Source organism: Streptomyces sp. NPDC046887 (genome assembly GCF_040644755.1).
Lineage (GTDB): Bacteria > Actinomycetota > Actinomycetes > Streptomycetales > Streptomycetaceae > Streptomyces > Streptomyces lichenis.
Window position 1 is genome coordinate 57,672 of the sequence record NZ_JBEYXH010000009.1, and the last position, 57,671, is coordinate 115,342.

At 72.2% G+C, this 57,671-nt stretch carries 45 protein-coding genes and 2 tRNA genes (2 of these 47 cut by a window edge); 14 read left to right on the forward strand and 33 right to left on the reverse strand.

The genetic code is table 11. From position 1 onward, the window contains the following. The 8 genes from ABZ945_RS11815 to ABZ945_RS11850 form a co-directional block, all read right to left on the reverse strand. Positions 1-1,220: the 5' portion of a glycosyltransferase gene (locus ABZ945_RS11815; RefSeq protein ID WP_361267231.1), read on the reverse strand. Its footprint begins 424 nt before the window's first position; the window shows 1,220 of its 1,644 coding nt (coding positions 1-1,220); its start codon is at positions 1,218-1,220; the stop codon falls past the left edge of the window. 59 nt (positions 1,221-1,279) lie between these two features. Then, entirely contained in the window at positions 1,280-2,302 is a 1,023-nt protein-coding gene (locus ABZ945_RS11820) for a Gfo/Idh/MocA family oxidoreductase (protein ID WP_361267233.1), read from the reverse strand. Then, a complete protein-coding gene (locus ABZ945_RS11825) occupies positions 2,299-3,417 on the reverse strand; it encodes a DegT/DnrJ/EryC1/StrS family aminotransferase (RefSeq protein ID WP_361267235.1) in 1,119 nt (372 codons plus the stop codon). The genes ABZ945_RS11820 and ABZ945_RS11825 overlap by 4 nt, the downstream gene beginning before the upstream one ends. Before the next feature lie 579 nt (positions 3,418-3,996). Next, on the reverse strand, positions 3,997-8,190 hold the full coding sequence (locus ABZ945_RS11830) for an Rne/Rng family ribonuclease (RefSeq protein WP_361267237.1): 4,194 nt from the start codon (positions 8,188-8,190) through the stop codon (positions 3,997-3,999). Between the two features lie 183 nt (positions 8,191-8,373). After that, positions 8,374-9,156 (reverse strand): TIGR03936 family radical SAM-associated protein, encoded by a 783-nt coding sequence (locus ABZ945_RS11835; protein ID WP_361267239.1) that lies wholly within the window; start codon positions 9,154-9,156, stop codon positions 8,374-8,376. Between the two features lie 397 nt (positions 9,157-9,553). Further along, positions 9,554-9,763 (reverse strand): dehydrogenase, encoded by a 210-nt coding sequence (locus ABZ945_RS11840; protein ID WP_361267241.1) that lies wholly within the window; start codon positions 9,761-9,763, stop codon positions 9,554-9,556. 147 nt (positions 9,764-9,910) lie between these two features. Beyond that, complete coding sequence (locus tag ABZ945_RS11845; protein ID WP_361267243.1) at positions 9,911-10,426, reverse strand: DUF6879 family protein; 516 nt, start codon at positions 10,424-10,426, stop codon at positions 9,911-9,913. Positions 10,427-10,508: 82 nt separating this feature from the next. After that, complete coding sequence (locus ABZ945_RS11850; protein ID WP_361267245.1) at positions 10,509-11,321, reverse strand: alpha/beta fold hydrolase; 813 nt, start codon at positions 11,319-11,321, stop codon at positions 10,509-10,511. A gap of 77 nt (positions 11,322-11,398) precedes the next feature. On the opposite strand from ABZ945_RS11850, the gene ABZ945_RS11855 reads away from it, so the two are divergent. After that, positions 11,399-12,352, forward strand: a complete 954-nt coding sequence (locus ABZ945_RS11855; protein ID WP_361267458.1) for a serine/threonine dehydratase — start codon at positions 11,399-11,401, stop codon at positions 12,350-12,352. 84 nt (positions 12,353-12,436) lie between these two features. Here the strand turns inward: ABZ945_RS11855 and ABZ945_RS11860 are convergent, their stop codons facing one another. The 10 genes from ABZ945_RS11860 to ABZ945_RS11905 all read right to left on the reverse strand — a co-directional run bounded on the left by ABZ945_RS11860 (position 12,437) and on the right by ABZ945_RS11905 (position 25,088). Continuing rightward, positions 12,437-14,374 (reverse strand): TIGR03960 family B12-binding radical SAM protein, encoded by a 1,938-nt coding sequence (locus tag ABZ945_RS11860; protein WP_361267460.1) that lies wholly within the window; start codon positions 14,372-14,374, stop codon positions 12,437-12,439. A 133-nt stretch (positions 14,375-14,507) separates the two neighbouring features. Next, positions 14,508-16,028 (reverse strand): CYTH and CHAD domain-containing protein, encoded by a 1,521-nt coding sequence (locus ABZ945_RS11865; protein WP_361267247.1) that lies wholly within the window; start codon positions 16,026-16,028, stop codon positions 14,508-14,510. Between the two features lie 60 nt (positions 16,029-16,088). Next, the gene (gene rodA / locus ABZ945_RS11870) at positions 16,089-17,285 is read right to left on the reverse strand and encodes a rod shape-determining protein RodA (RefSeq protein ID WP_361267249.1); all 1,197 of its coding nucleotides are present in this window, start codon (positions 17,283-17,285) and stop codon (positions 16,089-16,091) included. Positions 17,286-17,289: 4 nt separating this feature from the next. Further along, on the reverse strand, positions 17,290-19,494 hold the full coding sequence (gene mrdA / locus ABZ945_RS11875; RefSeq protein WP_361267251.1) for a penicillin-binding protein 2: 2,205 nt from the start codon (positions 19,492-19,494) through the stop codon (positions 17,290-17,292). A gap of 7 nt (positions 19,495-19,501) precedes the next feature. After that, the gene (gene mreD, locus ABZ945_RS11880) at positions 19,502-20,170 is read right to left on the reverse strand and encodes a rod shape-determining protein MreD (RefSeq protein ID WP_361267462.1); all 669 of its coding nucleotides are present in this window, start codon (positions 20,168-20,170) and stop codon (positions 19,502-19,504) included. A 4-nt stretch (positions 20,171-20,174) separates the two neighbouring features. Next, entirely contained in the window at positions 20,175-21,200 is a 1,026-nt protein-coding gene (mreC, locus tag ABZ945_RS11885; protein WP_361267253.1) for a rod shape-determining protein MreC, read from the reverse strand. Between the two features lie 111 nt (positions 21,201-21,311). Next, entirely contained in the window at positions 21,312-22,331 is a 1,020-nt protein-coding gene (locus ABZ945_RS11890) for a rod shape-determining protein (protein ID WP_105869811.1), read from the reverse strand. A 350-nt stretch (positions 22,332-22,681) separates the two neighbouring features. Further along, positions 22,682-23,095, reverse strand: a complete 414-nt coding sequence (ndk, locus tag ABZ945_RS11895) for a nucleoside-diphosphate kinase (RefSeq protein WP_361267255.1) — start codon at positions 23,093-23,095, stop codon at positions 22,682-22,684. Between the two features lie 107 nt (positions 23,096-23,202). After that, complete coding sequence (locus ABZ945_RS11900; protein WP_361267257.1) at positions 23,203-23,562, reverse strand: DUF4233 domain-containing protein; 360 nt, start codon at positions 23,560-23,562, stop codon at positions 23,203-23,205. 5 nt (positions 23,563-23,567) lie between these two features. Beyond that, a complete protein-coding gene (locus ABZ945_RS11905; protein WP_361267259.1) occupies positions 23,568-25,088 on the reverse strand; it encodes a folylpolyglutamate synthase/dihydrofolate synthase family protein in 1,521 nt (506 codons plus the stop codon). Between the two features lie 175 nt (positions 25,089-25,263). On the opposite strand from ABZ945_RS11905, the gene ABZ945_RS11910 reads away from it, so the two are divergent. After that, a complete protein-coding gene (locus ABZ945_RS11910; RefSeq protein ID WP_361267261.1) occupies positions 25,264-25,671 on the forward strand; it encodes a VOC family protein in 408 nt (135 codons plus the stop codon). An 88-nt stretch (positions 25,672-25,759) separates the two neighbouring features. On the opposite strand, the gene ABZ945_RS11915 is transcribed toward ABZ945_RS11910, so the two are convergent. Further along, on the reverse strand, positions 25,760-28,381 hold the full coding sequence (locus ABZ945_RS11915; RefSeq protein WP_361267263.1) for a valine--tRNA ligase: 2,622 nt from the start codon (positions 28,379-28,381) through the stop codon (positions 25,760-25,762). Positions 28,382-28,518: 137 nt separating this feature from the next. On the opposite strand from ABZ945_RS11915, the gene ABZ945_RS11920 reads away from it, so the two are divergent. Continuing rightward, positions 28,519-29,493 (forward strand): hypothetical protein, encoded by a 975-nt coding sequence (locus tag ABZ945_RS11920; RefSeq protein ID WP_361267265.1) that lies wholly within the window; start codon positions 28,519-28,521, stop codon positions 29,491-29,493. A gap of 81 nt (positions 29,494-29,574) precedes the next feature. Here ABZ945_RS11920 and clpX read toward each other — a convergent pair whose 3' ends face one another. The 5 genes from clpX to ABZ945_RS11945 form a co-directional block, all read right to left on the reverse strand. Next, entirely contained in the window at positions 29,575-30,858 is a 1,284-nt protein-coding gene (clpX, locus tag ABZ945_RS11925; RefSeq protein ID WP_248632057.1) for an ATP-dependent Clp protease ATP-binding subunit ClpX, read from the reverse strand. 155 nt (positions 30,859-31,013) lie between these two features. After that, complete coding sequence (locus ABZ945_RS11930) at positions 31,014-31,673, reverse strand: ATP-dependent Clp protease proteolytic subunit (RefSeq protein ID WP_248632056.1); 660 nt, start codon at positions 31,671-31,673, stop codon at positions 31,014-31,016. Positions 31,674-31,749: 76 nt separating this feature from the next. Further along, the gene (locus tag ABZ945_RS11935; protein ID WP_361267268.1) at positions 31,750-32,367 is read right to left on the reverse strand and encodes an ATP-dependent Clp protease proteolytic subunit; all 618 of its coding nucleotides are present in this window, start codon (positions 32,365-32,367) and stop codon (positions 31,750-31,752) included. A gap of 371 nt (positions 32,368-32,738) precedes the next feature. Next, positions 32,739-34,163, reverse strand: coding sequence for a trigger factor (gene tig, locus ABZ945_RS11940; RefSeq protein ID WP_361267270.1), 1,425 nt, complete (start codon positions 34,161-34,163; stop codon positions 32,739-32,741). Between the two features lie 176 nt (positions 34,164-34,339). Further along, positions 34,340-34,416 (reverse strand) — tRNA-Pro (locus tag ABZ945_RS11945). Positions 34,417-34,635: 219 nt separating this feature from the next. Between ABZ945_RS11945 and ABZ945_RS11950 the strand changes: the two genes are divergently transcribed. Continuing rightward, positions 34,636-34,706, forward strand: a tRNA-Gly gene (locus tag ABZ945_RS11950). A 77-nt stretch (positions 34,707-34,783) separates the two neighbouring features. On the opposite strand, the gene ABZ945_RS11955 is transcribed toward ABZ945_RS11950, so the two are convergent. Beyond that, the gene (locus tag ABZ945_RS11955; RefSeq protein WP_248632053.1) at positions 34,784-34,978 is read right to left on the reverse strand and encodes a hypothetical protein; all 195 of its coding nucleotides are present in this window, start codon (positions 34,976-34,978) and stop codon (positions 34,784-34,786) included. A 470-nt stretch (positions 34,979-35,448) separates the two neighbouring features. Here ABZ945_RS11955 and ABZ945_RS11960 point away from each other — a divergent pair, with 470 nt between their 5' ends. Continuing rightward, entirely contained in the window at positions 35,449-36,720 is a 1,272-nt protein-coding gene (locus tag ABZ945_RS11960) for an acyltransferase family protein (RefSeq protein WP_361267273.1), read from the forward strand. Positions 36,721-36,730: 10 nt separating this feature from the next. Here the strand turns inward: ABZ945_RS11960 and ABZ945_RS11965 are convergent, their stop codons facing one another. Then, the gene (locus tag ABZ945_RS11965) at positions 36,731-37,171 is read right to left on the reverse strand and encodes an HD domain-containing protein (protein WP_361267275.1); all 441 of its coding nucleotides are present in this window, start codon (positions 37,169-37,171) and stop codon (positions 36,731-36,733) included. 14 nt (positions 37,172-37,185) lie between these two features. Beyond that, a complete protein-coding gene (locus tag ABZ945_RS11970) occupies positions 37,186-38,337 on the reverse strand; it encodes a PP2C family protein-serine/threonine phosphatase (protein WP_361267277.1) in 1,152 nt (383 codons plus the stop codon). 114 nt (positions 38,338-38,451) lie between these two features. Here ABZ945_RS11970 and ABZ945_RS11975 point away from each other — a divergent pair, with 114 nt between their 5' ends. Next, entirely contained in the window at positions 38,452-39,687 is a 1,236-nt protein-coding gene (locus tag ABZ945_RS11975) for a GNAT family N-acetyltransferase (protein ID WP_361267279.1), read from the forward strand. A gap of 20 nt (positions 39,688-39,707) precedes the next feature. On the opposite strand, the gene ABZ945_RS11980 is transcribed toward ABZ945_RS11975, so the two are convergent. Together ABZ945_RS11980 and ABZ945_RS11985 are read right to left on the reverse strand one after the other, a co-directional pair. Continuing rightward, positions 39,708-40,517, reverse strand: a complete 810-nt coding sequence (locus ABZ945_RS11980) for a DNA-formamidopyrimidine glycosylase family protein (RefSeq protein WP_361267281.1) — start codon at positions 40,515-40,517, stop codon at positions 39,708-39,710. After that, positions 40,517-41,011: a ribose-5-phosphate isomerase gene (locus ABZ945_RS11985; protein ID WP_361267283.1), complete on the reverse strand. Its 495-nt coding sequence runs from the start codon at positions 41,009-41,011 to the stop codon at positions 40,517-40,519. Before ABZ945_RS11985 ends, ABZ945_RS11980 begins: the two co-directional genes overlap by 1 nt. 232 nt (positions 41,012-41,243) lie before the next feature. Between ABZ945_RS11985 and ABZ945_RS11990 the strand changes: the two genes are divergently transcribed. Both ABZ945_RS11990 and ABZ945_RS11995 read left to right on the forward strand, forming a co-directional pair. Next, positions 41,244-42,680 carry an amino acid permease gene (locus ABZ945_RS11990; protein WP_361267285.1) on the forward strand — a complete coding sequence of 479 codons (1,437 nt, stop codon included), beginning with the start codon at positions 41,244-41,246 and terminating at the stop codon, positions 42,678-42,680. Between the two features lie 95 nt (positions 42,681-42,775). Beyond that, entirely contained in the window at positions 42,776-44,047 is a 1,272-nt protein-coding gene (locus ABZ945_RS11995) for an FAD-dependent oxidoreductase (protein ID WP_361267287.1), read from the forward strand. Between the two features lie 8 nt (positions 44,048-44,055). On the opposite strand, the gene ABZ945_RS12000 is transcribed toward ABZ945_RS11995, so the two are convergent. Further along, on the reverse strand, positions 44,056-44,637 hold the full coding sequence (locus ABZ945_RS12000) for a biotin transporter BioY (RefSeq protein ID WP_361267289.1): 582 nt from the start codon (positions 44,635-44,637) through the stop codon (positions 44,056-44,058). A 291-nt stretch (positions 44,638-44,928) separates the two neighbouring features. On the opposite strand from ABZ945_RS12000, the gene ABZ945_RS12005 reads away from it, so the two are divergent. The 3 genes from ABZ945_RS12005 to ABZ945_RS12015 all read left to right on the forward strand — a co-directional run bounded on the left by ABZ945_RS12005 (position 44,929) and on the right by ABZ945_RS12015 (position 48,898). Continuing rightward, positions 44,929-46,374: an amino acid permease gene (locus ABZ945_RS12005; protein ID WP_361267291.1), complete on the forward strand. Its 1,446-nt coding sequence runs from the start codon at positions 44,929-44,931 to the stop codon at positions 46,372-46,374. A gap of 263 nt (positions 46,375-46,637) precedes the next feature. Continuing rightward, a complete protein-coding gene (locus tag ABZ945_RS12010; RefSeq protein WP_361267293.1) occupies positions 46,638-48,065 on the forward strand; it encodes an amino acid permease in 1,428 nt (475 codons plus the stop codon). A gap of 188 nt (positions 48,066-48,253) precedes the next feature. Then, entirely contained in the window at positions 48,254-48,898 is a 645-nt protein-coding gene (locus ABZ945_RS12015) for a superoxide dismutase (protein WP_361267464.1), read from the forward strand. Between the two features lie 138 nt (positions 48,899-49,036). Here the strand turns inward: ABZ945_RS12015 and ABZ945_RS12020 are convergent, their stop codons facing one another. Then, positions 49,037-49,681, reverse strand: a complete 645-nt coding sequence (locus tag ABZ945_RS12020; RefSeq protein ID WP_361267295.1) for a DsbA family protein — start codon at positions 49,679-49,681, stop codon at positions 49,037-49,039. Between the two features lie 237 nt (positions 49,682-49,918). Here ABZ945_RS12020 and pepN point away from each other — a divergent pair, with 237 nt between their 5' ends. Next, on the forward strand, positions 49,919-52,495 hold the full coding sequence (gene pepN, locus ABZ945_RS12025) for an aminopeptidase N (RefSeq protein ID WP_361267297.1): 2,577 nt from the start codon (positions 49,919-49,921) through the stop codon (positions 52,493-52,495). Between the two features lie 283 nt (positions 52,496-52,778). Then, on the forward strand, positions 52,779-53,819 hold the full coding sequence (locus ABZ945_RS12030; protein ID WP_361267299.1) for a hypothetical protein: 1,041 nt from the start codon (positions 52,779-52,781) through the stop codon (positions 53,817-53,819). Positions 53,820-53,844: 25 nt separating this feature from the next. Here the strand turns inward: ABZ945_RS12030 and ABZ945_RS12035 are convergent, their stop codons facing one another. Both ABZ945_RS12035 and ABZ945_RS12040 read right to left on the reverse strand, forming a co-directional pair. Further along, complete coding sequence (locus ABZ945_RS12035) at positions 53,845-55,008, reverse strand: serine hydrolase domain-containing protein (RefSeq protein ID WP_361267301.1); 1,164 nt, start codon at positions 55,006-55,008, stop codon at positions 53,845-53,847. Between the two features lie 206 nt (positions 55,009-55,214). Then, entirely contained in the window at positions 55,215-55,664 is a 450-nt protein-coding gene (locus ABZ945_RS12040; protein WP_361267466.1) for an NUDIX hydrolase, read from the reverse strand. Between the two features lie 238 nt (positions 55,665-55,902). On the opposite strand from ABZ945_RS12040, the gene ABZ945_RS12045 reads away from it, so the two are divergent. After that, positions 55,903-57,671 carry the 5' portion of a S8 family serine peptidase gene (locus ABZ945_RS12045; protein WP_361267303.1) on the forward strand. It continues 1,579 nt past the right edge of the window, so only the first 1,769 of its 3,348 coding nucleotides appear in the window; the start codon lies at positions 55,903-55,905; the stop codon falls past the right edge of the window.

The window sequence follows — 57,671 nt, forward strand, 5'->3', positions numbered from 1 at the left end:
GAGGCGGTGTCGGCGGTGACCGGCACCCGCACCGCGAGGCGCACGGCCAGTTCGTCGCCGGTCTGCTCCCACTCGGCGTCCAGGTAGCGGGTGCCGGAGGCGAGCCGGGCGGCGGCGTTCTCGTCCAGGATCTCGAAGACCCGGTCGGGCAGGGCCAGTGCGTCCCGGAATCCCGGGTAGCCGACGTAGGCCCGGCCGTCCTCCAGCAGGACCGGCGGGGTGCCGTGCTCCGCCTCGTCCTCGATGGCCCGGGCCAGCTCCTCCACCGCGCCGCGCTGCGCCAGCGCGATCCGCACCCGGCGCTGGACGTCCATCCGGTCGCGTACGCCGTCGGTGAAGTACTGGTCGGCCAGGGTGGCGACGCCGGCGCACACCTGGCGGCGGGTCTCGGCGTCCAGGGCCGGGAAGTCGTGCTGGACGAGCTTGGCCAGCTCCCACAGGAAGTGGCGGTGGAAGACGGCGTCCCGCTCCGGCCCGGCCGGGATCAGTCCGGCGGTGTGCCGCATGATGTCGGCCACGCAGCGCAACCGGGCCAGGTGGTCGGCCCGGTAGGTGATGTTGGAGGAGTCGCCGCGCTTGACCGCGTAGTAGCAGGTGTAGTCGGCCAGCACGGAGGTCCGGCGGGCGCGCGCCACGGCCTCGATGGTGAACGGCTGGTCGGAGCCGACCGGCATGTCCTCGGGAAAGCGCAGCTTGTGCTTCTCGACCAACTCGCGCCGGAACAGCTTGGTGTTGGCCAGCGTGAACGGCAGCGCCGAGTCGGAGAGCCCGACGTCCGGCTCGTTCTTCTTGTACAGCGCCTGGTGCACGTACCGCCCGTTGGTGCCGACCATCTTGCCGACCACGATGTCCGACTCGTGCCGGTCGGCGTAGCCGACCATCCGCTCCAGGGCCTCTTCGCCGAGGTAGTCGTCGGAGCCCATGAAGTAGACGAAGCGGCCGGTGGCGACCTCCAGCGCGCGGTTGCTGGGGGCCGCCGGTCCGCCGGAGTTCTCCTGGTGGATCACCTTGACGGTGTCCGGGTACCGCGCGGCGAACCGGTCGAGTTCCCGGCCGCTGTCGTCGGTGGAGCCGTCGTCCACCGCGACGACCTCCAGCCGGCCGCGTCCGATGCTCTGCCCCACCAGTGACTCCAGGCACTGGGTGAGGTAGGGCATCGTGTTGTAGACGGCGACCACGACGGTGACGTCGGGGACGGTGACGTCAGGGCTGCTGCCCATGCCCCGCCCCCCGCGTCAGCCGGGTGGCGGGCCCGCCGGGGGCCCGCACCGGAGACTGCTCAGTTGTCATCGTCCGTCCGATTCCCCAGGAAGATCGTGCCGCCGCCGGCGGCCGACTTCAGCACCGCCTCGGCGACCTCCACGGTCCGCAGGCCGTCCCGCAGGGTGCAGATGTCACGGGGCCCGCCGCGCACCGCGTCGCGGAACAGCTCGTGCTCGACCAGCAGCGGCTCGCGCTTGGGGATGGCGTAGCGGACCATGTCGCCCTCGGAGACACCGCGGAAGGCGCGCAGCGCCTCCCACTCGGTGGCCACGGCGGCGTTGGAGTGGAAGGTCAGGTCGGCGGTGAGGGTGTCGGCGACGAAGCAACCGCGCTCACCGGTGACCGAGGTGAACCGCTCCTTGAGCGGGCTCAGCCAGTTGACCAGATGGTTGACCATGGTGCCGTCGGAGAGCTGGCCGACCGCGGAGACCATGTCCTCGTGCACCCGGCCCGACTTGGAGACGGTGTGCGCGGCGATGGTGGTGTAGGTCTGGCCGGTGACCCAGCCGCTGAGGTCGATGTCGTGGGTGGCCAGGTCCTTGACCACGCCGACGTCGGCGATGCGGTGCGGGAAGGGGCCCTGGCGGCGGGTGACGACCTGGTAGACGTCGCCCAGCTCGCCGGCCTCCAGCCGGGTCCGCAGCGAGCGCAGCGCGGGGTTGCACCGCTCGATGTGGCCGACGCCGGCGACCAGGCCGCGGGACTCGAAGGCCTCCATCAGGCGGCGGGCGCCCTCCACGGTGTCCGCGAGGGGCTTCTCGATCAGCGCGTGCACGCCGGCCTCGGCGAGCGCCAGGCCGACCGGCTCGTGGAGCGCGGTGGGGCAGGCCACCACGGCGTAGTCGATGCCGAGGGCGATCAGCTCCTCGACGGTCGCGAGCACCGGGGCGCCCTGCGACCAGCCGTTCTTGTCGCCCATCGGGTCGACCACGCCGACCAGTCGGACGCCGTCCAGGGAGGCCAGGACCCGGGCGTGGTTGCGGCCCATCGAGCCGAGGCCGACGAGCCCGGCGCGCAGCGGCGAGGCGGCGGTGCTCACAGGTTCTCTCCCAGCGCGTTCACGGCGGCGGCGATCCGCTCCAGGTCCCCCTGGCCCAGCGAGGGGTGCACGGGCAGCGAGACCACCTCGGCGGCGGCCTTCTCGGTCTCCGGCAGGTCCCAGCTGCGGCCGGCCTTCTGGTCCGGCTCCCAGTACGGCTTCAGCCGGTGGATGGGGGTCGGGTAGTAGACCGCGTTGCCGACGCCGGCCTCGGTGAGCTTCGCCATGGCGGCGTCCCGGTCGCCGCGGATGCGGACCGTGTACTGGTGGTAGACGTGCCGGGCGCCCGGGGCGACCGGCGGGGTGACCACGTTCGGGGCGGTGATGTGCTCCGTGAGGTACGCGGCGTTGGCGATGCGCTGCTCGGTCCAGCCGTCCAGCTTGCCGAGCTGGACGCGGCCGACGGCGGCGGCCACGTCGGTCAGCCGCATGTTGGCGCCGACGATCTCGTTGGCGTACCGCGTCTCCATGCCCTGGTTACGCAGCAGGCGCAGGGTGCGGGCGGTCTCGGCGTCCGCCGTGGTGACCATGCCGCCTTCGAGCGAGTGCATGTTCTTGGTCGGGTAGAAGCTGAAGGTGCCGCCCGCGCCGAAGGCGCCGACCGGGGTGCCGTTCAGCGCCGCGCCGTGGGCCTGGCAGGCGTCCTCCACCACGGCGAGGCCGTGCTTGCCGGCGATCGCCGTGATCCGGTCCATCGCGGCCGGGTGCCCGTAGAGGTGCACCGGCATGATGGCGGCGGTCCGCGGGGTGATCGCGGCCTCCACGGCGGCCGGGTCGAGGCTGAAGCCGTCCGGCTCGATGTCGACGAACACCGCGTCGGCGCCGACCAGTCGGACCACGTTGGCCGAGGCCGCGAAGGAGAACGAGGGGACGATCACCTCGTCGCCGGGCCCGACCCCCAGCGCCATCAGCAGCAGGTGCAGCGCGGAGGTGCCGGAGTTGACCGCGACGCAGTGGCGGCCGTCGACCAGCGCGGAGAACTCCTCCTCGAACGCGGCGACCTCGGGCCCCTGCACGACGCGACCGCTACGCAGCACGCGTACCGCCGCCTCGATCTCCTCTTCACCGATGACCGGGCGGGCAGCGGGGATGGGCTGCTCGTTGCTGCTCGGCATGGACGTCCTCCTTGAACACCGCGAGAGCTCTTTGTGGCAGAGGTCCTGAGGGCGCCCGCGGACGTGAGGAGTCGCGCGTCCCCCTCCGGCGCGAGCCGACGCCCTGCCGGGGTTGCCGGGGCCTGTCTGCCCCGGAGCCGGATCCGCCACCGGCCGTTATGCGGGCGGCACCCGCCACGACAGCGACCGGGCGTCACATTATCAGGGATCTCCTGGGCCATTTCGGGCCCCTGCGCCCTGCGATGCATCGATTCCGAAACAAAGCCTCCGGCCCGTGGCCGGTGCCTGGTAGGGGTCGCGGGGGTCTGACCGGATACGGCCCCGGGGGTCCCGGCCCGCCGCACCCGCCAAAGCGCCGGACGGGGCCGGATCCGTTCACCCGATGGTCGTCCGGAGTTCCACCGGCAGCCGTCCGAAAAGCATCGTTCGGGCCGGATGGAGCGGAGGCGGCCGGGCCCGCGGGCCCGGCCCGCGGAAAAGCGGGGGGTGGGGGTGCGCCATGGCGCACCCCGCCCCCCGCTCACCGTCACCGGGTCCCGGTCTCCCGGGCCGGCCGCTGCCGGGCTCTTCGCTCCCGGGTCAGTCCTCCGTGGCGGCCGTGACCGCCGACGGCGACTGCTGCTCGGCGGCGACCGTCTTCTTCGCCGCCGCCTTCTTGGTGGTGGCCTTCTTGGCGGTCGTCTTCTTCGCCGCGGTCTTCTTGGCCGCCGTCTTCTTGGTGGCGGCCTTCTTCGCGGTGGCCTTCTTGGCCGCGGTCTTGCGGACCGTCTTCTTGGCCGGCGCCGCCTCCTCGCCCTCGGCGGGTGCCGGGGCCTCGGCCTGCGGGGCCTCAGGCTGCTCCGGCGCGGCCTCGGCGGGAGCCGACACCACCACGACCGCCGCGTCCTCCGCGCCCGTCGGCGAACCGGCCGGGGCGGTGGCCTTGCGGGTGGCGCGGCGGCGGGTACGCGCCGGGGCGGCCGCGGGGGCCTCCTCGGCGGGCGCGGGCTCGGACGGAGCCGCGACCGGCTCGACCGGGGCCGCCGGGGCGGGGGCCACAATCTCGGTCTCCGCCTGCTCCGCGGACTCGGCCGCCTTGGGCGAGCCCGCCGGGGCGGTCGCCTTGCGGGTGGCCCGGCGGCGGGTACGCGCCGGAGCGGCGGCCGGGGCCTCCTCGACCGGGGCCTCCGGGGCCTCGGGCGCCACGGTGGACGCGGCGAGCTCGGGCTCGGCCTGCTCCGGGGCGGCCACGGCGGGCAGCGCCTCGATCTCGATCACCTCGGGCGCCACCTCGGCGACCGCGGGCTGCGGCTCCGGGGCGGGCTCGGCGGCCCGGGGGGCACCGGCCGGGGCGGACGCCCGGCGGGTGGCCCGGCGGCGCCGGCCACGGGTCGCGGCGGCCTCGGCCTCGGCGACCGAGGAGTACAGCTCCTCGTCCGGGGCGACCCGCTCCGGCAGCGGCTCGGCGAGCGAGGTCGGGGCGGCGAGCTCGGCCGCCACCTCCGCCTCGGTCTCGACCGGCTCGGTCGCCACCGACTCGTCGGAGACGTGCTCGTGGACATGGGCGTCGCCGCCCTTGCCGCGCTTCTTGGAGCGCTTGCCGCCGCCACCGCCTCCGAGGGCGGTGGCCTGCTCCATGTGGACGATGACCCCGCGGCCGTTGCAGTGGACGCAGGTCTCGGAGAAGGACTCCAGCAGACCCTGGCCGACCCGCTTGCGGGTCATCTGGACCAGGCCCAGCGAGGTGACCTCGGCGACCTGGTGCTTGGTCCGGTCCCGGCCCAGGCACTCAAGCAGACGGCGCAGCACCAGGTCGCGGTTGGACTCCAGCACCATGTCGATGAAGTCGATGACGACGATGCCGCCCAGGTCGCGCAGCCGCAGCTGGCGCACGATCTCCTCGGCCGCCTCCAGGTTGTTCCTGGTGACGGTCTCCTCCAGGTTGCCGCCCTGGCCGGTGAACTTCCCGGTGTTGACGTCGACCACGATCATGGCCTCGGTCTTGTCGATCACCAGCGAGCCGCCGGACGGCAGCCAGACCTTGCGGTCCAGCGCCTTCATCAGCTGCTCGTCGATCCGGTAGGTGGCGAAGACGTCGGTCTCCGAGGTCCAGCGGGTGAGCCGGTTCGCGAGGTCCGGGGCCACGTGCGAGACATAGCCGTGGATGGTCTCCCAGGCCTCGTCACCGCTGACGATGACCTTGGAGAAGTCCTCGTTGAAGATGTCCCGGACGACCCGGACGGTCATGTCCGGCTCGCCGTAGAGCAGCGTCGGAGCGTTGCCGTTCTTCGACTTCTTCTGGATGTCCTCCCACTGCGCCTGGAGCCGCTCGACGTCGCGGCGCAGCTCGTCCTCGCTGGCGCCCTCGGCGGCGGTGCGCACGATGACGCCCGCGTCCTCGGGGACGATCTTCTTGAGGATGGTCTTCAGCCGGGCCCGCTCGGTGTCGGGCAGCTTGCGGCTGATACCGGTCATCGAGCCCTCGGGCACGTAGACCAGGTAGCGGCCGGGCAGCGACACCTGGCTGGTGAGCCGGGCGCCCTTGTGGCCGATCGGGTCCTTGGTGACCTGGACCAGCACGGACTGGCCGGACTTCAGCGCGGCCTCGATCCGGCGCGGGCCATGGCCCATGCCGAGCGCCTCGAAGTTGACCTCACCGGCGTAGAGCACGGCGTTGCGGCCCTTGCCGATGTCGACGAAGGCGGCCTCCATCGACGGCAGGACGTTCTGCACCTTGCCCAGGTAGACGTTGCCGACGTAGGAGGTCGACTGCTCCTTGTTGACGTAGTGCTCGACCAGGACGTCGTCCTCCAGGACGCCGATCTGGGTGCGCTCGCCGCTCTGGCGGACGACCATGACCCGCTCGACGGCCTCGCGGCGGGCGAGGAACTCGGCCTCGGTGATGATCGGCACCCGGCGGCGGCCCTGCTCGCGGCCCTCGCGGCGGCGCTGCTTCTTCGCCTCCAGACGGGTGGAGCCCTTGATGGACTGCACCTCGTCGGCGGCCTCGCGGGCCGGGCGCGGCTCGCGCACCTTGACGACGGTGCGCACCCCGTCCTCGTCGGCGGCCTCGGCGTCCCCGCCGGTGTCACCGCTGCGGCGGCGGCGACGGCGACGGCGGCGGGAGCTGCTGGTGCCGGCGGCGGACGGCGTACCGCCCTCCTCCGCGTCCTCCTCGTCGCCTTCCTCGTCCTCGTCCTGGTCCTGATCCTGGTCCTGGTCCTCGGTGTGCTGCTCGGCGGAGGTCTCGTCCCCCTCCTCCGCGTCGGCGGCCTCGCCGCGGCGACGGCGGCGACCACCGCGACGGCGGCGGCGCGAGGGGCGGTCCTCGGACTCGTCCGCCTCGTGGTCCTGCTCCTGCTCCGGCTCCTCGACGGCCTCCGGCTCGGCGTCCTCGGCCGCCCGCGCCTCGACGGCCTCGGCCTCGGCGGCCCTCGTCTCGGCGGCCTTCGCCTCGGCCGCCTTCGCGCGGGCCGGCTTCTCCCGGGCCTGCTTCTCCTCGGCGGCGGGCGCGGCCTGCTCGGGCTGCTCGGCGGGCTCGCCACGCCGGCGGCGGCGACGGCGGCCACCGCTCTCCGGCTGCTCGCCCCGCTCCTCACGCCTCGGGGCGTCCCCGCCCCGCTCGGCCTTCTCCTCGCGGACTTCCTCGCCCCGGGTGGCGGCCTCGGCGGCGGCCGCAGCGGCGGCGGTCTCCGGGGTCTGGAACATCGGCTCGGTGAACACCGGCGCCTGGAAGACCGCTACGGCGGGCCGTGCGGCCCGGCGGCCGCGGCCCTGCTCGGGCGCGTCCTGACGCGCCACCGCACCGGCGGTGAACTGCGGCGAGGACGCCCGGCGGCGGCCTCGGCCACGGGTGGCGGCCTCCTCGGCGGCGGCGACCTCGGGCTCGTCGGCGGCGATCTGCGCGACGGTGGCGGCGGGCGGGGTCTCCCCGGCGGCGGCCTCCTCGCCCTGCGCGGGCGCGGCGGTCTTACGGGTGGCCCGGCGGCGGGTACGCGCCGGGGCGGCGGTCTCCTGCGGCGCGGCCACCGGCTGGGCGGTCTCCTCCGCGAGCTCCTCGGCCGTCTCCTCGGCGTCCTCCACCGCGGCCTCGACCTCGGGGGCCCCGGTCGGCGCGGCGGCGGCACGGGTGGCGCGGCGGCGGGTGCGGGCCGGAGCGGTCGGCGCCTCCTCGGCGGCGGGCTGCTCGACGGCCGGGGTCTCCTCGGCGGCGGGGGCGGTGGCCTTGCGGGTGGCGCGGCGGCGGGTACGGGCCGGGGGCGCGGTCTCCTCGGGCAGGGCCGGGACCTGCTCGGCGGCGGCCGGGGCCTGGGCCACGGCGGCCTCCACCTCGGCGGCCTCGGGCGCGCCGGCCGGGGCGGTGGCCTTGCGGGTGGCCCGGCGGCGGGTACGCGGCGCCGGGGCGGCGGCCTCTTCGGCAGCGGGCGTCTCCACGGCCGTTCCCACGGTCTCCGCGACCGTCTCGGCGCTCTCCGCGCCCTCCTCCGCGGCGGGCGGGGGGCCGGCGGCGGCGGTGGCCTTGCGGGTGGCGCGGCGGCGGGTACGGGCCGGGGGTGCGGCCTCCTCGGCGGGGGCCTCGGCCGCGAGGGCGTCGGCACTCACGGGTGCGGCGGCGGCCTCGGCGGTCACCTCGGCGGCCTCCGCGGGGGCGGCGGCACCGGCCGGGGGGCCCGCCGGGCGGGAGGCGGCCCGGCGACGGCGGCGCGGCGGCAGCGTATCGCTGGGCGAGTTCCCGTCGTTGTGGTTCTTGTCCTCGTTGGTACCGGCGGTGCCGGATTCGTTCACTTCGCGCATGCGGGCGGTTCTCCCGTCACGCTCCCGGGCGCCGCGTCAGGCGCGGCCGCCGCACGGGAGCTCTGATGTCTGGCTCGCCGGTTCCGTACGTGGTGTGCGCAGGCCTGGCGAAAGTCTCCGGTGGATGTACGCGGCCGGACCCAGATGGCTCCCGAGTGCCTGGGCCGCGCGGTGACAGCGCTCCTACGCGGGACCCGCACCTGCCGGCTCCGGGGCGGCGGCGGGTCCGGCGGCCGTGGGTGGGGCGGGCCGGGCTGCCTCGCGGTCGGGCGCGAGCGGGTCGGTCACCGTGCCGGACTCCTCGTCGAAGAGCCCCTGCGCCAGCCTGGTCACCGCTGCGGGGACCGGCGGCGCCAGGTCGGCCACAGCTCGGAGACCGGACAGGACGTCGTCGGGTCGTACGGCAGGTGTCACGTGCCGAACAACTAGGCGCAGTATCGCACAGGGGCTCTGGCCCGGCCCATCGGACGGGCCGGATACGGCCTCAAGCCCGGCCACGGCGGCCCGGGCGTCGAACGTGCGTACCCCGTTCTTGGCGGTGCGGCTTACCTCAACGGTCTCCGCGGCGAGGAACTTCCCGACCGCGTCCGCGGCCTCCTCCGCCCCCACTCCCGTCAACCGCAGCTCCCACACCGACCCCGTGAGCCGGTCGGCGAGCCCCGGCGTACGCGCCTCCACGGCGTCGGTGATGTCCAGCCCGTCCGGCAGCGACTCGTCGAGCAGCTGCCGCAGGAGGCCCGGGTCGCGGTGGGCGGTAAGGGCGATCTCCAGGTACTCGGCCTCGGAGCCGGTCCCGGTGGGGGCGGCGTTGGCGTAGGAGACCTTGGGGTGCGGGGTGAAGCCCGCCGAGTACGCCATGGGCACCTCGGCGCGCCGCAGCGCCCGCTCGAACGCGCGCTGGAAGTCGCGGTGGCTGGTGAACCGGAGGCGGCCGCGCTTGGTGTAACGCAGTCGGATGCGCTGCACCGCCGGTGCCGGCGGCGGGCCTTCGGGCTGTCGCTTGCCCAGTGGTTCTTCTCCTCGGTGCGGGGCGGGCGCGGTGGCGCACCGCCCACAAAGCTTGGCGGCCCCGGGGGCCCCGTCCGGCTCACCCCCGCCACCAGGTGGGGGGCGGGGAGATCTCGGCGACGGGTCCGCGCCGGGAGCGTCTGTCCTACCCAGAGTACGCCCGGGCCTGCCGGACGGTTCCCTGGGCTGCGTTCTGCCAGGTCAGAAGGGTGCACCCGAATGGCCTCCGGCCACACCGATCACCCTCCGCCTACCCCCGCACCGGCCGGGTCATGTCACCCGCGACCCGCGGAGGTGGGTCGGCGCGGTGCGGCGAGCCGCGCCCCCGTGGTCCTGGGCTGAGCCCCCACCCCCGTCACCGGCCCCCGAAGAACACCCCCGGCACCGGACAGGCCTCCAACTGCTCCCCGGGCCGGTCGGCCCAACGCCACCACACATGGCGGTCGGTGCAGCCCCACAGCATCCGGCACACCCGCCGCCCGTCCTCCTCCCGCAAGGCGAGCAGAAAGCCCCCGGCCCGCATCGGCTCGCCGCACTCCGGGCAGGCCATGACGTCATCGCTCACCCGCGCACCGTAGCCAGCCGCCCGTGCGCCCTCCTCACCCGGCCCGTGAACCGGCCCCGCCCATGCGCCGCAAGGACACACCGACGGGGGCCGACTTCACGGAGGCGTGCCGGAGTTCCCGCAGCGCTGGGCCGAGCCCTCCCCTGTTCACTCGCCGTGCTCTGCCCACCAGTCGGCGAAGGGCACCGCCCATGCCAAGGCTCGGGCGCGGTAGGCGCGGTACTCCGGAAGCCGGTCGGGGGGCAGGGGTTCGGCGCCGGTGAGGTCGCCCTCGGGGGTGTGGTGCAGCCGGTAGAGGTCGCGGTCGTCGAAGAGCCAGAAGTCGTGGTCGGGCAGGCCCTGCACGTCCCGCTCCGCGCGGTCGATGATCCCGATGGACTCCCCCGCCGCGATGTCGCTTCGGAAGGCGGCCAGCTCGTGACGGAGAAGGGCGTTGAGGGGGGAGCGGAGAATGTGCACCCGGGACAGGCTCTTGCCCTGGTCGGTCATCGAGCGCACCCAGGCGTTGCCGCCCCGCCCCGACGGCCCCAGGACCTCGGTGTCGAGGAACTGCCAGAGCTCCGCCCAGTCCTCCTCCGTATGGGGCTTGTCCAGCGACTCCAGGCGGAACGCCGTCTGCTCGAAGGCGCCCAGGAGGCGTTCCAGGTCCGTACCGGTCAGCATCGGCGTACCCCCTTCGGCCTTGCGGCCGCGTCCTGTCCGACCGGTCGATGGTCCCGCCTCGTGGGCGCCCTGGGCAATGCCCTCAGACAGCGGTCACCTGGGTGGTGAGGAAGTGCAGCAGCACGCTGTTGAAGCGTTCGGGCTGCTCGGCGCCCGGGAGGTGGCCGGACTGGTCGATGACGGACAGGGTGGCGTGCGGGGCGAGGCGGTGGATCGCCTCGGCGGCCGCGACGGGGGTGTAGACGTCGTCCGCGCCGACCACGATCAGGACGGGCTTGCCGACCGCGGCCACGGTGTCCGCGTAGTCGGGGCGTTCGGCTCGGCCGCGCAGGGCCGCGGCGGCGCCGCGCGGGTCGGTGGCCCGCATCATCGCGAGGACGCGCTCGGCGACCTCCGGCAGCGCGGTGACGTTGTACGGGGCGAGCATCTTGTCGATCACCTCGTCCGCGTAGCCGCTCATGCCCTCGGCGAGCAGCCGGTCGGCCAGGCGGTTGCGGAACTCCCTGCCCTCCTCGGTCTCGGCGGGGGTCGAGGTGTCGGACAGGACCAGGGCGAGCACGCGGTGCGGGTGGCGGAGCTGGAGTTCCATGGTGATCTGGCCGCCCATGGAGACCCCGCCCACCACGGCCCGCTCGATGCCCAGATGATCCAGGAGCGCGGCGAGGTCGTCGGCGAAGTCGGCGAGGAGGATTTTCCCGGGGGTGACGGCGCTGGCGCCGTAGCCGCGCAGGTCGGGGGTGACGACCCGGTAGCCGGCCGCGGTCAGGGCCTCGGCCTGGGGCGCCCACAGGGTCCGGTTGAAGGGGTGCCCGTGGATCAGGAGGACCGGAAGGCCGTCTCTTGGGCCGAGGTCGTCGTAGTGGATGGTGGTGCCGCGCAGGGCTATGGCGTTCATGAGGGGACCCTAGCGTCCATGATCGGCAGACCTCGGGAGAGGATCCGGGTCCGTTGGAGGAAGAAGGAGGGGTCGTGGTGCGGGAGTTCGGCTACGGGGATATCGAGGCGGCGGCCGACCGGATCGCGGGGCGGGTTCGGCCCGTGGCCGTGGCGCCGGTCGGCCTCGGCGGCGGCGGGCCGCGGGGCCAGGAGGTCTGGCTGGCGCTGGAGTTCCTGCAGCACACCGGCAGCTTCAAGGCCCGGGGCGCGCAGAACTTCCTCCGGGCGCACCGGGACGCGGGCACCCTTCCGGACACCGGGGTGACGATCGCCTCCGGTGGCAACGCGGGGCTGGCGTGCGCCTGGGCCGCCCGGCAGTCGGGCGTCCCGGCCACGGTGTTCCTGCCGGCCACCGCCCCCGCGGTCAAGGCGGCCCGGCTGCGCTCCTACGGGGCCGATGTCCGGCTGGTGGGTACGGAGTACGCCGAGGCGCTGGCCGCCTGCGAGGAGTTCGCGGCCACCAGCGGCGCGCTCACCTCGCACGCGTACGACCATCCGCTGATCGCGGCCGGCGCGGGCACCCTGCTGGACGAGATCCTGGCCCGGGTGCCCGAGCTGGACACGGTCGTGGTGGCGGTGGGCGGCGGGGGGTTGTTCGCCGGGGTCGCCACCGCCGCCCGGCACCACGGCATCCGTACCGTCGCGGTCGAGCCGCGGAACTGCCGCGCGCTGCACGCCGCCCTGGAGGCGGGCCGCCCGGTGGACGTCGCCGTGGACTCGGTGGCCGCCGACTCCCTCGGCGCCCGCCGGGCCTCCGCCCTGGCCCTGCACGCGGCCCGGCAGGACGGGGTGCGCGGCGTCCTCGTACCGGACGAGGAGATCGTCCGGGCGCGGCAGCTGCTCTGGGACGAGCACCGGCTGGCGGTCGAGCACGCCGCGGCCACCGCCTTCGCCGCCCTCACCTCGGCGCCGGGCCTCGCGGGCGAGGGCGGAAAGGTCGCCGTGGTGCTGTGCGGGGCCAACACCGACCCGGGCGATCTGGCCCGCTGATCGCGCGTTCTTCCGGGCGCTGGGCCGGGAACGCCGTCGCCCCTCCCACCGGGTGGCGGGAGGGGCGGACAGAGACCAGGGCGGCTACTTGACCACGGTCAGCGGGAGCAGCTTCTTGCCGGTGGGGCCGATCTGGATGGAGGTGTCCATCTGGGGGCAGACGCCGCAGTCGAAGCAGGGGGTCCAGCGGCAGTCCTCGACCTCGGTCTCGTCCAGGGCGTCCTGCCAGTCCTCCCAGAGCCAGTCCTTGTCCAGGCCCGAGTCGAGGTGGTCCCAGGGCAGGACCTCCTCGTAGCCGCGCTCGCGGGTGGTGTACCAGGCGAGGTCCACGCCGTGCTCGGGAAGGGCCTTGTCGGCGCAGGCGATCCAGCGGTCGTAGGAGAAGTGCTCGCGCCAGCCGTCGAAGCGGCCGCCGTCCTCCCAGACCGCGCGGATGACGTCGCCGACCCGGCGGTCGCCGCGGGAGAGCAGGCCCTCGATGATGCCGGGCTTGCCGTCGTGGTAGCGGAAGCCGATGGAGCGGCCGTACTTCTTGTCGCCGCGGATCTTGTCGCGCAGCTTCTCCAGCCGGGCGTCGGTCTCCTCGGCGGAGAGCTGCGGCGCCCACTGGAACGGGGTGTGCGGCTTGGGGACGAAGCCGCCGATGGAGACGGTGCAGCGGATGTCGCCGGAGCCGGAGACCTCGCGGCCCTTGGCGATCACGTTCATCGCCATGTCGGCGATCTGGAGCACGTCCTCGTCGGTCTCGGTGGGCAGACCGCACATGAAGTACAGCTTCACCTGGCGCCAGCCGTTGCCGTAGGCGGTGGCGACCGTGCGGATCAGGTCCTCCTCGGAGACCATCTTGTTGATGACCTTCCGCATCCGCTCGGAGCCGCCCTCGGGGGCGAAGGTGAGCCCGGAGCGGCGGCCGTTGCGGGTCAGCTCGTTGGCCAGGTCCACGTTGAAGGCGTCCACGCGGGTGGAGGGCAGCGAGAGGCCGATCTTGTCCTCGGTGTAGCGGTCGGCCAGGCCCTTGGCGATGTCGCCGATCTCGGAGTGGTCGGCTGAGGAGAGGGAGAGCAGGCCCACCTCCTCGAAGCCGGTGGCCTTCAGCCCCTTGTCCACCATCTCGCCGATGCCGGTGATGCTTCGCTCCCGCACGGGGCGCGTGATCATGCCGGCCTGGCAGAAACGGCAGCCGCGGGTGCAGCCGCGGAAGATCTCGACGGACATCCGCTCATGGACGGTCTCGGCGAGCGGGACCAGCGGCTGCTTGGGGTAGGGCCACTCGTCCAGGTCCATGACGGTGTGCTTGGAGACCCGCCACGGGACGCCGGAGCGGTTGGGCACCACGCGGCCGATGCGGCCGTCGGGCAGGTACTCCACGTCGTAGAAGGCGGGGATGTAGACGCCGCCGGTCTTCGCCAGGCGGAGGAGGACCTCCTCGCGGCCGCCGGGGCGGCCCTCGGCCTTCCAGGCGCGGATGATCCGGGTCATGTCGAGGACGGCCTGCTCGCCGTCGCCGATGACCGCCGCGTCGATGTAGTCGGCGATCGGCTCCGGGTTGAAGGCCGCGTGGCCGCCGGCCAGGACGATCGGGTCGTCGACGGTGCGGTCCTTGGACTCCAGGGGGATGCCCGCGAGGTCCAGCGCGGTGAACATGTTGGTGTAACCCAGCTCGGTGGAGAAGCTGAGGCCCAGCACGTCGAAGGCCTTGACCGGGCGGTGGCTGTCCACCGTGAACTGGGGGACGCCGTGCTCGCGCATCAGCTCCTCCAGGTCCGGCCAGACGCTGTAGGTGCGCTCGGCGAGGACCCCGGCCTGCTCGTTGAGCACCTCGTAGAGGATCATGACGCCCTGGTTGGGCAGCCCCACCTCGTAGGCGTCCGGGTACATGAGGGCCCAGCGGACATCGCACTCGTCCCAGGGCTTGACGGTGCTGTTGAGCTCACCGCCGACGTACTGGATGGGCTTCTGCACATGCGGGAGCAGGGCTTCCAGCTGGGGGAAGACCGACTCCGCGGTCGGACCCGCGGGCAGTTCCGCGGACGGGCCCGCGGACGACGCGGCGGGCGGCACGGCAGCGGCAGACGACTCGGAAGACATCGGGAACCTTCGTGGGCGGCAGGGCGACTTACCAGCGTACCCGGGATCGGGGACGTCCCGTACGCCCTCAGAGGTTCCGCAGTGTGCTGGTGCGGCCTTGCTCGGCCGTCTGCGCCCACACCTCGGGCAGGTCGCGTTCGACCCGCTCGGCCTCGCCCTCCTCGCGGCCGTAGAGCAGGCCCCAGGTGAACGCGGTCTCGCCGGCCGCGTGGGCCTTGATCGCCAGCTGCCGCAGCTGCTCGCGGGCGACCACGCCGTCCTGGTGGTCGCCGAGCAGCTTCTGTACGCCCTTGACCGCCTTGGCCAGCTTCTTCGCGGGCTTGCCCAGGGCGGGCCGGGCGGCCTCGGCGGCGTACCGGGCGCGCTTGGCGGCCTTGCGGGCCTCGTGCAGGGCGAGGTCGCGGTCGTGGCCCGCCGGGGTGTCGAGGGCGGTGCCGATCCGGCGGGCGAGGCGGTCGAAGTCCTTGAGGACGGCCTTGGCGAGGACGGGCTCGGCATCCTTGCGGGCGGGCTTGCGGAAGGGCGGGTCGGCGAGGAGGGCGTGCAGGGCGTCAAGGAGGCGGGCGTACCGCTCGCTGTCGAGCGTGGCGAGGGTGTGCTGGTGCGAGGAGGTGCGGCCGGCGGCGGCCCAGGCGGTGAGGCGGGCGCGGACGGGGCCGAGGAGGAGGGTGGTGGGGACGGCGTCAAGGTGCGCGGTGAGCCGTTCGGTCAGCACCTCGTGGTCGCGGTCGGTGCCGAGCTCGCCGGCCAGCCACTTCAGCTCGTCGGCGAGCGGGGTGGTGGCGGCCGGGTCCAGGACCTTCTTGTACGTCTTGAAGGCGCTGCGCATCCGGCGGGTGGCGACCCGCATCTTGTGCACGGAGTCGGGCAGGTCGCGGCGGACGGCGGCGTCGTAGGTGGTGAGCGCCTCGGCCTGCTCGTACAGGTAGGCCAGGACCCGGTCGCCGGCGGTGGAGCCGGTGGGCGGGGTGCGGTCGGGGACGCGGCGGCCGGTCTCGGCGAGGGCGCGGGCGAGCTTGGAGGGGGCGTCGGAGACGGTGACCCCGGCCTTGCGCAGCCGCTTGGTGACGGCGTCCAGGAGGGCGGGGTCGGTGCCGTCGGCGAGTTCGACCTCTATCTCGGTCCAGGTGACCGCGGTGACCTTCTTCCCGCCGAGGCGCTGGGCGCGGACGGTGTCGGTGGACAGCTCGGCGAGCGGGGTGCCGTCGGCGGCGAGGAGATGGCGGATCTCGCGGCGGGAGCGGAGCCGGACCAGCGGGGCGAGGGCGGCGTCCCGGGTGCGGGCGCGGACCAGGGCGGCCAGGTCGTCGGGGACGGTGTCGCTGAGCGGGGCGTGCAGCTCGTCCCGTACGCCGGGGGCGACCGGGAGCTTGAGGTGCCAGCCGGCGTCCGAGCCGCCGGTGCGGCGGCGCAGGGTGATCCCGGCGGCGGCCAGCCGCAGGTCGGCGGTGTCGTGGTAGACGGCGTCCAGCTCGACCGTGCCCTGGTCGGCGACGCTGCTGATACCGGCGGTGCCGGTGAGGTCGGGGAGCCGCGTACCGGGGGTGGCCTCGTACTTGCGTTCGATCTCGCGCCTGGTGTCCGCCATGGTCGTAAAGTGCCCCGGTGGCGGCTTCCTATGCCGTCACCGGGGCTTGCACCAGGGCCGTCAGGCGCTCATGGGTCGCTGCACCCGGATGGACTGGAGCAGTCCGACCGCCACCCAGACGGCGAACATCGCCGACCCTCCGTAGGAGACGAACGGCAGCGGCAGTCCGGCGACCGGCATGATGCCGAGCGTCATCCCGATGTTCTCGAAGGACTGGAAGGCGAACCAGGCGATGATCCCGGCGGCGACGACCGTCCCGTAGAGCTCGGTGGTCTCCCGGGCGATCCGGCAGGCCCGCCAGAGCACCACGCCGAGCAGCGCGATGATCGCACCGGCGCCGATGAAGCCCAGCTCCTCGCCGGCCACCGTGAAGATGAAGTCGGTCTGCTGCTCGGGCACGAACTGGCCGGTGGTCTGGTGGCCGTTGAACAGCCCCTCCCCGTACAGCCCGCCGGAGCCGATGGCGATCCGGGCCTGGTTGGTGTTGTAGCCGGCGCCGGCCGGGTCGAGTTCGGGGTTGGCGAACGCCGCGAAGCGGTTGATCTGGTACTGGTCGAGCACCCCGAGCGCGGCCACCGCCACCGCGCCCGCGATCCCGGCGCCGATCAGGCCGAAGATCCAGCGGTTGGAGGCGCCGGAGGCGAGCAGCACCCCGAGCACGATCACCACCATGACCATCACCGAGCCGAGGTCCGGCATCAGCATCACGATGGCCATCGGGAGCACCGCGATGCCCAGGGACTTGGCGACGGTGCGGTGGTCGGGGTGGAGCTGGTCGCCGGCGTCCACCTTGGCGGCGAGCAGCATCGCCATCCCGAGGATGATGGTGACCTTGACGAACTCCGAGGGCTGGAGCGAGAGCCCGCCGACCTTGATCCAGGCGTGCGCGCCGTTGATGGTGGCGCCCAGCGGGGTGAGCACCAGCAGCACCAGGACCACCGACAGGATGTAGAGCACCGGGACGGCGCCGCGCAGGGTGCGGTGGCCGAGCCAGATGGTGCCGACCATCAGGGCGAGCCCGATGCCGGTGTTCATGGCGTGCCGGAAGAGGAACGAGTAGGGGTCGCCGCCGTTGAGCTCGGTGCGGCCCCGAGTGGCGGACCACACCAGCAGGCAGCCGAGCACGGACAGCGCCAGCGCGGCGCCCAGCAGCGGCCAGTCCAGCCGGCGCACCATCGAGTCGCGCGCGGTCATCCTGGCCCAGGTGCCGCCCTTGTCGGGGGCGTAGCGGGGGACGGAGAAGTGGTTGGCGGCCATGGCGTCAGTCCCTCCGGGCCGGTGGGGTGCCGGCGTGCGGTGGCGGACCGGCGAGCTGCTCCTGCCCGGTGTACTCGTTCGGGTCGACCTTCTGGGCGTTGGGGTCGTACGGGGCGATGGGCGGCGCCTCGATGGAGCCGTCCGCCTGGACCTTCGGCAGCTGCTTCTGCGGCCCGGGCAGCAGGGCCCGCTTGAGGTCCTGCTTGCCGGAGTCGTCCAGGCCGTACAGGGCGTCGTAGATGTTGCGCACGGCGGGGCCGGAGGCGCCGGAGCCGGTGCCGCCCTGGGAGATCGTCATCACGATGGTGAAGTCGTCGGTGTAGGTGGCGAACCAGGAGGTGGTCTGCTTGTCGTAGACCTGGGCGGTGCCGGTCTTGGCCCGCATGGGGATCTTGTCCTGGGGCCAGCCGCCGAACCGCCAGGCGGCGGTGCCGCCGGGCTCGACCACGGACCGCAGGCCCTTGTCGAGGTTCTTGATGGTCTTGGCGTCGACCGGCAGCTTCCCGTGCGCCTGCGGCTTGATCTCCTCGACCCGCTTGCCGTCGGGGCTGATCACGGCCTTGCCGACGGTGGGGTTGAAGAGGGTGCCGCCGTTGCTGATGGCGGCGTAGGCGGTGGCCATCTGGATGGGGGTGACCAGCACGTCACCCTGGCCGATGGCGTAGTTGATGCTGTCGAACGCCTTCAGCTGGTTGCCCTCCAGGCAGCTCTCGTAGGCGATCTGCTGGACGTAGCTGCCGCCCTTCTTGCCCTGCTTGCACCAGATGCCCTTGTTGGCCTCCCAGAAGGCCTGCTTCCAGCGGCGGTCCGGGATGCGGCCCTTGACCTCGTTGGGCAGGTCGATGCCGGTCTCGGCGCCGAGCCCGAAGTCATGGGCGGTGCGGTAGAACCAGTCGTGGGCGCCCTTCTTGGGCTTCAGCCCGCCGTCCCGCTGCCACTCCTCGTGGCCCAGGCGGTAGAAGACGGTGTTGCAGGAGAACTTCAGGGCGTCGCCGAGCGAGATGGGGCCGTGGCCCTGGGACTCGAAGTTGGCGAAGCTGCGGCTGCCCAGGCTGTAGGAGCTGGAGCAGTTGTAGCGGCCGTCGAAGTCGTAGCCGGCCCGGACGGCGGCGCTGGCGGAGACCACCTTGAAGATGGAGCCGGCCGGCGCCTGGCCCTGGATGGCCCGGTTGAGCAGCGGATAGTTGGACTTCTTGCCGGTCATCCGGGCGTACTCCTTGCCGGAGATGCCGCCCACCCAGGCGTTGGGGTCGTAGTCCGGCTGGGAGGCCATGGCCACGATCCGGCCGGTCCTGGACTCCATCACCACCACGGCCCCGGAGTCGGCCTCGTACGGACGGCCGGTGACCTTGTCGGTCTCCTTCCGCACGGTCTTCATCGCCTGGTACAGCTCATGCTCGGCGACCGCCTGCACCCGGGCGTCGATGGAGGTGACCACCGAGGAGCCGGGGCGGCCCGGGTCACTCGCCGCCTCGCCGAGCACCCGGCCGAGGTTGTCCACCTCGTAGCGGGTGACCCCGGCCTTGCCGCGCAGCGCCTTGTCGTAGGTGCGCTCCAGTCCGGAGCGGCCGACCATGTCGGAGCGGAGGAACGGCGAGTCGCTGTCCTTGGCCTTCTGGATCTCCTCGTCGGTGACCGGCGAGAGGTAGCCGAGGACCTGGGAGGTGCGGGACTTGCCGGGGGCCGGGTAGCGGCGTACGGCGGTGGGTTCGGCGGTGATGCCGGGGAAGTCCTCGGCGCGCTCCCGGATCTGCAGGGCCTGCTGGGTGGTGGCCTCGTCGGTGACCGGGATGGGCTGGAAGGGCGAACCGTTCCAGCAGGGCTGCGGGGTCTCGGCGTCGCAGAGCCGGACCTTGTCGGTGACGTCCTTGGGCTTCATCTTCAGCACCCCGGCGAGCCGGGTCAGGACGCCCTTGCCGTCGTCCTTCATCTTCATCAGCTCGGTGCGCGAGGCGGAGACCACCAGCCGGGTCTCGTTGTCGGCGAGCGGGATGCCGCGGGCGTCCAGGATGGAGCCGCGCACGGCGGGCTGGACGACCTGCTGGACGTGGTTGTTCTTCGCCTCGTCGGTGTACTCCTTGCCCTGCCGGATCTGCAGGTACCACAGGCGCCCGCCGAGGGTGAGCAGCAGGGAGAAGACCAGGACCTGGATGACGATCAGCCGCACCTGGACACGGGGCGTCCGGCCGGTCTCGGGGATGTTGGTCACGTGAGGCTCACAGTCGCTTGACGCTCTTGATGCGGCCGGCCCGGGCGGCCCGGTTGCGGGCGGCCTTGACGCGCAGTCCGCCGCGCTGGTCGCCGATGCGCAGCCCGGTGCCGAAGGCGCTCCAGCCGCCGGCCACGTCCGAGCCGGAGGAGCCGGGCGACTCGGCGAGCGGGTCGCTGTCGGCGCGTCTGGCCAGCGCCATGATCAGCGGCACGGTGAAGGGCGCGAGCAGCAGGTCGTAGATGACGGCGGTGATCAGCAGGGAGACCAGGCCGACATGGCGGGCGGCGGTGTCGCCGACCAGGGCGCCGACGCCCGCGTAGAGCAGGGTGGAGCCGACGGCGGCGAGCGCCACCATGGCCATCGGGATGGTGATGGAGCGCAGCGGCCCGGTGGTCGGCTTGGCCAGCCCGACCACATAGCCGACCACGCAGAGCACCAGGGCGTAGCGCCCGGCGGCGTGCTCGGCGGGCGGGGCGAAGTCGGCGAGCAGCCCGGCGGCGAAGCCGACCAGGGCGCCGCTGACATGCCCGTACACCAGGGCCAGGCCCACCACGGTGAGCAGCAGCAGGTCGGGGACGGCGCCGGGCAGTTGCAGCCGGGCCAGCACCGAGACCTGGAGGACCAGGGCGACGAAGAGGAGGGCCGCGGAGAGCAGGATCCGGTTGACGCGCATCGCCTTACTCATCCCCCGCCGGGTCGTTGGCCGCCGGCTGGTCGGCCGGGTCGTTCTCGTCGCGGACCGCCGGGTCCTGCGGCTGGGCGTTGGGCGCCGTGGACGGGCCGCCGCTGGGGCCGGCGGTGGGTGTCGGGGTCACCGTGACGGTGACGGTGGGCTCGGGCTTCGGCTTGGGCGGCAGGACCGTGTCGCGCGGGTCGGTGCGCGGGGCCTGGACCACGACGCCGACCACGTCGAGCTTGCTGAAGGAGGCGTACGGGCGGACGAAGACGTTCTTGGTCAGCTCGCCGCCGGAGGGGTCCACCCGGACCACCTCGCCGACCGGGACCCCGGCCACGAACGGCTTGTCGGCCTGGGAGCCGAAGGTGACCAGCCGGTCGCCGGGCTTGATCCGGGCCTTGCCGTTGAGGAACTGCACCGACAGCGGGCGGTCGCCCTGGCCGGTGGCGAAGCCGAGTTCGTCGGTCTTCTCCATCCGGGTGCCCACGGTGAAGTCGGGGTCGTTGGCGAGCAGCACGGTGGAGGTGGAGGGGCCGACGGTGGTGACCCGGCCGACCAGTCCGTCGCCGTTGATGACGGTCATGTCCCGCTTGATGCCGTCGTTGGCGCCGGCGTCGATGGTGACGGTCCAGGAGAAGCCCTGCGCGGATCCTATGGCGACGACCTCGGCGGCCTTGATGCCGTACTGGCCGGCGCCGGCCTTGCGCAGCAGGTTGTCCAGTTCGCGCACTCTGCTGCGGTTGCGGTCGTCGCTGCCGAGTCTGGTCTTCAGCGCGGCGTTCTCGCGTTCCAGGGCGGCGATGCGGTTGTGGCGCTCGCCCGAGTCCCGGACGGCCCCGATGGCGTTGCCCACCGGGTCGACGGCGGACGCGACGCTGTTCTCGACCGGGCCGAAGACCGTGGCGGCGGCCCGCCGGGCGCCGTCGACGGGTGACTCCTCGCCGCCGCGGATGTCCACCGTGATCAGTGCGAACGCGATGACGACCAGCAGCACCAGGAGCAGCCGGCTCTCTCGTGTGTCCCTCACGCGGGCGGCCGTGCCTTCCTCGTAGCGATGTGTATGCCGTTATACCAACCGCGGCCGGGGCCCGCCCGGTAGGCGGCCCCGGCCGGAGCCAGGGTGCTGCTTACCCGCGGGTTACCTGCGGGGCTGGGCGTCCAGCACCTGCTGGAGCGCCTCGAACTCCTCCACGCACTTGCCGGATCCCAGCGCCACCGAGTCCAGCGGGTCCTCGGCGATATGGATCGGCATGCCGGTCTCCCGGCGCAGCCGCTCGTCCAGGCCGCGCAGCAGCGCGCCGCCGCCGGTGAGGACGATGCCCCGGTCCATGACGTCGCCGGACAGCTCCGGCGGGCACTTGTCCAGGGTGGTCTTGACCGCGTCCACGATGGCGTTGACCGGCTCCTCGATGGCCTTGCGCACCTCGGCGGCGGAGATGACCACCGTCTTGGGCAGCCCGGAGACCAGGTCGCGGCCGCGGATCTCGGTGTGCTCGTCGGTCTCCAGGTCGTACGCGGAGCCGATGGTGATCTTGATCTGCTCGGCGGTGCGCTCACCGAGGAGGAGGCTGTACTCCTTCTTGATGTGCTGGATGATCGCGTTGTCCAGCTCGTCGCCGGCCACCCGGATGGACTGCGCGGTGACGATTCCGCCGAGCGAGATGACGGCCACCTCGGTGGTGCCGCCGCCGATGTCCACCACCATGTTGCCGGTGGCCTCGTGCACCGGCAGCCCGGAGCCGATGGCCGCGGCCATGGGCTCCTCGATGATGTGCACCTGGCGGGCGCCGGCCTGGGTGGACGCCTCGATCACGGCGCGGCGCTCCACTCCGGTGATGCCGGAGGGCACGCAGACCACGACCCGCGGGCGGGCCAGGTAGCGGCGCTTGTGGATCTTGAGGATGAAGTAGCGGAGCATCCGCTCGGTGATCTCGAAGTCGGCGATCACGCCGTCCTTCAGGGGCCGCACCGCCACGATGTTGCCGGGCGTGCGGCCGATCATCTTCTTGGCCTCGGCGCCGACCGCCAGGATGCCACCGGTGTTGGTGTTGATCGCGACGACGGACGGCTCGTTCAGGACGATGCCGCGACCCCTCACGTACACCAGCGTGTTGGCGGTCCCGAGGTCGACAGCCATGTCACGGCCGATGAACGACATTGAGTTCCCCTTGTTTCCCATGAGGATGCGTCGGACCTCCCCAATCAGAGCTTGACGGCTTCTCAGGTCGGCGAGGTGGTGGGTGGGTGCGAGCGAGGAGTTTCATCGTAGTGCCGACCGCCCGGAACCGGCGCGGTGGGCCGCCCGCTCACACCTCTGTACAGGTGACACCTCTGTACAGGTGACGAGGCATCGGACCGATGCGTTCCCTTAGGTTGCGCTCATATGCCGAAGGGCGACCGAAATTCCATCGGTCGCCCCAGGGCTTTGATCGCCGTATGCGCTGTATGGCGGACAGCGGGCCGCGGATTGCCGACTCCGCGGCGTCCCGGCGCGGGCCTGATCGCGGATCAGGAAATGCCGGGGAAGAAAATCTTCAGCTCCCGAATGGCGGACTCCTCGGAGTCCGAGGCGTGGATCAGGTTCTCCCGGACGATGGTGCCGAAGTCGCCCCGGATGGAGCCGGGCTCCGCCGCGATCGGGTCGGTGGGGCCGGCCAGCCGGCGCACGCCCTCGATCACCCGTTCGCCCTCGACCACCAGCGCCACCACCGGGCCGGAGGCCATGAAGGCGACCAGCGGCTCGTAGAACGGCTTGCCCTGGTGCTCGCCGTAGTGCAGCTCCAGCGTGTCCTGCCCGAGCTCCCGCAGCTCCATCGCGGTGATGGTCCAGTCGGCCTTCCGCTCGATCCGACCGATGATCTCCCCGATCAGGCCGCGGCGGACCGCGTCGGGCTTAAGGAGGACGAGGGTGCGCTGGGACATGTGTGGCGGCTCCTTGCAGGCGTGCGGTGCGGTGAGCTGAGGCTACAGGGCGGCAAGCGGCCGCTTGTACGCCGGTGGGGTGACCCCGGCACCCGCCCCGGAGGGCCTCAGGACGCCGGGGCGCCTTCCGTCTCCTCGGCCTGGGCGGCCCAGCGCGCCTTGGCCTCGTCGATCTTCCGTCCGTAGTGGATGGACGCCCACCACAGCCCGCCGAACACCACGCCCAGGAAGAACATCAGCGGGACCACGAAGCCGCTGGCGATCAGCGCGATCTGCAGCGCCCAGCCGAGCTGGAGGCCGCCGGGGCGAGTGATCATCCCGCACAGCAGCACGCTGAGCGCCATCAGCACCCCGCACACCGTCCAGACCGTGCCCAGGGACAGGGTGTCGTCCTTCATCGCCACCAGCCCGGCGAAGCCGATCACGAAGAACTCGCCGATCAGGGTGGAGGCGCAGAGCGTACGCATGGGCTTCAGCCCTTTCCGAGCAGCAGCCGGGCCTCGCCGACCGTGATGACCGAACCGGTGACCAGCACGCCCGCGCCGGCGTACTCGTCCTCCTCCTCCGCGAGGGTGATCGCCGCCTCCAGCGCGTCGTCCAGCCGGGGCTCCACCACCACCCGCTCGTCGCCGAAGACCTCGACCGCGAGGGCGGCCAGCTCGTCGGCGTCCATGGCGCGATGGGTGGAGTTCTGCGTGACGACCACCTCGGCGAGGATCGGCTCCAGGGCTTCGAGCAGCCCCCGGACGTCCTTGTCGGCGCTGGTGCCGACGACGCCGATGAGCCGGGAGAAGGAGAACGCCTCGCGCACCCCCTCGGCGGCGGCCAGCGCGCCCGCCGGGTTGTGCGCCGCGTCCAGCACGACGGTGGGGCTGCGGCGGACCACCTCCAGCCGGCCCGGGGAGGCCACCGTGGCGAAGGCCCGCCGGACGGTGTCCACGTCCAGGGTCCGGGACGCCTCCGCGCCGACGCCGAAGAAGGCCTCCACCGAGGCGAGCGCCACGGCCGCGTTGTGCGCCTGGTGGGCCCCGTACAGCGGGAGGAAAACCTCCTCGTACTCCCCGCCGAGCCCGCGCAGGGTGAGCAGCTGCCCGCCGACCGCCACCTCGCGGGCGGCCACGCCGAACTCCATGCCCTCCCGCGCCACCGTGGCGTCCACCTCGACGGCCCGCTTCAGCAGCACCTGCGCCGCGTCCACCGGCTGCTGGGCCATCACCACGGTCGCGCCCGGCTTGATGATCCCGGCCTTCTCGGCGGCGATCTCGGCGGTGGTGGAGCCCAGCCGGTCGGTGTGGTCCAGGCTGATCGGGGTGACCACGGCCACCGAGCCGTCGATCACATTGGTGGCGTCCCAGGTGCCGCCCATGCCGACCTCGACCACGGCGACATCGACCGGCGCGTCCGCGAAGGCGGCGTACGCCATACCGGTCAGCACCTCGAAGAAGGAGAGCCGGTACTCCTGGGCCGCGTCGGTCATCTCGACGTACGGCTGGATGTCCCGGTAGGTCTCCACGAACCGCTCATGGCTGATCGGGGCGCCGTCCAGGCTGATCCGCTCGGTCACCGACTGCACATGCGGCGAGGTGTAGCGGCCGGTGCGCAGGTCGAAGGCGGTGAGCAGGGCCTCGATCATCCGGGCCGTGGAGGTCTTGCCGTTGGTGCCGGTGAGGTGGATAGAGGGGTACGAGCGCTGCGGCTCGCCCAGCACGTCCATCAGGGCCGCGATCCGGCTGACCGAGGGCTCCAGCTTGGTCTCGCCCCAGCGGCCCGCGAGCTCCGCCTCGACCTCCCGCAGGGCCTTGTCCACCTCGGGGTCGGCGGGCCGGGCGGCCGGCACCGGGTCGGCCTGCGGCGGTCCGGCCTGGGCGCGCAGCGTACGGCTGCCGGCCTCGATCACCGCCAGGTCCGGATCCCGGTCCGTCTCGGCGGCCACGATCTGCTCGAAGTCGTCGGGGTTGGTCTCGTCACTGGGCTCGGGGGGCTGCTCGCTCACGCCCCTCAGTCTACGGAAGGCGGCGGGGGCCTTCGGAAGGCGGCGGCCCCTCCCGGGCCGGCCCTCCGCGCCTCCCGGGAAAAATCTTCAAGACTTCCCCCTCCCCCGCGATGAGTTTCCGATCCGGCCCCGGTCTGTATCTGTGTAGACCGGCACACATGGAGCGGAGACCCCGATGTACCAGCAGATGATCTTCCCGAACCTGGCCGTGAGCGACCTGGAGGTCTCCAAGAAGTTCTTCACCGACCTCGGCTACTCGCTGAACCCGCAGTTCTCCGACGAGAACTGCGCCTCGGTCGTGATCAGCGAGCAGATCGTGCTGATGCTGCTGCTGAAGCCCCGGTACGCGGACTTCACCTCGAAGGCCATCGCGGACTCGACCACCACCAGCGAGGTGCTGCTGGCGCTGAACGCGGAGAGCCGCGAGAAGGTGGACGAGCTGGTGGAGAAGGCGGTCGCGGCCGGCGGCAAGGAGACCCGGGACCCGCAGGACCACGGCTTCATGTACGGCCGGTCCTTCGACGACCCGGACGGCCACACCTTCGAGGTGTTCTGGATGGACCCGGCGACCGTCGAGGGCTGAGCCGACGGCGGTACCAGCGGTACGCGGACGGGCACCGCACCCACGGGGGGTGCGGTGCCCGTCGCCGTACGGGACCGGGGTGGGCCGGTCAGGCCGCCGGAAGGTTCTCCAGCTGGCGGGTGATGCGGGCGATGTCCTCGTCCGCGCCAGCCAGCCGGGTGCGGATCTTCTCCACCACCTGGTCGGGGGCCTTGGCCAGGAAGGCCTCGTTCCCCAGCTTGGCGTTGGCCTGGGCCTTCTCCTTCTCGGCGGCGGCCAGGTCCTTGGCCAGCCGCTTGCGCTCGGCGGCCACGTCGATGGTGCCGGACAGGTCGATGGCGACCGTGGCGCCCGCGACCGGCAGCGAGGCGGTGGCGGCGAAGGACTCGCCCTCCGGCTGGAGCCGCAGCAGCTGGCGGATGGCCGCCTCGTGCGGGGCCAGCGCGGTGTCGCCGAGCTCGAAGCGGGCCGGGACCTTCTGGCCGTCCTTGAGCCCCTGGTCCTTGCGGAAGCGGCGGACCTCGGTGACCACCTGCTGGACCAGCGCGATCTCCCGCTCGGCGGCCTCGTCGCGGAAGCCGCTGTCCTTCGGCCAGTCGGCGATGACCAGCGACTCCCCGCCGGTCAGGGCCGTCCACAGCTTCTCGGTGACGAACGGGACGACCGGGTGCAGCAGCCGCAGGGTGACGTCCAGGACCTCGCCGAGGACGCGGGCGGAGACCTTCGCCTGCTCGCCGCCGGCGAAGAAGGTGGTCTTGGACAGCTCGACGTACCAGTCGAAGACCTCGTCCCAGGCGAAGTGGAACAGCGCGTCCGACAGCTTGGCGAACTGGAAGTCCTCGTAGAGGGCGTCCACCTCGGCGACCGTGGTGTTCAGCCGGGAGAGGATCCAGCGGTCGGTGGCGGTCAGCCGCTCCGGCTCGGGCAGCGGGCCCTCGACGGTGGCGCCGTTCATCAGGGCGAACCGGGTGGCGTTCCAGATCTTGTTGGCGAAGTTCCGGGAGGCCTGGACCCAGTCCTCACCGATCGGGACGTCGATACCGGGGTTGGCGCCGCGGGCCAGGGTGAAGCGGAGCGCGTCGGAGCCATACGTGTCCATCCAGTCCAGCGGGTTGACCGCGTTGCCGAAGGACTTCGACATCTTCTTGCCGAACTGGTCGCGGACCATGCCGTGCAGGGCGATGGTGCGGAACGGGACCTCGCCGTCCATCGCGTACAGGCCGAACATCATCATCCGGGCGACCCAGAAGAAGAGGATGTCGTAGCCGGTGACCAGGACCGCGTTCGGGTAGAACTTCGCCAGCTCCGGGGTCTGTTCGGGCCAGCCCATGGTGGAGAAGGGCCAGAGCCCGGAGGAGAACCAGGTGTCCAGGACGTCGGTGTCCTGGTGCCAGCCCTCGCCGCTCGGCGGCTCCTCGTCGGGGCCGACGCAGACGACCTCGCCGTCCGGGCCGTACCAGACCGGGATGCGGTGGCCCCACCACAGCTGGCGCGAGATGCACCAGTCGTGGAGGTTGTCGACCCAGTCGAAGTACCGCTTCTCCATCTCCTGCGGGTGGATGGCGACCCGGCCGTCGCGGACCGCGTCCCCGGCGGCCTGGGCGAGCGGGCCGACCTTGACCCACCACTGCATGGACAGCCGGGGCTCGATGGTGGTCTTGCAGCGGGAGCAGTGCCCGACGGAGTGCTTGTACGGGCGCTTCTCGGCGACGATCCGGCCCTCGGCGCGCAGGGCGGCGACGACGGCGCTGCGCGCCTCCAGGCGGTCCAGGCCCTGGAAGGGGCCGTGCGCGGTGATCACGGCGCGCTCGTCCATGACCGAGAGGTTGGCCAGCCCGTGGCGGCGGCCGATCTCGAAGTCGTTGGGGTCGTGGGCCGGGGTGACCTTGACCGCGCCGGTGCCGAAGGACGGGTCCACGTGCTCGTCGGCGACGACCGGGATACGGCGGCCGGTGAGCGGCAGTTCGACCTCGGTGCCGACCAGGTGCTTGTACCGCTCGTCGTCCGGGTGGACGGCGACCGCGGTGTCACCGAGCATCGTCTCGGCGCGGGTGGTGGCGACGACCAGCGCGGCGTCCCCGTCCCCGTAGCGGATGGAGACCAGCTCGCCGTCGTCCTCCTGGTACTCCACCTCGATGTCGGAGATGGCGGTCAGACAGCGGGGGCACCAGTTGATGATCCGCTCGGCGCGGTAGATCAGCTCGTCGTCGTAGAGCTTCTTGAAGATGGTCTGGACGGCCTTGGACAGGCCCTCGTCCATGGTGAAGCGCTCACGGGACCAGGCGACGCCGTCGCCGAGGCGGCGCATCTGGCCGGAGATCTGGCCGCCGGACTCGCCCTTCCACTGCCAGACCCGCTCGACGAAGGCCTCCCGGCCCAGGTCGTGGCGGGACTTGCCCTCCTTGGCGAGCTCGCGCTCGACCACGTTCTGGGTGGCGATGCCGGCGTGGTCCATGCCGGGCTGCCACAGCGTCTCGTACCCCTGCATCCGCTTGCGGCGGGTGAGGGCGTCGATCAGCGTGTGTTCGAAGGCGTGGCCCAGGTGGAGGCTGCCGGTGACGTTGGGCGGGGGGATGACGACGGTGTACGCGGGCTTGTCGCTGCTCGCGTCCGCGTCGAAGTAGCCCCGCTCCACCCAGCGCTCGTACAACTGCCCCTCTACATCGGCCGGCGCGTACTGGGTCGGCAGGTCGGGGGCGGTCGCGTGGTGCTGCGCTGAGTTCTCGGTCACGGGCCCAGTTTAGGGGTGTCACGGGGACGTACTGAAACGGGATTGTTCGGTAACGGTCCGACCCCCGGCGTGCCGCACGGACAAGCTTTCGGCCAGGATGTCAGCGACGCATAAGCATTCGGAGGGGGACCCCTTTCATGAGCACCGACCAGCCGGGTCCGTACGGCGGACAGCCCAACCCGTACGGCCAGCCCGGCCCCTACGGCCAGCAGCAGCCGCCGGCCCAGGCCCCCCAGCCCGGCTACGGGTACCCCCAGCAGGCCCCGCAGGGCGTGCCGCCGCAGCAGCAGGGCTACGGCTACCCCCAGGGCGCGCCGCAGCAGCAGCCTTATGGCCAGCCCCAGGCCCCCGGCCCGTACGGGCAGCCGCCGCAGCAGCCGCCCTACGGCGCGGCCCCCGGCCAGTACCCGCCGCCCCCGCCGGCCCCCGCCGGTGGCGGCGGCAAGAAGGCCGGTCTGATCCTGGGCGCGGTCGCGGTGGTCGCGGCGATCGCGGTGGGCGCGTACTTCGTGTTCGGCAACGGCGGCGGCTCCGACATCGCGGACGACGGGCCGCACAAGCTCATCACCCCGGAGACGGTGCTGGGCGAGTACAAGAAGGACGGCTCCGGCTCGTCCTCGGACGACGAGATCCTCAAGAACGCCTCCAAGTGGGGCGTGCAGGACCCCAAGGACGTCAGCTCCGCCTACGAGGCCGGGGACAAGGCGAACCCGCTCGGCGGCAAGCTGATCACCTTCGGCGGCGTCTACGGGAAGATCGAGGACCCGGAGAAGGTCGTGGACGGCTTCTTCGCCTTCATGAAGACCAAGGCCGCCCAGGACGACGAGGACATGAAGATGAACTTCGTCGGCGAGCCGAAGGAGTACCAGCCGGCCGGCTTCGAGGGCGCCGTCCTCAAGTGCCAGCAGGCCAAGGGCACTCCGAAGGAGGAGGCCCCCACCGGTGGGCCGAAGGAGCTCAACCTCACCGTGTGCGCCTGGGGCGACTACAGCACCATGGCGATGGTGATGCCGCTGACGATGGCGGACGTGATGGCCGGCAAGGCGTCCTCCCCCGAGGACGCCGCGGCGATCGCCGCCAAGCTCCGCAAGGAGGTCCGCGTCAAGGCCTGACGGCCCTCACACGCGACGAAAGGGGCGCCCCGGTCGGTTCGGTTCGAACCGCCGGGGCGCCCCTCTTCGCAGGTACGAGGGCTACGCGGACTTCTCGTGCGGGCCCTGGTCCTTGACGACGCGGGGGACCAGGGTGGGGTTGACGTTGTTGTGGACGACGTCCTCGGTGATGACGACGCGGGCCACGTCCTTGCGGGAGGGGACCTCGTACATCACCGACATCAGGACCTCCTCCATGATGGCGCGCAGGCCACGGGCGCCGGTGCCGCGGAGGATGGCCTGGTCGGCGATGGCCTCCAGGGCGGGGCGGTCGAAGTCCAGCTCGACGCCGTCGAGTTCGAAGAGGCGCTGGTACTGCTTGACCAGGGCGTTGCGCGGCTCGACCAGGATCTTGAGGAGGGCCTCGCGGTCGAGGTTGTGGACCGAGGTGATGACCGGGAGGCGGCCGATGAACTCGGGGATCATCCCGAACTTCACCAGGTCCTCCGGCATGACCTCCTGGAACTGGTCGCTGGCCTCGATCTCCCGCTTGGAGCGGATGGTGGCGCCGAAGCCGATGCCCTTGGCACCGGCCCGGGACTCGATGATCCGCTCCAGACCGGCGAAGGCGCCGCCCACGATGAACAGCACGTTCGTCGTGTCGATCTGGATGAACTCCTGGTGCGGGTGCTTGCGTCCGCCCTGCGGCGGCACCGAGGCGGTGGTGCCCTCCAGGATCTTCAGCAGGGCCTGCTGGACGCCCTCGCCGGAGACGTCCCGGGTGATCGACGGGTTCTCGCTCTTGCGGGCGACCTTGTCGATCTCGTCGATGTAGATGATCCCGGTCTCGGCCTTCTTGACGTCGTAGTCGGCCGCCTGGATCAGCTTGAGCAGAATGTTCTCGACGTCCTCGCCGACATAGCCGGCCTCGGTCAGCGCCGTGGCGTCGGCGATGGCGAACGGGACGTTCAGCATCCGGGCCAGGGTCTGGGCGAGCAGCGTCTTGCCCGAACCGGTGGGGCCGAGCAGCAGGATGTTGGACTTCGCCAGCTCGATCGCGTCGTCCCGGCCCTGCGCGCCGCCGTTCTCGCCGGCCTGGACGCGCTTGTAGTGGTTGTACACCGCGACGGAGAGGGCCTTCTTCGCGGGCTCCTGCCCGACGACGTACCCCTCCAGGAACTCGTAGATCTCACGCGGCTTGGGGAGTTCCTCCCACCGCACCTCGGAGGTCTCGGCGAGCTCCTCCTCGATGATCTCGTTGCACAGGTCGATGCACTCGTCGCAGATGTACACACCTGGGCCCGCGATGAGCTTCTTCACCTGCTTCTGGCTCTTTCCGCAGAACGAGCACTTGAGCAGGTCGCCGCCATCACCGATGCGTGCCACGAGGTGCTTCCCCTTCGCCTGGGAGCGGCCTGGTGCAGCCGCTCCTGGTGCCTCTATCCGACGGTACCTTGCCCATGCCCGTGTTCGGGCCCCCCTCGGCATGGTTCAGCACACCGCGTGGTGCGCGGGCGGGTGCCGAGGGGGTGCCGGCAGGGTCAGGCGGCCGCCGCGGTGGTGCTCTTGCGGGTGGAGACGATCTGGTCCACCAGGCCGTACGCCAGGGACTCCTCGGCCGTGAGGATCTTGTCGCGCTCGATGTCGTCGCGGATCTTCTCGATCGGGGTGCTGGAGTGCTTGGCCAGCATCTCCTCCAGCTGGGTCCGCATGCGCAGGATCTCGTTGGCCGCGATCTCCAGGTCGGAGAGCTGCTCACGGCCGGTGCCGCCGGACGGCTGGTGGATCAGCACCCGGGCGTTGGGCAGCGCCATCCGCTTGCCGGGGGTGCCCGCGGCCAGCAGCACGGCGGCGGCCGAGGCGGCCTGGCCCATGCAGACGGTCTGGATGTCCGGCTTCACGAACTGCATCGTGTCGTAGATGGCGGTCAGCGCGGTGAACGAGCCACCGGGGCTGTTGATGTAGATCGAGATGTCCCGGTCCGGGTCCATCGACTCCAGGCACAGCAGCTGCGCCATGACGTCGTTGGCGGAGGCGTCGTCGATCTGCACGCCGAGGAAGATCACGCGCTCCTCGAAGAGCTTGGCGTACGGGTCGTACTCGCGCACGCCCTGGGAGGTGCGCTCGACGAACCGGGGCACCACGTACCGGTTGTCCACCTGCGGGCCGGTGTAGAGGCCGCTCGCGGAGAAGTTGCTCATGGGGTGTTTCACCATCCTGATGGCGGTCGGGCGTTCGGCGGGCTGGGGTCGGCGGATCGGGCCGGCGGCGGGGCGCTCAGGCGCCGGTGCCGCCACCGCCCGGAACGCCCGCGGCGACGGACATGATGTCGTCGATCAGGCCGTACTCCTTGGCCTCCTCGGCGGTGAACCAGCGGTCGCGGTCGCCGTCGCGGATGATCGTCTCCATGGTCTGACCGGAGTGGCGCGCGGTGATCTCGGCCATCCGCTTCTTGGTGCGGAGCAGGTACTCGGCCTGGATCTTGATGTCCGAGGCGGTGCCGCCGATGCCGGCGGAGCCCTGATGCATCAGGATGTCGGTGTTCGGCAGCGCGAAGCGCTTGCCGGGGGTGCCGCCGGTCAGCAGGAACTGGCCCATCGAGGCGGCCATGCCCATGCCGATGGTGACCACGTCGTTCGGGATGTACTGCATGGTGTCGTAGACCGCCATGCCGGCCGTCACCGAGCCGCCGGGGCTGTTGATGTAGAGGTAGATGTCCTTGCTGGGGTCCGCGGCAAGGAGCAGCATCTGCGAGGTGATCTTGTTCGCGATGTCGTCGTCGACCTGCTGGCCGAGGAAGATGATGCGCTCGCCGAGCAGCCGGTTGTAGACATGGTCGCCGAGGCCGCCACCGATGGACGGCTCACCCGCGGCGTAAGGCTTCAGATTCGTCACGTATCCACCTGCTCGTCTCCGACGGCACGAGCCGTCTCAGCGTCGTACGTACTGGGCGGGTATGTGCCTGCCCTCGTATTCATGGACCCTAACGCGCTGGTCGGCAGCGGCCATCCCGGTTCCCGAACTGTTCGCTGGGAGCGCAAGGTAGGCGGCCCGGCGGGGCCTTCGAGGGCCTGGGCGGCGCCTTTCGAGGGCCTGTACGGGGGTCCGGCGGGGCCCGTACGCGGCTCGGCGGGGCCCGATGGGCCGGGGGGCCCGGGCGGGGCCCGGACGACGAGGGCCCGGACCGCACACGGGGTGCGGGCCGGGCCCTCGCCTCAGCCGTCTCGCGGCCGGGTGGCCGGCGGCCGGGCCGGCCGGGGGGCCGGTCAGCCCTCGGACTTCTCCGCGGCCTTCTCGTCGGCCTTCTCGGCCTCGGCGGCCGGGGCGTCCCCGGTCGCGGCCTCGGCGGTCTCGGCGGTCTCGCCTGCCTCGGCGGTCTCGTCGTCGTCCAGGTCGACCGTCTCACCGTTGGTGTCGACGACCTTGGCGGACTCCACGACCACGGCCAGCGCCTTGCCGCGGGCGACCTCGCCGACGAGCATCGGCACCTGGCCGCCCTCGACCACGGCCTGGGCGAACTGGTCGGGGCTCATGCCGGAGGAGGCGGCGCGCCGCATGAGGTGCTCGGTGAGCTCCTCCTGGTTGACGTTGAGCTTCTCCTTGTTGACCAGCTCGTCCAGGATGAACTGGGTCTTGATGCCCTTGACCGCCTGCTCGCGGGTCTCGGCGTCGAACTCCTCGGCCGTCTTGCCCTGGATCTCCAGGTACTTGTCGATGGTGAGGCCCATCTGGCCGAGCTGGTGGTGCTCCAGGTTGTGCTTGCGGGTGTTGACCTCGTCCTCAAGCAGCTTCTCGGGGATCGGGACCTCGGCGAGCTTGATCAGCTCGTCCAGCACCCGCTCCTGGGCCTGGGTGGCCTGGTCGTACTGCTTCATGTTCTCCAGGCGCTTGCGGCTGTCGGCGCGCAGCTCCTCAAGGGTGTCGAACTCCGACGCCATCTGGGCGAACTCGTCGTCCAGCTCGGGCACCTCGCGGGCGGCGACGGCGGTGACCTTGACGGTGACCTCGGCCTCCTTGCCCTCGGCGGAGCCGCCCTTGAGGACGGAGGTGAACGCGGCCTCGTCACCGGCCGACTTGCCGGTGACGGCCTCGTCGATGCCGTCCAACAGCTCGCCGGAGCCGATGGTGTACTGCACGCCCTCGGCCACACCGTCGGCGAGGACCTCGCCGTCGACCTTGGCCTCCAGGTCGATGGTGATGACGTCGCCCTCGGCGGCGGCGCGCTCGACCGGGGAGGTGGAGGCGAAGCGGTCGCGCAGCTGCTCGACCGACTTGGCCACGTCCTCGTCGGTGACCTCGACGGCGTCGACGGTGACCTCGATGCCGGAGTAGTCCGGGATCTCGATGGAGGGGCGGATGTCGACCTCGGCGGTGAAGGCCAGCAGCTCGCCGTCCTTCAGCTCGGTGATGTCCACGTCCGGCTGGCCGAGCGGGTTGACCTCGGCCTCGTTGACCGCGTCGGTGTAGAAGCGCGGGAGGGCGTCGTTGACGGCCTCCTCCAGTACCGCGCCACGGCCGAACCGCTGGTCGATCACGCGAGCCGGGATCTTGCCCTTGCGGAAGCCCTTGACCGTGACCTGCTGGTTGATCTTCTTGTACGCCGCGTCGAGGCTGTCCTTGAGCTCCTCGAAGGGCACCTCGACAGTGAGCCGAACCCGGGTCGGGTTCAGGGTCTCCACGGCGCTCTTCACGGTTCGGTCTCCTTGGTGGCTGATTCTTGGGTCTGCCGGGCCGCCTCGGCGGCGGCTGCGGCGGATTCGGCCCGGTCAGAGAGACACACGGGCACGCAGCTTGCATAGTAACCGCAAGCAGGGAGGGGCCCACAACGTGATCTACGGACGACCCGTGCGACGAGCGCGTACGGGCGTGGTCGGGGTGGCGGGATTTGAACCCACGGCCTTCCGCTCCCAAAGCGGACGCGCTACCAAGCTGCGCCACACCCCGTCGGTGCGACACGTAGGGTACATGGCCGCGGACCCGCCGTCGGCACCTTTTTCGGGTGCGGTCCGCGCGCTGTACGGATACGGGGACGGCCGGCCGTGCCGCGTACGGGTACGGGAGACCGCCCCGCCCGGCAAAGGGGTGTGCGACCCGGCCGCCGGACCCGCTACGATGACCGTGCCGTCCACGCCGGGTCCGCCGGTCGCGGGCGGTGCACGGTATGCGGGCGTAGCTCAATGGTAGAGCCCTAGTCTTCCAAACTAGCTACGCGGGTTCGATTCCCGTCGCCCGCTCTGCACGGCTCAGGGCCAGGTCCGAGGAGTTCTCCTCTTGCACCTGGCCCTGAGGCGTTCCCGGGCCCCGGGGGGCGTCAGAAGTTGATGCCGTTGATGGTGCTCGCTATCGAGTCCAGGGTGCGCTGGATGGCGGGGGCCATGCCGCTGGAGGCGAGGAAGAAACCGAAGAGGATGGCCACCACGGCCGGACCCCCCTTGATCGAGCCGCTGCGGATCATCACCACCAGGATGATCGCCAACAGCAGCACCACAGACAGCGAAATGGCCACAACTGATCACACCTTCGGTCGGTCCGCCTTGCCGGCCCGGAGGTGCGCGGCCGCGCAGACCCCCGTTCGGTCCATCGTGCCACCAACCTCCCCCGCTACACCCCCCGCTGACACATCCTCTGACACATCCTTCGGGAGGGATCAGGGGCACGTCGCCCGGGTACTCGGGGGCGATGGGCGCCTTCGGGGCCTCTCGCGGCGACCCCGGGGACAGGGAGGCGGAGGGCGGACGCGGGGCAAGGGCCGGGGGTTGTGACGCTTTTCGCATATACACATTCCGGCCACAGGAAATCCCCGGTGTGCGCTCCGGGTAATGCCGCGTGGGGCGGTGGTGACCGAATGCCACGATCAACGCGGATGAGTCCACCCAAGGCGGGCATCCGCATGCGGTGCGACAGCGAAGGCACCCCCGTAAAGAGAGACCTGTCACGGGTTTTACGAACGCGGCGAGCCGGGCTAGCGTGCCTCGAATGTTCCAGGCCCCGCACGGAAACCAGAAGGCTCCGCTCCCGCCGGTCGAGGAGCCGGCGCCCGCCGCCGCTGACACGCCGCCGCACGGCGCGGCCAGACCCGCCAAGGCCGCGGCGGGGTCCGCCGGGTCCGCCAAGAAGGAGCGGGACCCGTTCTTCGACAATGCGAAATACCTGGCCATCGTGCTGGTCGCGATCGCGCACACCTGGGAACTCGTCATGGACGGGAGCCGGACGACGCGTGCGATCTACATGGTCGTCTACACCTTCCATATGCCGGCGTTCATCCTGATCTCCGGCTACTTCTCGCGGAGTTTCACCGGGCGGCCGGATCAGGTGAAGCGGCTACTGACCAGTGTGGTCGTCCCGTATCTGGTGTTCGAGACGGCGTACACCCTCTTCACGGCCTGGGCCAAGGACGACTGGGGCCGCCCGCTGAGCCTGACCGACCCCTTCTATCTGACCTGGTTCCTGGTCGCGCTGTTCCTGTGGCGGCTGTCGGTGCCGCTGTGGCGGAGCCTGCGCCATCCGCTGGCCGTCTCGATGGTGGTCGCCGTGGCGGCCTCGCTCTCCCCCGCCACCGGCTCGGACCTGGACCTGATGCGGGTGCTGCAGTTCCTGCCGTTCTTCGTGATGGGGCTGCTGATGCGGCCCGAGCACTTCGCCCTGGTGCGGCGCCGGGAGGCGCGGATCGCGGCGGTCCCGGTGCTGCTGGCCACGCTGGCCTTCGCGTACGGGATCGCGCCGGACATGAAGCTGAGCTGGTTCTACCGGGCCACCCCGGTGGAGGAGACGGGCGCGGCCTGGTGGACCGCCCCGGTGATGATCGTGCTGCTGACCGGCTGCGCCCTGGTGCTGACGGCGGTCTTCCTGGCGCTGGTGCCGCAGCGGAAGATGTGGTTCACCGCGCTGGGCGCCGGCACCATCACCGGCTATCTGCTGCACGGCTTCGGGGTGAAGGCGCTGGAGTACTGGAACGTGGTGGATCGCCACGACTGGCTGGCCTCGCCCACCGGGCGGGTGGTGCTCACCCTCGCGGCGGCCGCGGTGGTGACCCTGGCCTGCACCTCCCCGGTGCGCCGGGCGCTGCGCGGGGTGACCGAGCCCAGGATGGACTGGGCGTTCAAGGAGGACCCGGCGCGGGCCGCGGTCGCCCGCCGGGACCAGGCCCCGCAGCCCGAACGGCGGACGCCCGCCCCGGCGCCGGAGCGGGCCTGGCCGGAGGGCGACGCCTCGCGCACCCTCCAGCTCACCCGGATCGGGCCCCGCTGACCGTGTGGCGCTAGCCGTCCAGCCCCAGCAGCGCGCGGGTGCGGGTGTACTTCTCCGTCAGCCGGGTCCGGGTCGCCTCGTCGAGTTCGGCGAGGCGGCCCGGATCGCTGTTGTGGGCGAGGTCGGCCTCCTTGACCAGGAGGGCGCCGGGGACGGCGAGGATGCGGGCGGTGTACGCGGGCAGCTCCTCGCCGGGGCGCTTGGTGAGGGCGAGGACCATGTCGCGGACCGGTTGGGGGAGTTCGGCCTCGGTGAGCCACTGCTCGGTGAGGGCGTCGTCTTCTACGGCGTCGTGCAGCCAGGCGGCGGCGATCTGGGCTTCGGTGCCGCCCCGGGCGCGTACGCCCTCGGCGACCGCCTGGAGGTGTTCGGTGTAGGGGCGGCCGGACTTGTCCCGCTGGCCGGCGTGGGCGGCGCGGGCGGTGGCTTCGATCTCGGCGAGGGTGAGCACGCTTCAGGGGCCTTTCAGGCGTCGCGGGTGATCAGCAGCAGGGCGCGGTCGTCGTTGACGTCCTTGGCGCAGGCCTCGATCAGGTGCCAGGCGGCCCCGGTGAAGCCGGTGCCGACATAGCGGTCGGCCTCGCCGGTGAGCCGGTCGACGCCCTCGGCGAGGTCCCGTCCGGGGGCCTCCACCAGGCCGTCGGTGAAGAGCATCAGCACGTCGCCGGGGCGCAGGGTGCCCTTGACCGGGTGGAACTCGGCCCCGTCGTACACCCCGAGCAGCGGGCCTTCGGCGGCGGTCTCCTCCCAGCGGCCGGTGCCGGCGTGCAGGTGGAGGGCGGGCAGATGGCCGGCGGAGAGCAGTTCGTAGTCGCCGGTGTCCAGGTCGAGGACCAGGTGGACGGAGGTGGCGAAGCCCTCCTCCCAGTCCTGGCGCAGCAGATAGCCGTTGGCGGCGGGCAGGAAGCCGTGCGGTGGGAGTGAGCCGATCAGCCCGCCGAAGGCGCCGGAGAGCAGCAGGGCGCGGGAGCCGGCGTCCATGCCCTTGCCGGAGACGTCGGTGAGGACGACCTCCAGGGTGCGGCCGCCGGAGGTGCGGGCGGCGACCACGAAGTCACCGGAGAAGGACTGGCCGCCGGCCGGGCGGAGCGCCATCTCGTGGTGCCAGCCCTTGGGCAGCCGGGGCAGCGCGGACTGGGCGCGGATGCGTTCGCGCAGGTCGAAGAGCATGGTGCCGCCGCGCCGCCAGGGCACCCCGACCCGGGCCCGGAACTGGGCGATGAGCAGCCCGAACAGTCCGCAGGCGGCGACCACCAGCACGGTGCCGGGGGTGACCCGCCCGGCGGCGTCCTCGGCGGTGTAGGGGCCGAGGACCACGGATTCGGCGATCAGCGCCCCGGCGGCGGCCGCGTAGAGCCCGAGCAGGCTGGCGGGGCGGAGCAGCAGGCCGCCGGCGACGATCGGCAGGACCAGGGCGGAGGGGGCGCACCAGATGGGGAAGGCGATGGTGGCGAGCGCCAGGGCGGGGATGGTGAGCAGCAGTCCGGCGAAGGCGATCCAGTCGGAGCCGTCGCCGCGGAAGTAGTCGACGGCGGATCTGCGCAGCGCGACCCTGGCCCGGAGCGCGCTCTTGCGTGTCCGGGCCGTGAGGGTCTGCGTTCTCGCTGCACGGGCCATTGGCCTGGACCCTATCCACCCGGGGGCCGGACGTGCAGGGGGCCCCTTGCCGTCCGCTGCCGTCCGGTGCGAAAACGGGTCGCCGCCGCCGGGGGCGGCTGGTACCGATGGCGTATGACGACTGAGATGCGGATCCTCCGTGCGGAGGAGTGGGACCACTGGTACGGCCGGCTGGAGCTGGCGTTCGGCGGGGTGGCGGACTCCGACGAGGAGCGGGAGCTGTGGCGGGGGCTGACCGTGCCGGAGCGGTCGATCGGCGTGTGGGACGGCGGGAGTTGCGTCGCCACGTCGGGGTCGTTCGCGTTCCGGGTGGCGGTGCCGGGCGGGGCCCTGGTGCCGGCGGCGGGGGTGACGATGGTGGGGGTGGCCCCGACGCATCGGCGGCGCGGGCTGCTGACCGGGATGATGCGGCGGCAGTTGGACGACGTACGGGCGTGGGGCGAGCCGCTGGCGGTGCTGTGCGCCTCGGAGCCGGCGATCTACGGCCGCTTCGGGTACGGGGTGGCCACCCGGCACGTCAACGCGGAGATCGACACCGACCGGGTGCGGCTGACGCTGCCGGAGGGCACCGACGAGGTGTCGCTGCGGCTGGTGGAGCCGGGGGACGCTCAGGCGCTGGCGGCCTGCGAGGCGGTGTACGCGCGGCTGGTGCCGGGGCGGCCGGGGATGATCGACCGGCTGCCGGGCTGGGACCGGCTGGGGGTGCTGGACCCTCCCGGCGATCGCGAGGGGGCCTCCCCGCTGATGTGCGTGGTGGCGGAGCGGGACGGCGAGGTGGTCGGGTACGCGCGGTACGCGGTGCGGCCCGGGTGGGACGAGGCCGGTCCGGCCGGGGTGGCGCGGCTGCGGGATCTGGAGGCGCTGGACCCGGCGGCGTACGCGGCGCTGTGGCGTTATCTGTTCGGGCTGGACCTGGTGAAGAGCCTGCACAGCCGGGGCCGGCCGGTGGACGACGCCTGGCAGCACCTGGTCTCGGACACCCGGCGCTGTCTGCCGAGGCTGCGGGACGGGCTGTATGTCCGGCTGGTGGACGTCGGCGAGGCGCTGGCGGCGCGTACCTACCAGGCACCGGTGGATGTGGTGCTGGAGGTGGCGGACGCCTTCTGCCCGTGGAACGCGGGGCGCTGGCGGCTGACCGGAGACTCCAAGGGCGCTCAGTGTGAGCGGACGACCGATCCGGTGGATCTGGCGCTGTCGGTACGGGAGTTGGGCTCCGTGTACCTGGGCGGGGTGCCGTTGGCGGGGCTGGCCGCGGCGGGGCTGGTCCGGGAGGAGCGGCAGGGCGCGCTGGCGGAGGCGTCGGTGGCGTTCGGCTGGCCGGTGGCGCCCTGGCTGCCGCACGGGTTCTGAGTCCCGTCAGGGCCAAGGGCTCAGGCGGGCTGGCAGTCGGCGCACCAGAAGAGGTTGCGGGCGGCGAGCGGGGCGGTGCTGACCGGGGTGCCGCAGAGATGGCAGGGCATCCCGGTGCGGCGGTAGACGTAGACCTCGCCGCCGTGGTCGTCCACCCGGGGCGGGCGGTCCATGGCCTCGGGGGTGTGCTCGGGGCGGACGGTGTCGATCCGGTTGTTCCGTACGCCCTCGTGCATCAGCGCCACCAGGTCGTCCCAGATCGCCGTCCACTGGTTGCGGGTGAGGTCCTTGCCGGGGCGGTAGGGGTCGATGCCGTGCCGGAAGAGGACCTCGGCGCGGTAGACGTTGCCGACGCCCGCGACCACCTTCTGGTCCATCAGCAGCGCGGCGATGGTGGTGCGGCTGCGGGATATCCGGCGCCAGGCCTTGTCCGGGTCGTCGCCGTCGCGCAGCGGGTCGGGGCCCAGCCGCTCGTGTATGGCGCGCTTCTCGGGCTCGCCGATGAGGGCGCAGGCGGTGGGGCCGCGCAGATCCACGTACGAGGTGGGGTTGGCGAGCCGCAGCCGTACCGTCTCGGTGGGCGGCGGCGCCGGCTGGTCGCCGAAGGCCACCTTGCCGAAGAGGCCCAGGTGGATATGGACCCACTCCTCGCCGCGGAAGCCGAGGAAGAGGTGCTTGCCGTGCGCCTCGGTGCGGGCCAGGACGGCGCCGTCGATCAGCGCGGCGGAGTCGGCGAACTTGCCCTGCGGGCTGCTCGCGGTGACGGGCCGGCCGCCGAACCGGTCACGGTAGTCGGCGGCCAGCCGGTGGATGGTGTGCCCCTCGGGCATCAGGCGGTCGGCTCCTGCGGGTGGTGGGCCGGGATGGGGGGCAGCTCGCCGGTGGTCTCGTAGGCCGAGAGCATCTCGATCCGGCGGGTGTGGCGCTCCTCACCCGAGTACGGGGTGGAGAGGAAGACCTCGACGAAGCGGGTGGCCTCGTCCTGGGTGTGCATCCGGCCGCCGACGGCGATGACGTTGGCGTTGTTGTGCTCGCGGCCGAGGGCTGCGGTCTGCTCGCTCCAGGCGAGGGCGGCCCGGACACCCTTGACCTTGTTGGCGGCGATCTGCTCGCCGTTGCCGGAGCCGCCGATGACGATGCCGAGGGCCTCGGGGTCGGCGGCGGTCCGCTCGGCGGCGCGCAGGCAGAACGGCGGGTAGTCGTCCTGGGCGTCGTAGATGTGGGGCCCGCAGTCGACCGGCTCGTGACCGTGGGCGGTCAGCCACTCGACGAGGTGGGTCTTCAGTTCGTAGCCGGCATGGTCGGAGCCGAGGTACACGCGCATGGGGGGAGTGTGGCACGGGCGCGGCCGGGGAACGGTCAGCGGGGTCGGGTACGGAGCGCGTCCGGCCGGTGACTACCCATGGTCACCGGCATACAGGTCCGTACCAACCTACAAGGGACGTGACCGGCGCCTCGTATCACGATACGGATTCGGGTCTTCCGACCCTTCCCGGTCTCGGGTTTGAATGCACGGGCTCGTCATCCGAGTGCCCCACCAAGGTAAGGAACTGTCCATGACCATGCAGCCGACCCTGCATAAGGAAGGCGAGAACCCCGGTGAGCCCGGGAATCCGCAGCCTTCCGACGGTCTCAAGGCCGGGCTGAAGAACCGCCACCTCTCCATGATCGCCATCGGCGGCGTGATCGGAGCGGGCCTGTTCGTCGGCTCCTCCGGAGGTATCGCCAAGGCCGGTCCCGCCATCCTGATCTCCTACGCGCTCGTCGGCGCGATGGTCGTGATGGTGATGCGGATGCTCGGCGAGATGGCGGCAGCGAGCCCGGACTCCGGCTCCTTCTCCGCGTACGCCGACCGCGCGCTGGGCCGCTGGGCCGGCTTCTCCATCGGCTGGCTGTACTGGTTCTTCTGGGTCGTGGTGCTGGCGGTCGAGGCGACCGCGGGCGCGGTGATCCTGGAAGGCTGGATACCGGCCGTCCCGCAGTGGGGCTGGGCGCTGATCGTGATGGTGGTGCTCACCGCGACCAACCTGATCTCGGTCGGCTCCTACGGTGAGTTCGAGTTCTGGTTCGCCGGCATCAAGGTGGTGGCGATCGGCGCGTTCGTGATCGTCGGCCTGCTGGCCGTGTTCGGGGTGCTGCCGGGCTCGGACAACCCGGGCGAGGGCTTCGCACACCTCACCGACGCGGGCGGCTTCCTGCCGAACGGCGCGGGAGCGATCCTCACCGGTGTGCTGATGGTCGTCTTCTCCTTCATGGGCAGCGAGATCGTGACGCTGGCGGCCGGTGAGTCGGAGGACCCGCGCCGCGCGGTCACCAAGGCCACCAACAGCGTGATCTGGCGGATCGCGGTCTTCTACCTGGGCTCGATCTTCGTGGTGCTGACCCTGCTGCCGTGGAACGACCCCTCGATCACCGAGAAGGGCTCCTACGTCGCCGCGCTGGACTCCATCGGCATCCCCTACGCCAGCGGGATCATGGACTTCATCATCCTGACCGCGGTGCTCTCCTGCCTGAACTCCGGCCTCTACACGGCCTCCCGGATGGCGTTCTCGCTCGGTGAGCGCGGTGACGCCCCGAAGGCCTTCGCCAAGGTCAGGGGCAACGGTGTGCCGGTCACGGCGATCCTCGCCTCGGTGGTCTTCGGCTTCGTGGCGGTGTTCTTCAACTACATCTCGCCGGACAAGGTCTTCGACTTCCTGCTGAACTCCTCCGGCGCGGTGGCGCTCTTCGTCTGGCTGGTCATCTGCCTGACCCAGCTGCGGATGCGCGGCATCCTGATGCGCGAGGCGCCGGAGAAGCTGACCGTGAAGATGTGGCTCTTCCCGTATCTGACCTGGGCGACCGCCGCGTTCATCGTCTTCGTCCTGGGCTACATGTTCGTCGACGAGGCCAACCGCCAGGTCGTCTCGCTCTCCCTCCTGGTGGCCGGCGTCGTGGTCGCCATCGGCCTGGTGCTGGACCGCCGGCGCAAGGCCCTGGCCGCCAGGGTCTGAGGCGCCCCGGTACACGCTGGAAATACCTGACGGCAGCTGTCAGGTATCAGGGTGAGGCTCTCCGTGTCACGTCCCGTGAACGGAGGGCCTTTCCCATGTCCGGATCCCTGTCCGAGCCGACTTTCCTCACCCCCGACGACGCCGGTTACGCGGCGGAGACCGCGGGCTTCCAGACCGGCTTCCCGGTCCGCCCGGAGCTGGTGGTGGCCGCGCGGAGCCCCGAGGAGGTGCGCGGGGCCGTGGCGTACGCCGCCGAGCGGGGGCTGCCGCTCGCCGTCCAGGCCACGGGGCACGGGCTGGCCGGGCCGGTGGACGGCGGGGTGCTGGTCTCCACCCGGCGGATGGACGGAGTCCGGGTGGACCCGGCCGCCCGTACCGCCCGGATCGAGGCCGGGGCGCGCTGGGGCCAGGTGGTGGCCGCAGCCGCGCCGCACGGGCTGGCCCCGCTGAACGGCTCCTCCCCCGGCGTGGGCGCCGTCTCGTACACCCTGCGCGGCGGACTGGGCATCCTGGGCCGGGAGTTCGGCTGGGCGGCCGACCGGGTGCGCTCCCTGGAGCTGGTGCCCCCAGACGGGGAGCCGGTGACCGTCACCGGGGCCTCGGACCCGGAGCTGTTCGGGCGGCTCCTGGGCGGCGGAGGGCCCGCGCTGGGGGTGGTGACCGCGCTGGAGACCGGTCTGGTGCCGGTGGCCCGGTTGTACGGCGGTTCGCTGCTGTTCACCGATGGGGGCGCCGGGGGCGTGGAGGCGGTGGTCCGGGCCTGGCGGGAGTGGACGGCGGGGGTGCCGGAGGCGCTGACCTCCTCGCTGGCGGTGATGGTCTACCCGGAGCTGCCCTTCGTCCCGGAGCACCTGCGCGGCCGGTACACGGCCTCGGTGCGGATCGCGTACACCGGGGACGCGGCGGAGGGCGAGCGGCTGGTGGCCCCGCTGCGGGCGGCGGCCGGGCGGCGGCCGCTGGAGGACACCCTGCGGGAGATGCCGTCCCGCGAGTCGCACACCATCCACAGCGACCCGGATCAGCCGCACGCCTACTACGGGGAGGGCCGGCTGCTCGGCGCCCTGGACCCGGCGGCGATCGGTCCGCTGCTGGAGCGGACCGGGCCGGACTCGCCGCTGTGGACGGTGGTGCAGCTGAACCACCTGGGCGGGGCGCTCGCCCGGCCTGCCGCCAACAGCGTGCCGCACCGGGAGGCGGGGTATCTGGTGCGGCTGCTCTCGGTGCTGGGGGACGCGCCCGGAAACGGCACGAGCCCGGACCAGGTCCGGGCTCGGTACGCGGAGGTGTTCGGGGCGCTGGGGCCGGCCGTGCTGGGCCCGGCCCGCGGCTTCGCCTTCGGCGCGGGGGGCGACGCCGTGGCGGCCTGAGGAAGGGGCTACTTCTTGCCGATCAGCTTCCAGGCGGCGGGCAGGGCGCCCATGGCGAGGGCGGCCTTGAGGGCGTCGCCGATGAGGAAGGGGGTCAGGCCCGCGGCGACGGCCTGGGAGAGGGTCATCCCGGTGGCGAGGGCCAGATAGGGGACGCCGACCGCGTAGATGACGAGGGAGCCGAGCGCCATGGTCCCGGCGGTGCGCAGCACCGAGCGGTCGGCGCCGCGGCGGGCCAGCGCGCCCACCACGGTGGCGGCGAGCAGCATGCCGAGGATGTAGCCGAAGGACGGCATGGTGTAGCCGGAGGTGGCCTGGGCGAACCAGGGGACGCCCGCCATCCCGGCCAGGGCGTAGAGGGCGAGGGAGAGGAAGCCGCGGCGGGCGCCGAGCGCGGTGCCGACCAGCAGCGCGGCGAAGGTCTGGCCGGAGACCGGGACCGGGGAGCCGGGCACCGGGACGGCGATCTGGGCGGCCAGTCCGGTGAGCGCGGCGCCGCCGACCACCAGCGCGATGTCACGGGTGCGACTGGCCGGCAGGAGGTCGGCCAGGACCGCACCGGGGCGGGCGGGGGCGAAGGCGGTGCTCATCGGGACTCCGGCAGAGGTGAGGAGGGTGGAGGGACACGCCGACGGTAGTCCAGGGGCGGGCCGGCGATCATCCGCCCCCGGTGACAAGGGGTGGAGAGCGGCTTGGTGGAGTTCACACAAAGGGACCGTTCCCTGCCCGCCGGGGCGTGACGGTGGTCACGTGTGACGCCGGTTGAGCGGTCCCTTTTGCGCCGGTGGCCTCCGTACGGAGAGACTGTGGGGTCCTGCCAAACGCCCCGGGGCTCGGATGGAAGCGAGCCGCTGGGGCCCCGAAGAGTACGAGCCAGCGCCATGCCGAGTGCACCGCCGCCCCCGTCCGATCCGGTCGCCGCCACGGCGGTGGAGCCGGAGCCCCTGTCGCACGGGCTGAAGCAGCGGCATCTGACCATGCTGGGGCTCGGCGGGGTGATCGGCGCGGGGCTGTTCGTCGGCTCGGGCGCGGGTATCGCGGTGGCCGGTCCGGGGATCGTGCTCTCGTATCTGCTGGCGGGCGCGCTGGCCATGCTGGTGATGCGGATGCTGGGCGAGATGTCGGCGGCGATGCCGGCCTCGGGCGCGTTCTCGGTGCACGCGGAGCGGGCGCTCGGCCGGTGGGCCGGGTTCTCGGTGGGCTGGCTGTACTGGTTCCTGCTGGTGGTGGTGCTGGCGGTGGAGGCGACCGGGGCGGCGGCGATCGCGCACGGCTGGGTGCCGGGGATGCCGCAGTGGGCCTGGGTGCTGGTCTTCATGACCGTGTTCACCGCGGCGAACCTGACGGCGGTGCGCAACTTCGGCGAGTTCGAGTTCTGGTTCGCCGGGCTGAAGGTGGCCGCGATCGTGCTCTTCCTGGTGCTGGGGGTGCTGGCGGTGGGCGGCTGGCTGCCGGACACCGAGCCGGTGGGCCTGGCCAACCTCACCGGGCAGGGCGGTTTCCTGCCGGCCGGCTGGGACGGGGTGGTCTCCGGGGTGCTGGCGGTGGTGTTCGCCTTCGGCGGCCTGGAGGTCGTCACCATCGCGGCGGCCGAGTCGGAGGACCCGGCGCGCAATGTGGCCCGGGCGGTGCGCAGCGCGGTCTGGCGCATCCTCCTCTTCTACGTGGGCTCGATGCTGGTGATCGTCACCCTGCTGCCGTGGACCTCGATGGTGCCGGGGCAGAGCCCCTATGTGGCGGTGCTGGACTCGATCGGCGTCCCCGGGGCGGCGCAGATCATGAACGTGGTGGTCTTCGTGGCGCTGCTGTCGGCGCTCAACGCCAATCTGTACGGGTCGTCCCGGATGGTGTTCTCGCTGGCCGAGCGGGGCGAGGGACCGTGCGCGCTGCTGAAGGTCTCCGGGGGCGGGGGCGGCGGGGTGCCGCGCCGGGCGGTGCTGGCCTCGGTGGCCTTCGGCTTCGTCTCGGTGCTGCTCAACCTGGTCTGGCCGGACACGGTGTTCCTCTACATGCTGAACGCGGTGGGCGCGGTGCTGCTCTTCGTCTGGGCGCTGATCGCGGTCTCCCAGCTGCGGCTGCGGCGCCGGATCGAGCGGGAGGCGCCGGAGCTGCTGACCCTGCGGATGTGGGGCTTCCCGTGGCTGACCTGGGCGGCGCTGGCCGCGATCGGCGCGGTGCTGGGTCTGATGCTGACCGACCCGGCGAGTCGGCCGCAGGTGCTGTGGTCGGCGGGCGCGGCGGCGCTGGTGCTGGCGGTGGCGGGGCTGCGGGAGGTACGGGACCGGCGGCGGGTACGGGACGGGCAGGGCGCCGGGCCGCGCCCCTGAGCCGGGGCGGCCGGGGGGCGGGGCTCAGGGCGGGCACGGACGGTGACCCGGGGCGGCCGGAGGGGCCTTTCCCGCGCCGGGCACGGACGGTGACCGTGGCGTGGAGGCACCTTCACCTTGTGTGAGCACGGTGTCCGTATAGCGGTCGCCCGTTCCCTGTGAGCGGGGCGTCCGCTCAGACTGCTTGCGCGCCCGGCGCCTCGCCGACGAGCTCCGGGACGCACCCGCACGCCGTCCGCTCACCAGTGAACAGGGCACCGACATTGTCCCGGACCCCCGCGCCTCCCGCGCCGGCCGAAGCGCCCCCCACCGGCGGCCCGGCGGCCGATCCCGGCACCTCCCTCTCGCACGGCCTCAAGCAGCGCCATCTGTCGATGATCGCCCTCGGCGGGGTCATCGGCGCCGGCCTGTTCGTCGGCTCCGGCACGGCCATCGCCGCCGCCGGTCCCGGCATCGTCGTGGCATACGCGCTCTCCGGCCTGCTGGTCATGCTGGTGATGCGGATGCTCGGCGAGATGTCCGCCGCCAACCCGGCCTCCGGCTCCTTCTCGGTCCACGCCGAGCGGGCGCTGGGCCCCTGGGCGGGCTTCACCGCGGGCTGGTCGTTCTGGTTCCTGCTCTCGGTGGCGGTGGGCCTGGAGGGCATCGGCGCCGCCAAGATCATGACCGGCTGGCTGCCCGGCACCCCCGAGTGGGCCTGGGTGGCGCTGTTCATGCTGGTGTTCTGTACGACCAACCTGGCCGCGGTGAAGAACTTCGGCGAGTTCGAGTTCTGGTTCGCCGCGTTGAAGGTGGGCGCGATCGTCCTCTTCCTCGGGATCGGCGTGCTCGCCATCACCGGGGTGCTGCCCGGCACCGACGCGCCCGGCACCACCCATCTCACCGGGGACGGCGGCTTCCTGCCCAACGGCTCCGAGGGCCTGATCGTCGGCCTGCTCGCCTCGGTCTTCGCGTACGGCGGTCTGGAGACCGTCACCATCGCCGCGGCCGAGTCGGAGCACCCGGTCGAGGGCGTGGCCAAGGCGGTGCGCACCGCGATGTGGCGGATCGCGCTGTTCTACGTGGGCTCGATGGCGGTGGTGGTCACCCTGGTGCCGTGGACCGACCAGGCCGTGGTCGAGGTCGGCCCCTATGTCGCCACCCTGGACGCCCTGGACATCCCGGGCGCCGGGCAGATCATGAACGTGGTGGTGCTGGTCGCCCTGCTCTCCGCGATGAACGCCAACATCTACGGGGCCTCCCGGATGGCGCACTCGCTGGTCGCCCGCGGCCAGGGGCCCAAGGCGTTGGGCCGGATATCCGGCGGGGTGCCCCGGATCGCGGTGCTGACCTCCTCGGTCTTCGGCTTCCTGTGCGTACTGCTCAGCTACTGGCGGCCGGACGACGTCTTCGCCTGGCTGCTGAACATGATCGGCGCGGTGATCCTGGTGGTCTGGGTCTTCATCGCCGTCTCCCAGCTGCGGCTGCGCCGCCGCCTCCAGCGGGAGGCGCCGGAGAAGCTGGTGGTGCGGATGTGGGCGTACCCCTATCTGACCTGGGTCGCGCTGGCCGCGATGGCGGCGGTGTTCGTGCTGATGGCGCGTGAGCCGGACACCCGGATCCAGCTGCTGTCCACCGGCGGACTGACCCTCTTCCTGGCCGCGGCCGGCTTCACCCGGCAGAGGCTGGCGGCCCGCCGCACCACCGGCTGACATCCCCCCTCCCCCCCGCGTACAGGCGGCGGCCCCGGTATCCGATACCGGGGCCGCCGCCTTTCGGTGCCATGGAGACCTCCGCGACGCGCCGGAGTCCTAGGACGATGGACTGATCAACAGTTCCCGCACCTACTGTTAGCCTGCAACTGCATAGAATGTGCAATAAGCAGTCGGAGGGCTCGGACATGGCGATCTACACACTTCCTGAACTTCCGTACGACTACGCGGAGCTCGACCCGGTCATCAACCCGCAGATCATCGAGCTGCACCACGACAAGCACCACGCCGCGTACGTGAAGGGCGCCAACGACACCCTGGAGCAGCTGGAGGAGGCCCGCGACAAGGACGCCTGGGGCTCCATCAACGGCCTGGAGAAGAACCTCGCGTTCCATCTCTCCGGGCACATCCTGCACTCCATCTACTGGCACAACATGACCGGCACCAAGAACGGCGGCGGCGGCGAGCCGCAGGCGGCCGACGGGGTCGGCGACCTGGCGGACGCCATCACCGCGTCCTTCGGCTCCTTCGCCAAGTTCAAGGCGCAGCTGTCGAAGGCCGCCGCGACCACCCAGGGCTCCGGCTGGGGCGTCCTCGCCTACGAGCCGGTCAGCGGCCGTCTGATCGTCGAGCAGGTCTACGACCACCAGGGCAACGTCGGCCAGGGCTCGGTCCCGGTCCTGGTCTTCGACGCCTGGGAGCACGCCTTCTACCTCCAGTACAAGAACCAGAAGGTGGACTTCATCGAGGCCATGTGGCAGGTCGTCAACTGGCAGGACGTGGCCAAGCGCTACGCCGAGGCCAAGGACCGCACCCCGCTCATCACCCCCTGAGCACCCCGCACCACAGCCTTCGGCACCCCGAGGCGCCCTGCTCGTGATCGTCTTCTCAACCTTCACGGGGCAGGCGGAAGAAGGAACGGCCCCCGCGATGACAGGAATCGCGGGGGCCGTTCTGTCTGCGGGGACGGACTACTTCAGGTTGCTGAAGTCCGGGCCCTTGGTGCGGCTGCGCTTCAGCTCGTAGAAGCCGGGGACGGAGGCCACCAGCAGGGTGCCGTCCCACAGCCGGGCGGCCTCCTCGCCCTGCGGGGCGGGGGTGACGACCGGGCCGAAGAAGGCGATCTGCCCGCCGTCGGCGCCGGGCACCGCGATGACCGGGGTGCCGACCTCCTGGCCGACCTTGCTGATGCCCTCCTCGTGGGAGGCGCGCACCTGCTCGTCGTAGGTGTCCTTGTCGGCGTACTCGATCAGCTCGGCCGGCAGGCCCGCGTCGGCCAGGGCGCCGGCGATGGCCTCCAGGGTCGGGCCCTCCTCGTTGTTGTGGAAGCGGGTGCCGAGCGCCGTGTAAAGCGGGCCCACCACCTCGTCACCGTGCAGCTCACGGGCGGCGGTGACCACCCGGACCGGGCGCCAGCCCTTCGGGCCGAGCAGCTCCCGGTACTGCTCCGGCAGCTCGTCGATCTTGGGCTCGTTGAGCACGGCCAGGCTCATCACGTGCCAGCGCACGTCCACCGGGCGCACCTTCTCGACCTCCAGGATCCAGCGGGAGGTCATCCACGCCCAGGGGCACAGCGGGTCGAACCAGAAGTCGGCGGGGGTCCTCGTCTCGGACATGCGAGCTCCTCGTCAAGCGCGAACGGGTCGAAAGGGTCGGAACGGACCGAAGAAACGGTCGGAACAGTCGTAGCAGCCGGATCTCTCCGAAAGACGGAACACCGCTGATCGGCCGCGCCATTCCCGGCGGACGCGACCGCCGTCCCCGGCGTCGGCAGCAGGCCGTTCCCGGCGGAGGGCCGGATCGGGGGCGTGGGAGGATCGGCCTGATCTGACGAGCAACGAAGGAGTTCGCCCGTGCCGCTTGAGAACCTGACCCGCGAGGAGGCCCGGCACCGCGCCGAGCTGCTCGCCGTCGACAGCTACGAGGTCGCGCTGGACCTGCGGTCCGCGGTCGGTGAGGGCGGTGGCGGTGAGGGGCCCCGGACCTTCCGCTCGGTGACCACCATCCGGTTCCGCTGCGCCGTGCCGGGCGCCGCGACCTTCGCCGACCTGATCGCCCCGTCCGTGGCCTCCGTGGTGCTCAACGGGCGGGAGCTGGACCCGGCGGCCGTCTTCGACGGGGCGCGGATCGCGCTGGACGACCTGGCCGAGCAGAACACCCTGGTGGTGGACGCCAGTTGCGCCTACAGCCGCACCGGCGAGGGCATGCACCGGTTCGTCGACCCGGAGGACGGCGAGGTCTACCTCTACACCCAGTACGAACCGGCCGACGCGCGGCGGGTGTTCGCCAACTTCGAGCAGCCCGACCTCAAGGCGCCCTACCGCTTCACGGTGACCGCCCCGGAGGGCTGGAGCGTCTGGGGCAACGGGGCCGAGGAGTCCCGCGAGGGCGAGGTCCGGCGGTTCGCCGAGACGGCGCCCATCTCCACGTACATCACCTGTGTGGTGGCCGGGCCGTACCACCATGTCACCGACGTCTACCGGCGGGACGGGCTGGAGATCCCGCTCGGCGCGATGTGCCGGCGCAGCCTGGCCCGCCACTTCGACGCCGACGACATCTTCCTGATCACCAAGCAGGGCTTCGACTTCTTCCACGAGAACTTCGACTACCCCTACCCGTTCGGCAAGTACGACCAGGTGTTCGTCCCCGAGTACAACCTCGGCGCGATGGAGAACCCGGGCCTGGTGACCTTCCGGGAGGAGTACGTCTACCGGGGCAAGGTCACCCGGGCCGCCTACGAGCGCCGGGCCAACGTGATCCTGCACGAGATGGCCCATATGTGGTTCGGCGACCTGGTCACCATGGTCTGGTGGGACGACCTGTGGCTGAAGGAGTCCTTCGCCGACTTCATGGGCTCCTTCGTGCTGGCGGAGGCGACCCGGTTCACCAACAGCTGGGTGACCTTCGCCAACAACCGCAAGTCCTGGGCGTACCGGGCCGACCAGCTGCCCTCCACCCACCCGATCACCGCCGACATCCGGGACCTGGAGGACGCCAAACTCAACTTCGACGGCATCACCTACGCCAAGGGCGCGGCGGTGCTGAAGCAGCTGGTGGCGTACGCGGGCCGGGAGGCGTTCCTGGAGGGCGCCCGGCGCTACTTCAAGCGGCACGCCTACGGCAACACCCGGCTGGAGGACCTGCTGGCGGTGCTGGAGGAGACCTCCGGCCGGGAGCTGCGGGACTGGTCGCGCGCCTGGCTGGAGACCACCGGGGTCAACGCGCTGACACCGGCGGTCACTTACGCGCCGGACGGGACCGTCGCCGAGCTGGCCGTGGAGCAGGAGGGCGAGGTGCCGCGGCCGCACCGGGCGGCGGTGGGGCTGTACCGGCTGGACGGCGGTGAGCTGGTGCGCTACGCCCGCGCCGAGGTGGACGTGACCGGGGCGCGGACGGTGGTGGCCGAGCTGGCCGGCGCCGAGCGGCCCGCGCTGGTACTGGTCAACGACGACGACCTGACGTACTGCAAGATCCGCTTCGACGAGGGCTCGCTGGCCACCCTGCGGGACCATCTGGGCGCGCTGCGGGACCCGCTGGCGCGGGCGCTGTGCTGGTCGGCGCTGTGGAACCTGACCCGGGACGCCCTGCTGCCGGCCCGCGACTTCGTGGCGCTGGTGCTGGCCTTCGCCGGGCGGGAGTCGGACATCGGGGTGCTCCAGATGCTGCACGCCCAGGTCCGCACCGCGCTGTCGCACTACACGGCGCCGGGGTGGCGGGAGGAGGGCGGCAAGCTGCTCGCGGAGGGCGCGCTGAGGGAGCTGCGGGCCGCCGAGCCGGGCAGCGAGCACCAGCTGACCTGGGCCCGCTTCCTGGCCGCCACGGCCGCCTCGGAGGCCGACTTCACGCTGCTTGAGGGCCTGCTGGCGGGCACCGAGCGGATCGACGGCCTTCAAGTAGACCAGGAGTTGCGCTGGACCTTCCTGGAGCCGCTGGTGGCGCACGGCCGGGCCGACGAGGCGGCGGTCGCGGCCGAGCTGGCCCGGGACGACACCGCCTCCGGCAAGCGGCACGAGGTGCGCTGCCTGGCCTCGCGTCCGTCGGCGGCGGTCAAGGCGCAGGCCTGGGCGGCCGTGGTGGAGTCCGACAAGCTCTCCAACGCGTTGGTGGAGGCCACCATCGGGGGCTTCGCCCAGCCCCACCAGCGGGAGCTGACCGCCCCGTACGCGCCGACGTACTTCGAGGTGATCGAGCGGGTGTGGCGGGAGCGCTCCATCCAGATCGGCATGGACGTGGTGCGCGGGCTGTTCCCCGGCCACCAGGACCCGGCCACCACCCTGGGGGCGGCCGACCGCTGGCTGGCCGCCCATGAGTCGGCCCCGCCGGCGCTGCGCCGGCTGGTGCTGGAGGCCCGGGACGATCTGGCCCGCGCCTTCGCCGCGCAGCGCCGCGACGCGGCGGCGGGGAAGGGCGCCGGGTCGGGAGCCAGCTGACGGTTGGTCGGCGGGCAGTAGTCGGCTGCGGCCGGTCAGGGGTGACCGGTTGACGGCCGGTGGGTGGCGGCCGATTGACGGACGGATCGATGTGCGGGTGGCGGACGGGTGACCGAACCGCCGCCCGCACTTCCGTGTGCACCGCTGTGACCAGGGGATTGTCGGATTTCGGCGGCCCTTTTCGGCACTCGAACGCCCGTACTTTAGGACGGAGTCGTCCCGGAATATCGACGGGCGTGTAACAGCGGTTAGCGGCCCGCGGGGCGGCGGGAATGGCCCCGGCATGACCGACACCCCGCTCCCCCAGCGCCCCCTCTCCGCCGTCACCACCCCGCCGCCCCTCCTGCCGTCACCCGGGCAGCGGCGGGTGCTGTCCACCGCCGAACTGCGGGCGCGGGGCGTGTCCGCGGCCGAGGCCGGGGCGCGCTGCCGTGACGGCGGCCCCTGGCAGCGCTTCCTGCCGGGGGTGTACCTGCTGCACTCCGCCACCCCCACCAGCGAGGAGCGGCTGCACGCCGCCGTGCTGTACGCCTCCGGGGCCGGGGCCGCCCGGGCGATGGTCACCGGGGCGGCGGCGCTGGCGCTGTACGGCTTCGCGGCCGCGGCACCGCTGACCGCGCTGGAGCGGATCGACGTCCTGGTGGAGCGGACCCGGCGGCCCCGGTCCTCCGGCTGGGTGCGGATCGTCCGCGCCGCGGAGCCGCCCGCGCCCCGGGAGGTCACCGGAGTGCCGGTCGCCCCGGTGGCCCGGGCGCTGGCGGACGCGCTGGCCCGGATCACCGACCCGCACACGGTGCGCCTGCTGGTGACCGAGGCGGTACGGGACGGGCACTGCGAACCGGGCGCGCTGGTACGGGAGCTCAACCGGGCGCGGCTGCTGACCCGGCCGCAGGTGGTGGACGCGGTGGACACCGTACTGGCCGAGGGCCGGGCGCTGGCGGAGTCGCGGCTGTACGAGATGGTCCGGGCCGAGTCGCTGCCGGAGCCGCTGTGGAACGTGGACCTGCGGCTGCCCGGAGGCCCGCACCTGGGCGGGGTGGACGCCTACTGGCCCGAGTTCGCGGTCGCGGTGGAGCTGGACACCCGCTCACCGCGCCGGGACGAGGACGGCCACGGAAACGGGGCCGGGGGCGGCCCGGGCGCGGAGTGGACGGAGCACAGCCGCAAGCGGGAGACGCTGGAGCGGCTCGGTATCACCGTGGTGCATCTGACGCCGCGCAAGCTGCGGGACGCCCTGGAGCAGCAGGCGATCGTGGTGCGCACCGCGCTGATGGCGGCCGGGGACCGGGCCCCGGCCGCCTATGTGGTGGTGCTGCCCCGGTGAGGCCGGGGCCCTCGGGTGTCCCGGGTCAGCCGCAGAACTCGGCCTCGACCACGGTCTGCGCGTCGCCCGCGTCCCCGTTGACGTTGAGGGTGAGCGAGTGGCGGCCGTCGCGGGTGGAGACCATGTCGGAGCCGGAGCCGTGGATGCCGCCGCTGTGGCCCCACACCTCCTTGCCGCAGCTGAGCTTCTGGGCGTAGACACCGAGGCCGTAGCGGTGTCCCTCGGGCGCGCCCGTCATGGGCACGGTGGTGGTCAGCGCTGTCATCTGGGCGCGCGGCAGTAGTCCGCCGCGCAGCAGGGTGCGGACGAAGCGCTGGAGGTCGGAGGTGTTGGTGACGACCTCCCCGGCGGCACCGGCGATGGAGGGGTTGAGTTCGGTGACGTCGTGCAGGGTGTCGTCCCCGGTGATGTGCGCGTAGGCCCGGCCGCTGGGCTGGGGCATCCGCGCCCTGGTGCCGGGGAAGGAGGTGGCCTTGAGCTTCAGCGGCTTGAGGATGCGGCGTTCGACCTCCTGGGCGTAGGGGCGGCCGGTGGCCTTCTCGATCACCATGCCGAGCAGGACGTAGTTGGTGTTGGAGTACCGCCAGGAGGTGCCCGGGGCGAAGTCCGGGGCGTGGGTCATGGCGAGGGACACCAGCTGCTTCGGCGTCCAGGTGTCGTAGCGGTGCTGGAGGAAGCCGGGCCCGAAGACCTTCTTCTGGAAGCCGGGGTCCTCGGTGTAGCCGTAGACGCCGCTGGTGTGGTTGAGCAGTTGGCGCAGGGTGATCTTCCGGCCGTCGTGGCCGTTGCCCCGCACGGTGCCGGGCAGCCAGCGCTCCACCCGGTCGTCCAGGTCGAGCCGCCCCTCGGCCTCCAGTTGGAGGACGACGGTGGCGATGAAGGTCTTGGTGATGGACCCGGCCCGGAAGCGGTCCTGCGGCAGCCGCTCGCGGCCGGTGGTGCGGTCGGCGACCCCGGCGGAGCCGTTCCAGGTGCCGCGGCGGTCCTGCACCTGGACGAGGATGCCCGGCGCCCCGCCCTCCTCCACCACGGCCTTGGCCGCCGCCAGGGTGCGCTGGTGGCCGCGGTCGCGGTCGGCGGTACGGGCCTGGTCGCCGGCCGCGGCGGCCGGGGTGGTCAGGGCGGCGGCGGTGAGGGCGGCGGCGAGGAGCGCCACCGGCGCGGCTCTGCGGGCGCTGTGTACGGACATGTTCGGTCCCCCCGGTCGTTGCTGCTTCGCGCGGGGTGCGCGGTGCGGTCATCGAGCAGGACCGCACCGGGTCGGGGGAAGTTGCCTGGCCGGGAAGGTTGAGCGGTTTCCGGCCGTGGTCGGGGGCGGCGGGTCGGGGGCCGCGTCGTCCGGGGGCGGCGGGCGCCCCTGGGTCCGGGGCGGTCGGGGCAGCGGGGAAGGGCGGCTCAGCCGGTCGGATGGCCGTGGGCGGGGCGGTCGCGCCGGAGCCGCAGGGCCGTGTCGACCATGGGGACGCGGGTGAGAGCGGGCACCTCGGTGAGCGGGTGCCAGGCGGCGAGGTCGGTGGAGCCGCCCACCTCGGGGCGGAGCGTCCCACCGGTGATCCGGGCCTCGTAGTACAGGTGCACCCCGTGCAGCTCGAAGGGCCGGCGCAGGCGGCGGGGGGTGCGCCGGGTGCGGGAGCCCACACCGAGCAGGGCGGTGACCTCGGCGGTGTGCCCGGTCTCCTCGGCCACCTCGCGCAGTACCGCGTCATAGGGGTCCTCGCCGTGCTCCACCCCACCGCCGGGCAGGGTCCACTCCCGGGCGCCGGACCGGTCCACCCAGCGGGCCAGCAGGATCCGCCCGTCCTCGACGCACACCGCGTACGCCCCCACCCGCAGTCCCCGCCGCACTCTCATGCGCCGAGGCTACGCGAGGGGCGCGGGAGGCGGCGCGGGACGGCGAACAGGACGGGCAGCGCCGGGGTTTCGGGTGGTTCGTCCGGGATGGCGGTCGCCGGAAGATGGCGGGTTTCCGCCAGGACGCCATCCCGTCTCCGTCAACCCTCCACAAAACCCTGTCACTTACGAAAGGGTGAGCGGTCATCCGGCACCGAATTCCGGACTGTCTCTTTCACCAAGAGGGATGCTGATGACCACCCCCCAGTTCCAGGGTTCCGAGGGCGAGCGCGCGGCGATATCCGCCGCCGCCCCGGCTCCCGCACGCAGACGGGCGGCCCGCGTCGCGGCGGCCGCCGGTCTGGTGGCCGCGCTGGTCGCGGCCGGCGCCGCCCCCGTGCTCGCCGTCGAGACCCCCGCGGACCCCGCTCCCCCGAAGTCCGCCGCCGCGGACAAGCTGGGCCCGGCCGACGCCGAGCGGCTCGCCGAGGCCGAGGCGCAGGGCGAGAAGACGGTGACCGTGATGGTCGCCACCGCGCCGGGCGCCACCGAGCAGGTCGCCGCCCAGCTCGACGCCGTCCCCGGCGGCTCGGTCGGCAAGACCTTCGACAAGCTCGGCTATGTCCGCGCGACCCTGCCGACCGACCGGGCGGAGGCGGCCCTGGAGAAGGCCGCCAAGCTCTCCAGCGTCCACGGGATCGACCTCAAGCAGGAGATCCAGCTGGACGACCCGACGCCGACGGCCGACCGGGCCAAGGGCGCCGAGGCGCAGCCCACCGCCGGCCAGTACCCGGCGCCGGGCAAGGACACCCCGGCGAAGAACCCGTACAACCCGTCCTTCGAGACCGGCGCGGTGGACTTCGTGAAGTCCAACCCGAAGTTCGACGGCCGCGGTGTCACCATCGGCATCATGGACTCGGGCGTGGACCTGGGCCACCCGGCGCTGCAGAAGACCAGCACCGGCGAGCGCAAGATCGTCGACTGGGTGACCGCCACCGACCCGATCACCGACCAGGACGCCACCTGGCAGGCGCAGACCAACCCGGTCAGCGGCCCGACGTTCACCATCGCCGGGTCCACCTGGACGGCGCCGGCCGGCGCGTACTCCTTCAGCCAGTTCAAGGAGTCCACCACCGCCACCGGCGACGCGGCGGGCGACCTGAACCGGGACGGCGACACCACCGACGTGTGGGGGCTGCTGTACGACGCGGCCGCCGGCACCGTGCGGGTCGACCTGAACAACAACAAGGACTTCTCGGACGACGAGGCCCTGAAGCCGTACAAGGACGGCTTCCAGGTCGGCTACTTCGGTACCGACAACCCGGCCACCGAGATCGCCGAGCGCGTCCCGTTCGTCGTGGAGATCCGCAAGGACGTCCCGATGGACCCGCGCGGCGGCTCCTGGGTCGGCAAGAAGGCCGACTTCGTCAACATCGGCATCATCGAGTCCGAGCACGGCACCCACGTGGCCGGCATCACCGCCGCCAACGGGCTGTTCGGCGGCCAGATGAACGGTGCGGCGCCCGGCGCCAAGCTGGTCTCCTCGCGGGCCTGCTCCTGGGGCGGCGGCTGCACCAACGTGGCGCTCACCGAGGGCATGGCCGACCTGGTCATCAACCGCGGCGTGGACATCGTCAACATGTCGATCGGCGGACTGCCGGCGCTGAACGACGGCAACAACGCCCGTGCCGAGCTGTACACCCGCCTGATCGACGAGTACGGCGTGCAGCTGGTCATCTCGGCCGGCAACTCCGGTCCGGGCCTGAACACCATCGGCGACCCCAGCCTCGCCGACAAGGTGATCTCGGTCGGCGCCTCGATCTCCAAGGAGACCTGGGCGGCCAACTACGGCTCCGAGGTCGAGACCCCGAACGCGCTGTTCAACTTCTCCTCGCGCGGCCCGCGTGAGGACGGCGGCTTCACCCCGGTGATCTCCGCCCCCGGTTCGGCGATCAACACCATCCAGACCTGGCTGCCGGGCGCCCCGGTCGCCGAGGCCGGATACAAGCTGCCGGCCGGCTA

Coding starts and splice junctions, on each gene's coding strand:
- ABZ945_RS11990 (WP_361267285.1), top strand. CDS start 41,244: ATGACCATGCAGCCGACCCTGCATAAGGAAGGCGAGAACCCCGGTGAG.
- ABZ945_RS11845 (WP_361267243.1), bottom strand. CDS start 10,426: ATGCTGACCGGTACGGACCTGGAACGCCTCCTGGGCGCCTTCGAGCAG.
- ABZ945_RS12020 (WP_361267295.1), bottom strand. CDS start 49,681: ATGTCCGAGACGAGGACCCCCGCCGACTTCTGGTTCGACCCGCTGTGC.
- ABZ945_RS11970 (WP_361267277.1), bottom strand. CDS start 38,337: ATGGCCCGTGCAGCGAGAACGCAGACCCTCACGGCCCGGACACGCAAG.
- ABZ945_RS12005 (WP_361267291.1), top strand. CDS start 44,929: ATGCCGAGTGCACCGCCGCCCCCGTCCGATCCGGTCGCCGCCACGGCG.
- ABZ945_RS11960 (WP_361267273.1), top strand. CDS start 35,449: ATGTTCCAGGCCCCGCACGGAAACCAGAAGGCTCCGCTCCCGCCGGTC.
- ABZ945_RS11930 (WP_248632056.1), bottom strand. CDS start 31,673: ATGAGCAACTTCTCCGCGAGCGGCCTCTACACCGGCCCGCAGGTGGAC.
- ABZ945_RS12015 (WP_361267464.1), top strand. CDS start 48,254: ATGGCGATCTACACACTTCCTGAACTTCCGTACGACTACGCGGAGCTC.
- ABZ945_RS11900 (WP_361267257.1), bottom strand. CDS start 23,562: ATGCGTACGCTCTGCGCCTCCACCCTGATCGGCGAGTTCTTCGTGATC.
- ABZ945_RS11865 (WP_361267247.1), bottom strand. CDS start 16,028: ATGGCGGACACCAGGCGCGAGATCGAACGCAAGTACGAGGCCACCCCC.
- ABZ945_RS11975 (WP_361267279.1), top strand. CDS start 38,452: ATGACGACTGAGATGCGGATCCTCCGTGCGGAGGAGTGGGACCACTGG.
- ABZ945_RS12035 (WP_361267301.1), bottom strand. CDS start 55,008: ATGTCCGTACACAGCGCCCGCAGAGCCGCGCCGGTGGCGCTCCTCGCC.
- ABZ945_RS11985 (WP_361267283.1), bottom strand. CDS start 41,011: ATGCGCGTGTACCTCGGCTCCGACCATGCCGGCTACGAACTGAAGACC.
- ABZ945_RS12030 (WP_361267299.1), top strand. CDS start 52,779: ATGACCGACACCCCGCTCCCCCAGCGCCCCCTCTCCGCCGTCACCACC.
- ABZ945_RS11825 (WP_361267235.1), bottom strand. CDS start 3,417: ATGCCGAGCAGCAACGAGCAGCCCATCCCCGCTGCCCGCCCGGTCATC.
- ABZ945_RS11910 (WP_361267261.1), top strand. CDS start 25,264: ATGTACCAGCAGATGATCTTCCCGAACCTGGCCGTGAGCGACCTGGAG.
- ABZ945_RS11995 (WP_361267287.1), top strand. CDS start 42,776: ATGTCCGGATCCCTGTCCGAGCCGACTTTCCTCACCCCCGACGACGCC.
- ABZ945_RS12000 (WP_361267289.1), bottom strand. CDS start 44,637: ATGAGCACCGCCTTCGCCCCCGCCCGCCCCGGTGCGGTCCTGGCCGAC.
- ABZ945_RS11890 (WP_105869811.1), bottom strand. CDS start 22,331: ATGTCGTTCATCGGCCGTGACATGGCTGTCGACCTCGGGACCGCCAAC.
- rodA (WP_361267249.1), bottom strand. CDS start 17,285: ATGGCCGCCAACCACTTCTCCGTCCCCCGCTACGCCCCCGACAAGGGC.
- ABZ945_RS11980 (WP_361267281.1), bottom strand. CDS start 40,517: ATGCCCGAGGGGCACACCATCCACCGGCTGGCCGCCGACTACCGTGAC.
- ABZ945_RS11850 (WP_361267245.1), bottom strand. CDS start 11,321: ATGAACGCCATAGCCCTGCGCGGCACCACCATCCACTACGACGACCTC.
- ABZ945_RS11830 (WP_361267237.1), bottom strand. CDS start 8,190: ATGCGCGAAGTGAACGAATCCGGCACCGCCGGTACCAACGAGGACAAG.
- mreD (WP_361267462.1), bottom strand. CDS start 20,170: ATGCGCGTCAACCGGATCCTGCTCTCCGCGGCCCTCCTCTTCGTCGCC.
- ndk (WP_361267255.1), bottom strand. CDS start 23,095: ATGTCCCAGCGCACCCTCGTCCTCCTTAAGCCCGACGCGGTCCGCCGC.
- ABZ945_RS11920 (WP_361267265.1), top strand. CDS start 28,519: ATGAGCACCGACCAGCCGGGTCCGTACGGCGGACAGCCCAACCCGTAC.